At 58.8% G+C, this 57,671-nt stretch carries 49 protein-coding genes, 1 tRNA gene and 1 pseudogene (2 of these 51 running past the window's edge); 28 read left to right on the top strand and 23 right to left on the bottom strand.

All coding sequences use genetic code 11. From position 1 onward, the window contains the following. The 5 genes from QZR30_RS08555 to QZR30_RS08535 form a co-directional block, all read left to right on the top strand. A protein-coding gene (locus QZR30_RS08555) for a fimbrial protein (protein ID WP_046072467.1) crosses the window boundary here: on the top strand, positions 1–72 show its final stretch. Its footprint begins 408 nt before the window's first position; 72 of the gene's 480 nt are visible here — the last part of the coding sequence; the start codon falls outside the window, past its left edge; its stop codon occupies positions 70–72. Positions 73–85: 13 nt separating this feature from the next. Then, positions 86–628: a fimbrial protein gene (locus QZR30_RS08550; protein WP_046068224.1), complete on the top strand. Its 543-nt coding sequence runs from the start codon at positions 86–88 to the stop codon at positions 626–628. Positions 629–741: 113 nt separating this feature from the next. After that, positions 742–1,710, top strand: coding sequence for a fimbrial protein (locus QZR30_RS08545; RefSeq protein ID WP_311903183.1), 969 nt, complete (start codon positions 742–744; stop codon positions 1,708–1,710). Positions 1,711–1,760: 50 nt separating this feature from the next. Next, the gene (locus QZR30_RS08540; protein WP_059397305.1) at positions 1,761–2,717 is read left to right on the top strand and encodes a fimbrial protein; all 957 of its coding nucleotides are present in this window, start codon (positions 1,761–1,763) and stop codon (positions 2,715–2,717) included. Positions 2,718–2,860: 143 nt separating this feature from the next. Then, entirely contained in the window at positions 2,861–3,142 is a 282-nt protein-coding gene (locus QZR30_RS08535; protein WP_005788201.1) for a hypothetical protein, read from the top strand. 9 nt (positions 3,143–3,151) lie between these two features. On the opposite strand, the gene QZR30_RS08530 is transcribed toward QZR30_RS08535, so the two are convergent. Then, positions 3,152–3,382: a hypothetical protein gene (locus tag QZR30_RS08530; protein WP_043051522.1), complete on the bottom strand. Its 231-nt coding sequence runs from the start codon at positions 3,380–3,382 to the stop codon at positions 3,152–3,154. 164 nt (positions 3,383–3,546) lie between these two features. Further along, positions 3,547–3,897 (bottom strand): hypothetical protein, encoded by a 351-nt coding sequence (locus QZR30_RS08525; protein WP_046068227.1) that lies wholly within the window; start codon positions 3,895–3,897, stop codon positions 3,547–3,549. A 212-nt stretch (positions 3,898–4,109) separates the two neighbouring features. Here QZR30_RS08525 and QZR30_RS08520 point away from each other — a divergent pair, with 212 nt between their 5' ends. The 11 genes from QZR30_RS08520 (at position 4,110) to QZR30_RS08470 (ending at position 14,017) form a co-directional block, all read left to right on the top strand. Further along, entirely contained in the window at positions 4,110–4,412 is a 303-nt protein-coding gene (locus QZR30_RS08520; RefSeq protein ID WP_003173824.1) for a DUF1883 domain-containing protein, read from the top strand. Between the two features lie 26 nt (positions 4,413–4,438). Beyond that, complete coding sequence (locus QZR30_RS08515) at positions 4,439–4,606, top strand: hypothetical protein (RefSeq protein WP_164486648.1); 168 nt, start codon at positions 4,439–4,441, stop codon at positions 4,604–4,606. A gap of 3 nt (positions 4,607–4,609) precedes the next feature. Then, positions 4,610–5,275, top strand: a complete 666-nt coding sequence (alkB, locus tag QZR30_RS08510) for a DNA oxidative demethylase AlkB (RefSeq protein ID WP_046068228.1) — start codon at positions 4,610–4,612, stop codon at positions 5,273–5,275. Between the two features lie 75 nt (positions 5,276–5,350). Then, positions 5,351–6,397: a bifunctional DNA-binding transcriptional regulator/O6-methylguanine-DNA methyltransferase Ada gene (gene ada / locus QZR30_RS08505; protein WP_046068229.1), complete on the top strand. Its 1,047-nt coding sequence runs from the start codon at positions 5,351–5,353 to the stop codon at positions 6,395–6,397. A gap of 111 nt (positions 6,398–6,508) precedes the next feature. Then, on the top strand, positions 6,509–7,573 hold the full coding sequence (locus QZR30_RS08500; RefSeq protein ID WP_311903182.1) for an NAD(P)H-dependent flavin oxidoreductase: 1,065 nt from the start codon (positions 6,509–6,511) through the stop codon (positions 7,571–7,573). A gap of 268 nt (positions 7,574–7,841) precedes the next feature. Beyond that, complete coding sequence (modA, locus tag QZR30_RS08495) at positions 7,842–8,594, top strand: molybdate ABC transporter substrate-binding protein (protein ID WP_059397303.1); 753 nt, start codon at positions 7,842–7,844, stop codon at positions 8,592–8,594. Beyond that, on the top strand, positions 8,595–9,275 hold the full coding sequence (gene modB, locus QZR30_RS08490) for a molybdate ABC transporter permease subunit (RefSeq protein ID WP_311903181.1): 681 nt from the start codon (positions 8,595–8,597) through the stop codon (positions 9,273–9,275). A 5-nt stretch (positions 9,276–9,280) separates the two neighbouring features. Beyond that, the gene (gene modC, locus QZR30_RS08485; protein WP_046068233.1) at positions 9,281–10,360 is read left to right on the top strand and encodes a molybdenum ABC transporter ATP-binding protein; all 1,080 of its coding nucleotides are present in this window, start codon (positions 9,281–9,283) and stop codon (positions 10,358–10,360) included. A gap of 74 nt (positions 10,361–10,434) precedes the next feature. Then, positions 10,435–11,484: a DNA topoisomerase IB gene (locus QZR30_RS08480; protein ID WP_046068234.1), complete on the top strand. Its 1,050-nt coding sequence runs from the start codon at positions 10,435–10,437 to the stop codon at positions 11,482–11,484. Between the two features lie 124 nt (positions 11,485–11,608). Then, positions 11,609–13,243, top strand: a complete 1,635-nt coding sequence (locus QZR30_RS08475) for an ABC-F family ATP-binding cassette domain-containing protein (protein WP_311903180.1) — start codon at positions 11,609–11,611, stop codon at positions 13,241–13,243. Positions 13,244–13,312: 69 nt separating this feature from the next. Beyond that, entirely contained in the window at positions 13,313–14,017 is a 705-nt protein-coding gene (locus QZR30_RS08470; RefSeq protein ID WP_311903179.1) for a YoaK family protein, read from the top strand. A gap of 148 nt (positions 14,018–14,165) precedes the next feature. Here QZR30_RS08470 and QZR30_RS08465 read toward each other — a convergent pair whose 3' ends face one another. The 4 genes from QZR30_RS08465 to QZR30_RS08450 form a co-directional block, all read right to left on the bottom strand. Next, complete coding sequence (locus QZR30_RS08465) at positions 14,166–14,519, bottom strand: hypothetical protein (RefSeq protein ID WP_311903178.1); 354 nt, start codon at positions 14,517–14,519, stop codon at positions 14,166–14,168. 172 nt (positions 14,520–14,691) lie between these two features. After that, positions 14,692–15,003: an AzlD domain-containing protein gene (locus QZR30_RS08460; protein WP_046068238.1), complete on the bottom strand. Its 312-nt coding sequence runs from the start codon at positions 15,001–15,003 to the stop codon at positions 14,692–14,694. Continuing rightward, a complete protein-coding gene (locus tag QZR30_RS08455) occupies positions 15,000–15,695 on the bottom strand; it encodes an AzlC family ABC transporter permease (RefSeq protein ID WP_046068239.1) in 696 nt (231 codons plus the stop codon). The genes QZR30_RS08460 and QZR30_RS08455 overlap by 4 nt, the downstream gene beginning before the upstream one ends. 71 nt (positions 15,696–15,766) lie before the next feature. Next, entirely contained in the window at positions 15,767–15,982 is a 216-nt protein-coding gene (locus QZR30_RS08450) for a hypothetical protein (RefSeq protein WP_046068240.1), read from the bottom strand. A 175-nt stretch (positions 15,983–16,157) separates the two neighbouring features. Between QZR30_RS08450 and QZR30_RS08445 the strand changes: the two genes are divergently transcribed. From QZR30_RS08445 to QZR30_RS08410, 8 genes are all read left to right on the top strand, one after another. Then, positions 16,158–16,514 (top strand): metalloregulator ArsR/SmtB family transcription factor, encoded by a 357-nt coding sequence (locus QZR30_RS08445; protein ID WP_046068241.1) that lies wholly within the window; start codon positions 16,158–16,160, stop codon positions 16,512–16,514. A gap of 19 nt (positions 16,515–16,533) precedes the next feature. Then, a complete protein-coding gene (locus QZR30_RS08440; RefSeq protein WP_046068242.1) occupies positions 16,534–17,817 on the top strand; it encodes an arsenic transporter in 1,284 nt (427 codons plus the stop codon). An 11-nt stretch (positions 17,818–17,828) separates the two neighbouring features. Continuing rightward, positions 17,829–18,311 carry an arsenate reductase ArsC gene (locus QZR30_RS08435; protein WP_046068243.1) on the top strand — a complete coding sequence of 161 codons (483 nt, stop codon included), beginning with the start codon at positions 17,829–17,831 and terminating at the stop codon, positions 18,309–18,311. Positions 18,312–18,470: 159 nt separating this feature from the next. Then, positions 18,471–19,082, top strand: coding sequence for a LysE family transporter (locus QZR30_RS08430; protein WP_046068244.1), 612 nt, complete (start codon positions 18,471–18,473; stop codon positions 19,080–19,082). A gap of 318 nt (positions 19,083–19,400) precedes the next feature. Further along, entirely contained in the window at positions 19,401–19,694 is a 294-nt protein-coding gene (locus QZR30_RS08425; RefSeq protein ID WP_046068245.1) for a hypothetical protein, read from the top strand. Between the two features lie 235 nt (positions 19,695–19,929). Continuing rightward, the gene (mgtA, locus tag QZR30_RS08420; RefSeq protein WP_311903176.1) at positions 19,930–22,644 is read left to right on the top strand and encodes a magnesium-translocating P-type ATPase; all 2,715 of its coding nucleotides are present in this window, start codon (positions 19,930–19,932) and stop codon (positions 22,642–22,644) included. A 64-nt stretch (positions 22,645–22,708) separates the two neighbouring features. Then, complete coding sequence (locus QZR30_RS08415; RefSeq protein WP_046068247.1) at positions 22,709–23,056, top strand: DUF2493 domain-containing protein; 348 nt, start codon at positions 22,709–22,711, stop codon at positions 23,054–23,056. Between the two features lie 18 nt (positions 23,057–23,074). Next, positions 23,075–23,896, top strand: coding sequence for a hypothetical protein (locus tag QZR30_RS08410; RefSeq protein WP_311903175.1), 822 nt, complete (start codon positions 23,075–23,077; stop codon positions 23,894–23,896). On the opposite strand, the gene QZR30_RS08405 is transcribed toward QZR30_RS08410, so the two are convergent. After that, on the bottom strand, positions 23,893–24,588 hold the full coding sequence (locus QZR30_RS08405) for a tellurite resistance TerB family protein (RefSeq protein ID WP_046072468.1): 696 nt from the start codon (positions 24,586–24,588) through the stop codon (positions 23,893–23,895). The two genes, QZR30_RS08410 and QZR30_RS08405, sit on opposite strands and share 4 nt — an antisense overlap. A gap of 127 nt (positions 24,589–24,715) precedes the next feature. Between QZR30_RS08405 and QZR30_RS08400 the strand changes: the two genes are divergently transcribed. Continuing rightward, positions 24,716–25,243 carry a DinB family protein gene (locus QZR30_RS08400; RefSeq protein ID WP_046068249.1) on the top strand — a complete coding sequence of 176 codons (528 nt, stop codon included), beginning with the start codon at positions 24,716–24,718 and terminating at the stop codon, positions 25,241–25,243. Between the two features lie 75 nt (positions 25,244–25,318). On the opposite strand, the gene QZR30_RS08395 is transcribed toward QZR30_RS08400, so the two are convergent. Continuing rightward, positions 25,319–25,795, bottom strand: coding sequence for a hypothetical protein (locus tag QZR30_RS08395; protein ID WP_046068250.1), 477 nt, complete (start codon positions 25,793–25,795; stop codon positions 25,319–25,321). A 224-nt stretch (positions 25,796–26,019) separates the two neighbouring features. Here QZR30_RS08395 and QZR30_RS08390 point away from each other — a divergent pair. Then, positions 26,020–26,106 (top strand) — tRNA-Leu (locus tag QZR30_RS08390). A 119-nt stretch (positions 26,107–26,225) separates the two neighbouring features. Here QZR30_RS08390 and umuC read toward each other — a convergent pair. The 3 genes from umuC to QZR30_RS08375 all read right to left on the bottom strand — a co-directional run bounded on the left by umuC (position 26,226) and on the right by QZR30_RS08375 (position 28,487). Beyond that, on the bottom strand, positions 26,226–27,500 hold the full coding sequence (gene umuC, locus QZR30_RS08385; RefSeq protein WP_311903174.1) for a translesion error-prone DNA polymerase V subunit UmuC: 1,275 nt from the start codon (positions 27,498–27,500) through the stop codon (positions 26,226–26,228). Then, on the bottom strand, positions 27,493–27,918 hold the full coding sequence (locus QZR30_RS08380; protein WP_034135895.1) for a LexA family protein: 426 nt from the start codon (positions 27,916–27,918) through the stop codon (positions 27,493–27,495). Before QZR30_RS08380 ends, umuC begins: the two co-directional genes overlap by 8 nt. A gap of 206 nt (positions 27,919–28,124) precedes the next feature. Next, on the bottom strand, positions 28,125–28,487 hold the full coding sequence (locus QZR30_RS08375; protein WP_233518700.1) for a DUF2388 domain-containing protein: 363 nt from the start codon (positions 28,485–28,487) through the stop codon (positions 28,125–28,127). A gap of 367 nt (positions 28,488–28,854) precedes the next feature. On the opposite strand from QZR30_RS08375, the gene QZR30_RS08370 reads away from it, so the two are divergent. After that, the gene (locus tag QZR30_RS08370; RefSeq protein WP_080944622.1) at positions 28,855–29,031 is read left to right on the top strand and encodes a DUF3606 domain-containing protein; all 177 of its coding nucleotides are present in this window, start codon (positions 28,855–28,857) and stop codon (positions 29,029–29,031) included. 33 nt (positions 29,032–29,064) lie between these two features. Here the strand turns inward: QZR30_RS08370 and QZR30_RS08365 are convergent. Beyond that, positions 29,065–29,624: pseudogene (locus tag QZR30_RS08365) on the bottom strand (ADP-ribosylglycohydrolase family protein). A gap of 392 nt (positions 29,625–30,016) precedes the next feature. On the opposite strand from QZR30_RS08365, the gene QZR30_RS08360 reads away from it, so the two are divergent. Beyond that, positions 30,017–31,465, top strand: a complete 1,449-nt coding sequence (locus tag QZR30_RS08360; protein ID WP_311903173.1) for a serralysin family metalloprotease — start codon at positions 30,017–30,019, stop codon at positions 31,463–31,465. 194 nt (positions 31,466–31,659) lie between these two features. Here QZR30_RS08360 and QZR30_RS08355 read toward each other — a convergent pair whose 3' ends face one another. The 11 genes from QZR30_RS08355 to QZR30_RS08305 form a co-directional block, all read right to left on the bottom strand. Next, positions 31,660–32,097 carry a WapI family immunity protein gene (locus QZR30_RS08355; protein WP_311903172.1) on the bottom strand — a complete coding sequence of 146 codons (438 nt, stop codon included), beginning with the start codon at positions 32,095–32,097 and terminating at the stop codon, positions 31,660–31,662. 3 nt (positions 32,098–32,100) lie between these two features. Beyond that, positions 32,101–49,251 carry a hemagglutinin repeat-containing protein gene (locus tag QZR30_RS08350; protein WP_311903171.1) on the bottom strand — a complete coding sequence of 5,717 codons (17,151 nt, stop codon included), beginning with the start codon at positions 49,249–49,251 and terminating at the stop codon, positions 32,101–32,103. Between the two features lie 33 nt (positions 49,252–49,284). Then, the gene (locus tag QZR30_RS08345; RefSeq protein ID WP_311903170.1) at positions 49,285–51,006 is read right to left on the bottom strand and encodes a ShlB/FhaC/HecB family hemolysin secretion/activation protein; all 1,722 of its coding nucleotides are present in this window, start codon (positions 51,004–51,006) and stop codon (positions 49,285–49,287) included. A 200-nt stretch (positions 51,007–51,206) separates the two neighbouring features. Beyond that, positions 51,207–51,833, bottom strand: coding sequence for a hypothetical protein (locus QZR30_RS08340; RefSeq protein ID WP_046068254.1), 627 nt, complete (start codon positions 51,831–51,833; stop codon positions 51,207–51,209). Continuing rightward, positions 51,833–52,531: a hypothetical protein gene (locus tag QZR30_RS08335; RefSeq protein WP_046068255.1), complete on the bottom strand. Its 699-nt coding sequence runs from the start codon at positions 52,529–52,531 to the stop codon at positions 51,833–51,835. Before QZR30_RS08335 ends, QZR30_RS08340 begins: the two co-directional genes overlap by 1 nt. A 55-nt stretch (positions 52,532–52,586) precedes the next feature. Further along, entirely contained in the window at positions 52,587–53,348 is a 762-nt protein-coding gene (pstB, locus tag QZR30_RS08330; protein ID WP_043047778.1) for a phosphate ABC transporter ATP-binding protein PstB, read from the bottom strand. Between the two features lie 75 nt (positions 53,349–53,423). Further along, complete coding sequence (gene pstA, locus QZR30_RS08325) at positions 53,424–54,317, bottom strand: phosphate ABC transporter permease PstA (protein ID WP_046068256.1); 894 nt, start codon at positions 54,315–54,317, stop codon at positions 53,424–53,426. After that, the gene (gene pstC, locus QZR30_RS08320) at positions 54,314–55,282 is read right to left on the bottom strand and encodes a phosphate ABC transporter permease subunit PstC (RefSeq protein WP_046068257.1); all 969 of its coding nucleotides are present in this window, start codon (positions 55,280–55,282) and stop codon (positions 54,314–54,316) included. The genes pstA and pstC overlap by 4 nt, the downstream gene beginning before the upstream one ends. Before the next feature lie 75 nt (positions 55,283–55,357). Then, positions 55,358–56,389 (bottom strand): phosphate ABC transporter substrate-binding protein PstS, encoded by a 1,032-nt coding sequence (gene pstS, locus QZR30_RS08315; RefSeq protein WP_046068258.1) that lies wholly within the window; start codon positions 56,387–56,389, stop codon positions 55,358–55,360. A gap of 173 nt (positions 56,390–56,562) precedes the next feature. Next, positions 56,563–57,579, bottom strand: coding sequence for a cytochrome d ubiquinol oxidase subunit II (gene cydB / locus QZR30_RS08310; protein ID WP_046068259.1), 1,017 nt, complete (start codon positions 57,577–57,579; stop codon positions 56,563–56,565). A 15-nt stretch (positions 57,580–57,594) separates the two neighbouring features. Further along, positions 57,595–57,671 carry the final stretch of a cytochrome ubiquinol oxidase subunit I gene (locus QZR30_RS08305; RefSeq protein ID WP_046068260.1) on the bottom strand. It continues 1,345 nt past the right edge of the window, so the window shows 77 of its 1,422 coding nt (coding positions 1,346–1,422); the start codon falls outside the window, past its right edge — the gene reads right to left on this strand; its stop codon occupies positions 57,595–57,597.

Genomic DNA, 57,671 nt, shown 5'->3' with positions numbered 1-57,671 from the left:
AAGCAACCCGGTGCAACCCTGGCCCCCGCCCGGTTTACCGCGGTGGCCACGCTGTTGGCCGAATACCAGTAGGAGTTGGAAAACCATGGGACATACACCTACTCACAAGGGTTGGACCTTCGCCGCGCTGGTACTTGGTGTGGGCCTGATGGCCGAAGGCAAGGCCGCGGACAACCTCAGTTTCAAGGGCAACCTGGTTGAAGAAGCTTGCACGATTCGCCCCGGTGACGAGGCCATCACCCTGGAACTCTGGGACCTGACCAGCAAGTACCTGTACCTCAACACGCGATCATTGGGCAAGGCCTTCAAGCTTCACTTGGTGGACTGCGACACCACGGTGGGCAACACCGTCACGATCACCTTCGGTGGCAGGGAGAACCCGGCACTGCCCGGGCTGCTCGCCCTTGATGGCGGCAGCGGCGCCACCGGCATCGGCGTGGGCATCGAGACACTGGCTAACAAGCCTCTGCCCCTTAATACGGTGAGCGACAGACAGGCGTTGAGCGATGGCAACAATGTGATCGAACTCAAGGCCTATGTGCAGGGAGAGCCGCGGGCTATCCAGGACCAGACCATCGGGCATGGCGCCTACACGGTAACGTCCACGTTCACGCTGGACTATCCGTAGTCATTCCCAGGCTGAGAACAGCCTGGGAAACCTTCGAATCTCTTCCGGGCGGCGCAACACGGGGTTGGATGCCTGTGGCCGCTGTTCGGATAGAAGAGCAACGAGAGATAACCATGAAACGACTCTACGGCGCTATTTTGCTTCTCGTCCTGCTGAGTACTGCCACCACCGTGCGAGCAGCCGATTGCCGCGTGAATGGCGGAAGATGGCAATACGTAGGCGACGGTGGGATTCTGAACCTGGAAGTCCCCGTTACTGTCCGCGTAGGTTCGGACAGTACCCGCCTGATCCTTGAAGGGGCATGGTTGGAGTGCCGATTCACCCCCTCGCCTGCCCACCCTACGCGCATTGACTATTGGGGAACATCCGCGCAAGCCGGTCCCCCTTGGGTACCCGGTCCGAAATTTTCCCTGCAAGGTACCGGCTTGCGCATAAACGGCACGTTTTACAACACGCCTGTGCCGTTTAACATCCGGATCGCGACCATGCCTAATAACGGCGCGGGGTATTTGATCAATGTAGCCCCCTATATCTTGCTGCGAAACGACCCTAGCAACCCTATCGATGTTCGAATAGGCGATATCCTGGGCGCGTTGAACCTCCACCAGACCAACAATTACAGTTCGGGAAGTACGAGGCTCGTACTGACGTACACCGCCGCAAACAACTTCGACATCTCCCCCTCAACCTGCACCATCAACAATAACAACCCCATCGAAATCAACTTCGGCGACGTACAGCAGCGGGCGATCGGCAGCGATCCCCTGACAAGTGCCATCCGCACCAACCGCAGGCTTACCTACGCTTGCCCGGATGGCGGCATCACCACCCCTATAACCATTACCTACAAAGGCATCCCGTCGTCGTTCGACAACCGGTTGCTGACCATGACCAATCCGGACGTGGGGACCGCCTTGGTCCGTGCGGGGGCCGCGGTTCAAGTCAACGGTTCATTCCGTACCCAGATTACCAACAGCGTGGGCGGCGACGATGTGACGTTCGCCCTGGTTCGCCGCGCGGGATCACTCCCCACGGCAGGGGCAATAAGCGGCAGCGGCGTGCTGGTGATGGGTGTGCCATGAAACAGGCAAAAGAAGTGGGAATACCGATAGTGGAGCAACGAGAGAACACAATGAAACGATTGCATGGAGCCGCTGGGCTTCTCATCTTCATGGGTACGATATCGAACGCGCTGGCCGTCGATTGCCGGGTCAATGGTGGCAACTGGCAGACGGGTAATCCCAACTTGCGCGTTCCGGTTATGGTGACCTTAAGCTCGGACCGTCAGAGGATCATGATGGAGGGTGCCAGGTTGGAATGCATGTATTCCCCTGGCCAGGGCCCTGCCTGGGGGGAGGATTACTGGGCAACGGGGAACGCCTCAGGGACACCCTGGACCCCCGGCCCTCTTTTCGGTAACGAAAGGGCCGGTTTGCGTATCAACGGATCGTTTCTGAACAATCCGGTGCCGTCGGGTATCCGCGTGGCGACAATGCCCAATAACCGTGTCGTTTACCCCATCAATATCACCCCGTACATTCTGATGCGCAACAGTCCGTCCAACCCGATCAACGTCGTCGCCAATGACCTACTCGGTATGTTGCGCATCAGCAGCTCGAACAACTGGGACAACACCCGACCGCAAGTGACCGTTACCTATATCGCTGCCAACAACTTCACCGTGTCGCCGTCGACCTGCACGATCAACAATAACAACCCGATCGAGATCAACTTCGGCGACGTCCCTCAGCGCGCCTTGGGCAGCGATCCCCTGACCACCCCCATTCGCGTCAACCGCAGGCTCAACTACTCGTGTCCGGATGGCGGAATCGACTCGCCCATCACCATTACCTACAAAGGCATACAGTCGTCGTTCGACAATCGACTGCTGATGATGACCAATCCGAACGTGGGTACAGCCATGGTGCGTGGGGGGGCCGCGGTGCGGGTGAACGGTTCATTCCTGACCCGGATCACCAACAGCGTAGGCGGCGATGACGTGACGTTTTCACTGGTTCGGCGTGCGGGTTCCCTACCCGCCACCGGGGCCACAAGCGGCAGTGGAGTACTGGTGATGGGGGTGCCATGACGCACCGGTGGGGCTGAGGAAAAAAGGGGCGCGGGCGAAGATCTTGTATCAGGGACTGTGCACTTGGTGGCAGTTCGCTATAATCCGCGCCAACGCCCCACGACAGTGTCAGCGCCCACCACTTCTCTTAACGATGACCCACTATGAACAAGATCCTGGCACTGACTGCGGTACTGGCGCTGGCCGGTTGCACCACCACATCCGACACCCTGCTGAAAAATGGTGAACAAGGCCTGACCATCGACTGTTCGGGCGAGGCCAACTCTTGGGCCAGTTGCTACGAGAAAGCCGACGCGTCCTGCGCGGGCACCGGCTACCGTATCGTCGGCACCAATGGCACTCCTGCCCTCAAGGAGAGTGACAAGACTTTGGGTCAGGATGTGGGCAATTTCAAGGGCCGTAGCGTCGTGGTGGTCTGCAAATAAGCCGGCGTGCTACAGATGCACTTCGGCGAACTTGATCCCCAGGCCACGCAGTATTTCGATCAGGTCATCCAGGCGCGGGAATGACTCGACTTCATCCTGGTCGTCCACCAGGAAGTAGCTGCGACCGCCGCTTTTCTTGAAGAATACAATCCACTCGCCCAGGTCGGCGGGGTTCTGGATGACATGGGTCGCCGCAATCTGACCTTCAGCATGGCGGGCTTTGACGAGTTCGCGTTTCATAACAGGCTTTCCAGAAAAAACAAATGCCGCTCAAACCCAAGGTCTGAGCGGCATCTTTATAGTGAATGCCCAACAGTTTAACGGATGCCCTGCCCCAAATGCATGTCGCCACTGACGGGTGATGGCTTTTTTATCGGCTCCGGTGCGCAGGATAGGCCTGGGGCTCAGCCAGAAATGCAGTCTTCCCCGGCTTTCTTCACGTCGCCAGGGCGAATCGGTACATTGGACATGCTTTCATAGAGCTTGATGCTGCTCCCACTGGAGCGGTCTTCGATTACGAAGATCGCCGAAGGATCCGCCGAGAATTTCTGCGGCACAATCACCTGGATCCCGTCTTTATGGGGCTCGATCTGCGGTGGCCGGCGGGTCGCCTCCAATTTACGCACTACACAGGCCGCATATTCCTGCGGCTTCTTGCCTGAGATGACCACCAATGTTGGCGGGGTCTGCTTGATATCTGCAACCGAAGCACACCCACCTATTGCCAAGGCCAGCACCAACACACTCCACTTCATACAAAAACCTCCGATAAAGACCCTACGACAGCGGGGATGGTAAATTTCTCCCACCAACGTAGGATTTATCTCTGATTACAGGGTAAATAACTGTTTTAAATTGTCGATGTCGTCGACGACGGCCCGATAATAAACGCGCTGGGGCTGATAAACTCCATCTTAACCTACGTATCGTTCTGATTTTTCAGAAAAAGCCCTTCTGGAGACACCCCATGAAATTCATCCACCAGCGTGAGCACCTCAACGAGGGAGACATTGTCGTCATCGAATGCTCGCAGACCTGCAACATTCGCCTGATGAGCGACGCGAACTTCCGCAGCTTCAAAAATGGTGGTCGCCATACCTATCACGGTGGCGCATTCGATAAGTTCCCAGCCAAGATCACCGCGCCCAGCACTGGGTTCTGGAACATCACCCTCGATGTGGTGACCCGTCGCGCCATCAGCGTGACCCGCAAGCCGGCGCTGTCCCACAAGATTCGCATCGTTCGTCGCACCAGCACCAAGTTGAGCTGATCCGAACACCTGAAAGGAAGAAAGCTGTGACCCCTACGACCAAATACGTCATCAAGTACAAACTCAACGGCGAGCGCCGCTTTGAATTTGCCCAATTGCAAACCGACAGCGTCGAAGAAGCCAAGCAAGCCCTGGCGAAAATTCATGATGCCAGTGACGAAATCACCGACATCAATGTGAGCAAGGCGCTGTAAGACATGTCGGGGCCGACTGCCGATTTATTCGCCGATAGTGCCCTGCAACAACCCGCGGGGCGCGAGCAGATTGGCGACGAGTCCTACGTACTCCGGGGCTACGCCCTGCCCTGGATTGACCGGTTGCTGCCCGAGCTGCGGCGTATCCTGGCCCAATCTCCGTTTCGGCAGATGGTCACACCCGGTGGTTTCACCATGTCGGCGGCGCTGAGCAGTTGCGGCGACCTGGGCTGGACCACCGACACCCGCGGCTATCGCTACAGCCCCCTCGACCCGCGCAACCAACAGCCATGGCCCGCCATGCCAAACGCGTTGCGGCAGCTGGCGGTGTCGGCGGCAGCCGAGGCCGGTTTCAGCGGCTTTTTACCTGACGCCTGCCTGATCAATCGCTACGTGCCTGGAGCAAAGATGTCACTGCATCAGGACAAAAATGAGCGTTGCTACAGCGCCCCCGTAGTCTCGGTATCCCTGGGCCTGCCGGCTATTTTCCTGTTTGGCGGCCATCAGCGCAGTGACAAAACGCAGAAGGTCTCGCTGTTCCATGGCGATGTGGTGGTCTGGGGCGGCGTTGATCGCCTGCGCTTTCATGGGGTGATGCCAATCAAGGAAGGCGAGCATCCCGTCATGGGCCCGCAACGCATCAACCTGACCTTTCGCACTGCCGGCTGATTTGACCGCAAGCTTCGGAGTGTCATGGGCAACCGACACGGTTAATCTGCTGGTGAACCGTCAAGAGTGCAGGCCATGAACAACGAACACGATCCGCGCTGGGCCGCCATCATTGCCCGCGATGCCAAGGCCGACGCCCTGTTTGTCTACGGCGTGAAAACCACCGGCGTATATTGCCGGCCCAGCAGCGCTTCGCGTTTACCTCGCCCGGAAAATATCGAATTCTTCGACACCCCGGCGCAGGCCGAAGCCGCGGGTTATCGTGCGAGCAAACGTGCCGCGGGCGATCAAACTCAACTGGCCGCCCATCATGCGCGGTTAGTCGCCAATGCCTGCCGGCAGATCGAACAGGCAGAAACGGCCCCGAGCCTGGAAGCACTCGCGCACCAGGCCGGATTGAGCCCGTTTCACTTTCATCGTGTGTTCAAAGCCAGCACCGGCCTGACCCCCAAGGGCTACGCCCGGGCCCTGCGTTCGCGCAAAGTTCGCGACGGCCTCAAGGGCCAGCACTCGGTGACCGATACGCTGTATGACGCAGGGTTCAACTCCAACAGCCGCTTCTACGAAGCCGCCGATCAATTGCTCGGCATGAAGCCCCGCGATTACAAAAGCGGCGGTGCCAATAACACCATTCGCTTTGCCGTGGGCCAATGCTCGCTGGGGGCGATTCTGGTGGCCCAGAGCCAACGTGGCGTGTGCGCGATTTTGCTCGGGGACGATCCGGACAAACTGGTGCGCGACCTGCAAGACCAGTTTCCCAAGGCCGAACTGGTCGGCGCGGATCGAGGCTTCGAACAGCTGATCGCCCAAGTCGTGGGGTTTGTCGAAGCCCCTGCCCTGGGCCTGGATCTGCCCCTGGACCTGCGCGGCACGGCCTTTCAGGAGCGCGTGTGGCAGGCTTTGCGCGAGATTCCGGTGGGCAGCACCGCCAGCTATGCGCAGATAGCCGAGCGTATCGGCGCGCCCAAATCCTTTCGCGCCGTGGCCCAGGCCTGTGGTGCCAACCACCTGGCGGTGGCGATACCCTGTCACCGCGTAGTGCGCAGCGATGGCCAATTGTCGGGCTACCGCTGGGGCGTGGAGCGCAAGCGCCAATTGCTGGAGCGCGAGACACCGAGCTGAACCCCGGCCCCATAAAACGCTGCATTCGTCCAGTGAATAAAACAGACTGGCCGACTGCCAGGTGCGCTGTTAAAACAGCGAAACGCCCTACTAAAGCTGGAGACGCATCCCATGAGCACCTGGCCAGATAACCGTATTCTCGACTTGCTCGGCATTGACGTACCGATCATCCAGGCACCAATGGCCGGGGCAACGACCACTGCCATGGTGATTGCCGCCCAGCAAGCCGGCGCGCTGGGCTCCATGCCCGCCGCCGCGCTGAGTATCGAGCAATTGCGCGAAGCCCTGACCATTATCCGCCAAGCCAGTACGCGCCCTCTGAACCTGAATTTCTTTTGCCACCAGCCGCCTGACGCCGATGACGCGCGTGACCGCCGCTGGAAGGATTTGCTGCAACCCTACTACCTTGAACTGGGCGCTGATTTTGACGCGCCGACGCCGGCGTCCAATCGCGCACCATTCAACGAGGCCGCTTGCCAAGTGGTTGAGGAGTTTCGCCCTGAGGTTGTGAGTTTTCACTTCGGCCTGCCGGAGAAGTCCTTGCTGGAGCGGGTAAAAGCCACCGGGGCGAAAGTGCTGTCATCGGCGACCACCGTCGAGGAAGCTCTTTGGCTGCAAGAAAAAGGCTGCGACGCGATCATCGCCATGGGCATTGAAGCCGGTGGGCACCGTGGCCTGTTTCTAAGTGACGATCTCAACAGCCAGATCGGCTTGATGGCCCTGGTGCCGCAGATTGTCGATGCAGTCAGGGTGCCGGTGATTGCGGCAGGCGGCATCGGCGATCCGCGGGGCATTGTCGCCGCCATGGCTCTGGGCGCCTCGGCGGTACAAATTGGCACAGTGTATCTGTTCACGCCCGAGGCCAGCGTCACGGCTTCCCACCACCACGCGCTACGCCATGCACAGGCCAGTGAGACCGCGCTGACCAACCTGTTCACCGGCCGCCCGGCGCGGGGCATCGTCAACCGCGTGATGCGTGAACTCGGCGCAATCAACCCGGCCGCACCGGCGTTCCCAAAAGCCGGCGGTGCATTGATGCCGCTCAAGGCCAAGGATGAAGCGGGTTTCAGCAACCTGTGGGCGGGCCAGGCCCTGAGGCTTGGCAAAAATTGCTCCACCTATGACCTGACCCGCGAGCTGGCCGAGCAGGCACTGGCCAGGCTCACGCGTAACTGAGTCAGGCATAAATATGTGGGAGGGGCGGTGCGACGATTCGACTTGCTCCCGATGGCGGAGGGTCAATCGCTGATGTATTTCACTGGCACTCCCTCATCGGGAGCAAGCCCCCTCCCACATTTTCACCGAGTAACCCCCAAGTGGTGTAGGTAACGATGCTTGAACGGCAACTTGGCACTGTACCAGCAATGGTCGACCGCTATATATTCCCATACATAGCGTTTAAACCTTCTACCCGACCACGCCGTCCATCCCAAGGAGTTGCTCCATGATCACCCACGTCTCACGCCTGGCCCCCCTGCTTGCCGTATTTGCCTTGGGTTCGGCCCACGCTGATGAAGTGCAGGTGGCGGTGGCTGCCAACTTCACGGCACCGATCCAGGCCATTGCCGCCGATTTCGAAAAAGACACCGGCCACAAACTGGTCGCCGCCTATGGCGCCACCGGGCAGTTCTACACCCAGATCAAGAACGGCGCGCCGTTCGAAGTGTTCCTCAGCGCCGATGACACCACCGCGCAAAAACTCGAAGCCGAAGGCGATACCGTCAAGGGCTCGCGCTTCACGTACGCTGTCGGCACCCTGGCGCTATGGTCGGCAAAGGAAGGCTACGTGGATGCCAAGGGTGACGTGCTGAAAAAAAACCAATTCCAGCACCTGTCCATCGCCAACCCCAAAGCCGCGCCCTACGGCCTGGCCGCCACCCAGGTGCTGGCCAGGCAAGGTTTGACCGAACAGGTCAAGGACAAGCTCGTCGAGGGCCAGAACATCACCCAGGCCTATCAGTTCGTGTCTACCGGCAATGCCGAGCTGGGCTTTGTTGCCTTGTCGCAGATCTATAAGGACGGCAAAGTCACCCGCGGTTCAGCGTGGCTTGTTCCGGCATCGATGCATGACCCGATCAAACAGGACGCCGTGATCCTCAACAAGGGCAAGGACAGCGCCGCCGCCAAGGCCCTGGTTGACTACCTGAAAGGGCCGAAAGCAGCGGCTGTGATCAAATCCTACGGTTACGAGCTGTAAATGCCCCTCTCGAGTGCTGATTTTTCCGCGGTCTGGTTGACCATCAAGCTGGCATCACTGACCACCGTGATCCTGTTGATGATCGGCACTCCGATTGCGCTGTGGCTGTCGCGCACCACCTCGTGGTGGCGTGGCCCCATCGGTGCAGTGGTCGCATTACCGCTGGTGCTGCCGCCCACGGTCATCGGGTTCTACTTGTTGCTGAGCATGGGGCCCAACGGCTATTTCGGCCAGTTCACCCAGTGGCTGGGCCTGGGCACCCTCACGTTCAGCTTCGCCGGGCTGGTAATCGGCTCGGTGATCTATTCCATGCCCTTCGTGGTGCAGCCGTTGCAGAACGCCTTCTCCGCCATCGGCACCCGCCCGTTGGAGGTGGCTGCGACCTTGCGCGCCAATCCGTGGGACACGTTTTTCACAGTGATCCTGCCCCTGGCGCGCCCGGGGTTTATCACCGCATCGATCCTCGGCTTTGCCCATACCGTCGGCGAGTTCGGTGTGGTCCTGATGATCGGCGGCAATATCCCGGACAAGACCCGGGTGGTTTCGGTGCAGATCTACGATCACGTTGAAGCCATGGAATATGCCCAGGCTCATTGGCTGGCCGGTGCCATGGTGGTGTTCGCGTTCCTCGTGTTGCTGGCGCTGTACTCCAGCCGCAAAACCAAGATGGGCTGGAGCTGATCGCGATGATTGATATACGCCTGCGCTTGAAATACTCAGCCTTTGCCCTGGACGTCGACCTGCAATTGCCCGGCCGCGGCGTGACCGCGCTATACGGGCATTCCGGTTCCGGCAAGACCACCTGCCTGCGCTGCGTCGCCGGTTTGGAGCGCGCCGAAGAGGCTTTTGTGCAGATCAACGATGAGGTCTGGCAAGACAGCCACAAAGGGCTGTTTGTGCCTGCGCATAAACGCGCCTTGGGTTATGTGTTCCAGGAAGCCAGCTTGTTTCCCCACCTATCGGTACGGGCCAATCTGGCGTTCGGCCTCAAGCGCATTCCACGCCAGCAACGGCGCGTGGACATGGCCCAGGCCACCGAGCTGCTGGGCATCGGCCACCTACTTGAGCGTCAGCCGCAACACCTGTCCGGCGGCGAGCGCCAACGCATCGGCATCGCCCGCGCCTTGCTGACCAGCCCCAGGTTGCTGTTGATGGATGAGCCGCTGGCGGCCCTGGACAGCAAACGCAAAAGCGAGATCCTGCCTTACCTCGAACGCCTTCACGACGAGCTGGATATACCGGTGCTGTACGTCAGCCACGCCCAGGATGAGGTCGCGCGACTGGCCGACCATATCGTCTTGCTCAGCGAAGGCCAAGCCTTGGCCAGCGGACCCATCGGCGAAACCCTGGCACGGCTCGACCTGCCCCTGGCCCTGGGTGACGATGCCGGCGTGGTGATTGCCGGCCACGTGATTGCCTACGACGCCCACTATCAGTTACTCACCCTGCAACTCCCCAACTGCCCACTGCAGATCCGCGTGGCCCATGCACCACTGGCGGTGGGCCAACAGCTGCGGGTCAAGGTGCAGGCACGGGATGTGAGCTTGAGCCTGCAGGCGGAGGAACACAGCAGCATCCTCAATCGGCTCCCCGTCACCGTCACCCAGGACATTGGCGCGGATAACAGCGCCCATGTACTGGTGCGCCTGGATGCAGGCGGCACGCCGTTGCTGGCCCGCATCACGCGCTTCTCCCGCGACCAACTGCACCTGCATCCGGGCCAGGCATTGTGGGCGCAAATCAAGGCGGTAGCAGTGCTGGCGTAACCAATTGGCACGACCGAAAGATGCTGCGGTCAATCAGACATACCGGCCTGATTTGTTGTCAAGGAACCCGCACCATGCCTGATTCTTCGTTGCCCGCCGACCTGCCCCGCGACCTGCATTACGTTGACGACACCCAGCCTGGCATTCGCCGCAAAAAGGTGAGGGGCAAGTTCCAGTACCTGGACGCCAAAGGCGAGCGCATCACCGATGCCGATGAAATCAAACGCCTGAACGCCCTGGCCGTGCCGCCCGCCTACACCGATGTGTGGATCTGCGCCGACCCTCGCGGCCACCTGCAGGCCACTGGCCGCGATGCCCGTGGCCGCAAGCAATACCGCTACCACCCACGCTGGCGCGAAGTGCGTGACAGCGACAAGTACTCGCGCTTGCAGGCCTTCGGCAACGCCTTGCCGAAATTGCGCAAACAGCTGGAAGCACAGATCGCCGAGCCGGGGTTTACCCGCGAAAAGGTCCTGGCGACGGTGGTGATGTTGCTCGATGCCACGCTGATTCGCGTCGGCAATACACAGTACGCCCGCGAGAACAAATCCTACGGTCTGACTACCCTGCGCAACCGCCATGTGGATATCAAGGGCAACGAGATCCAGTTTCAGTTTCGTGGCAAGAGCGGTGTCGAGCACCAAGTCAGCGTCAAGGACCGGCGCCTGGCCAGTGTGGTCAAGCGCTGTATGGAATTGCCCGGGCAGAACCTGTTCCAGTACCTGGACGAAGACGGTGAACGCCATACCGTCAGTTCCCACGACGTCAACGCCTACCTGCATGAACTGACCGGCGAAGACTTTACCGCCAAGGACTATCGCACCTGGGCCGGCACGGCCATGGCGTTGGCGGTATTACGCGAGTTGGCGTGGCAGCCGGAGTCCGACGCCAAACGGCATGTGGTGGCGATGGTCAAGGACGTTGCCAGGCAGTTGGGCAACACGCCTGCGGTGTGCCGCAAATGTTACATCCACCCTGCGGTGCTTGAGCATTTCAGCCTCGGTGAATTGTCGAAGCTGCCTAAGCCCCGGGTGCGCAAGGGCCTGAAAGCCGAGGAAGTGGCGCTGGCGATGTTCCTTGAGAAACTGGCCGAGGACTTGCCGCATAAAGCCAAGGTGGGTTAGCCTCTGCGTCCCTTCTGATTAACGGGATGACCGCCGACGTGAACAACTAAGCCTTCCAAAATGTATCTGCGACGAGCCGCCTGGCGCGCTTGTCGGCCTGTTCGACATTTTTTTGGAGGTGCTGATGACTGACGTCAACCGGCTGCCCGTGCTTGTTTCCCTGCAACATGTGTCTTTCCAGTTCGCCAATGGCGAAAACTTGCTGGAGGACCTGAACCTGTCCATTGATCACACGCCCACCGGTATCGTCGGGCGCAATGGGCGTGGCAAAAGTATCCTGGCGAAGTTGCTGGCCGGGGTACTGCTGCCCTCCTCCGGCACCTTGAAAAAACCGTCCAGTGTCGTCTATGTGCCCCAGGCGCTGACGGTTCAAGCAGGTGCAACGGTCGCCCATATCACCGCCACTGAGCCTGCCTTGGCGGCCCTTGAACGTATGGCCCGAGGTGAGGCCCGTGTCGGTGACCTGGAACTGATCGACGATCGCTGGGACCTGGCCGAGCGCTTGCGCCTGGCACTGGATGCGGCGGGTTTGCCAACCCTCAGCGCCGGCACCCGGGCTGATCAACTCAGCGGCGGCCAGTTGGCTCGGGTCGCCCTGATCGGTGCGCTACTGGCAGCGCCGCAGCTGCTGATTCTGGACGAACCCAGCAACCACCTCGACAGCGCCGGGCGCGCTTGGCTGCGACGGGTGCTGGGTGATTGGCACGGCGGCCTGGTGGTGGTCAGCCATGACCGAAAGTTACTCAACGCCATGGGGCGCATCATCGAATTGTCACCCCTTGGTGTCCAGGTTTACGGCGGCAACTACGATGCCTATCGCCAGCAACGGGAGACGCAGCAGCAGGCCGCCATCGCGGCGTGGGAACATGCGCGCCAGACACGTAGCCGTGAGCGCCGACGCCTGCAAAAAGACCATGACAGCCTGCAGCGCAACGCCGCACGCTCGCGTAAAAACGCCGAGACCGCCAACGTCGACCGTTTCACCAAGGCGCGCTGGAAAGGCGCCGCCACGGAGATTGTCAGCACTGTGCGCAGCGATCATCACGCGCACAAAAACCAGCTGGATGAACAGGTACGTCAAGCCTACGAACGCGTGGTGGACGAAGCGCCCACCCTGCTTGCCTTGCCAGGCTCGACGGTTCCCAACGGCCGGCAAGTGCTGACGCTGGAAGGTGCGCAGTTGCCCTGGCTCGATCCGCTGGCGCCCTCCAGCTATTTGACCATTAACCTGGCAGGGCCCGTGCGCGTTGCCGTGCGCGGGCCTAACGGTTGCGGTAAATCCACCCTGCTAAAATTACTCGCCGGCCAATGGCAGGTCGTGAGTGGCGAGTGCCAGGTGGCGGTGTCCAGCGCTTATCTCGATCAGCACCTGGCGCTGCTGGATGATCGGCGTTGCATCATCGAACAACTCAACCTGCTCGACACCCCGCTGGCTGAAGCTGAGCTGCGTACGCGCCTGGCGCTGCTGCAACTGGATGCGTTGCGGGTCACCCAACCGGTGGCGCAACTCAGCGGCGGCGAACGCCTGAAAGCCGCAATGGCGATTGCCTTGTGGCGTGCTACCCCCGCACAACTGCTGCTATTGGATGAACCCACCAATCACCTGGACCTGGAATCGGTGCTCGCCTTTGAACAGGCCTTGAAAGGCTTTAGCGGCGCGATGCTGGCGGTGTCCCATGACGAGGCCTTTCTACAGGCGATTGAGCCGACTCATCATTTGACGTGGCACAGCGCCGGCTGGCAACTGGAGCATGCCTGAGGTCATTGCACCCGCACGCAAAGCGTCCTACGGTAGTGGCCGGATAATCTCACCGAGGAAACCGGCCCCATGCTGCCTTCGTCCCGCAAGCCTTACACCAACGTTACGCTAGCCCATCGACAGCGCTGGCGTGGGCGGGTGGGCATGATGCTGGTGGCTTGCCTGTCGGTACTGGCCGGCATGACCGATGCCATCGGCTTTATGGCCAGCGGCGATTTTGTCTCGTTCATGAGCGGTAACACCACGCGGTTGGCGGTGGCCATCAGCGCTGGCGACCTCGGGCTCACCGGGCGCCTGGTGCTGTTGATCGCGACCTTTGTGCTCGGTAATGCCTTGGGCGTGATGGTCAGCCGCTTCAGCAAGCGCCACGCGTTGCCGCTCTTGTTGTGCATCGGCGCCTTGCTCTGCGGTGCGGCGCTGTGGCCATCGACAGAGACCCTGCCGGCCCTGCTGGCAGCGATTATCGCCATGGGCATGCTCAACGCGGCCGTTGAGGAAGTGAATGGCTTACCGGTGGGGCTGACCTATGTCACCGGCGCACTTTCACGTTTTGGCCGCGGCCTGGGACGCTGGTTATTGGGCGAACGCCGCAATGGCTGGCGCGTGCAGTTGATTCCATGGGCCGGGATGTTTATCGGTGCGGTGATCGGCGCGCTGCTGGAACAGCAGATGGGCCTGCGTGCGCTGTGGATCAGCGGTGCATTAGCAGGGCTATTGGGGCTGGTGACACTGATGATTCCGCGGCGCTGGCACCTGGGTTTCATGCCGCGTTGAGGCGGGACAAAGAGGTGCTCGCCCGACGTTCAGGCCTCGACATCCGTGTACCGGTAAAGAGCCATAACGTCGAGCGAGCGAGTGAATCATAAGACAATGCCAGGCGGCTGTCCCGCCGGGCGTTTCGGAATATGACTAGGGCAACGTATTACAGACAAGTAGCGAGCGCAGCCAGTCGACGTTTGGCTGGCATGTTGTCTCCGGCTGCATAGTACTTGACGCTAGAACCCGCACCGGTGCTCTGTACATCGACAAAGTAGTCGCCACCTGTGGTGTAGACCGTGAAACCACCGGCCTCGGTGGCCTCCTTGAAACCGCCGGCGTCGACGCCAAACACACTTTCATCCTGCCAGCCGAACTGGATGCATTGGGCAACCACCAGGGTGGCCTTGTCCGATGCCAGGGTCTTGTAGGGGCTGCCTGTGCGCGCCTCTTTCATCTTCGAGCCCGCGCAACCGGCCAGTGCGGCCAGTACCAATGCGCCAATTACCAGCTTGTGCATGCCATTGCTTCCTTGGAAAAACCGTGACTCTACCATTGTGCCGGTGCCAACTGACGCGCCCATGAACTTTGTTTCACTGTGAAGGGCAACCTCGCCGCCTATAGTGGCCAAGCTCATTTTCAAGAAGCCTCCCTTGTGCCCGCCCTCCCGCGGGCGTTTTTTTGCCTGAGTATCAGAGCCACCAACGAAACAGATAGAACAACGCCATGCTCGACAACACGGTGATCAATACGCTGCGCGTCCAGAACATCAACGCCACGGCGCAGACGGCGGCCAGCAAGTAGGGGTTGGTCGGGCTCAGGTTGAGCTGATGGTCCGCCAGGAAAATAATCGGCCCGCAGATTGCTGTGAGCATGCCCGGCACGGCGAACCCCAGGAACTCACGGGCGCCGCGATTGAGCCGCACGGGCAGGCGCGGTTCGAGAAACACATAGCGATTGAAAAACACCACCAGGCCCATGGCCACAATCATCAAGTAGATCATCGTTGCCCCACTCCCAGGCGCTTGCAGGCAAACCCTGCGCTCATCCCCAATACCCCCGAGACCACCACCGCCGATTCCCAGTGCAGATAACTCAGCCACACCGAACACAGCAGCGAAACCGCCACGCACACCACCGTGGGCACATCGCGCACCACGGGGGTAATCAAGGCGATGAAGGTGGCGGCAATCGAGAACTCCAGCCCCAACTGGTCCAGGCCGGGAATGCTCTTGCCCAGCACAATGCCGGCCAGGGTGAAGAGGTTCCAGATGATATAAAACGTCAGGCCGACGCCCAGGGCGTACCAGCGATTGAAGGTCTCACGGTCGTAGTGGTTGACCAGGGCGAAGAACTCATCGGTCAACAAGAACCCCAGGCTCATGCGCCAGCGGGTATTGAGCGCAGACAACGTGGGGCGCATGTGCATGCCGTAGAGCAGGTGCTGGGAGGTCAGCAGCAAGGTGGTCAACACGATAGAAATCAGGCTGGCGCCGCTCTTGACCATGCCGATGGCGACCAACTGCGCCGCACCGGCAAACACGATGGCCGACAAGCCCTGGGCTTGCAGCGGGGTAAATTGCGCGTCGATGGCCATTGAGCCGGCGAGCAACCCCCAGGGCGCGCAGGCCAGGGACAAGGGAATAACGGCGATGGCGCCGCGGGTGAAGGCGTAATGAGGTAATGCAGTGGGCATGGATACGGCTCATCGACAGACAGTCGACAAGCATGCCAGCGCAATCAGGGGCTTGTCTTGAATGATCTTGCTCAGGCGAGCTTCACCGAAACCAGTTCCACCGAATCCCGTGCTTCACGCAATTCGTAAGCATCCTGGTTGAGTCGGTGGATGGTGTTGAGCAAGCGTTGGCGCAGGACTTCATCGCCGAGTTTTTCCACGGCGCGCATCAGGTCGAACGCCGCGGTTTCGTTATTTTCCGCGACGGAATCCAGGGTCTTACGCAGGTTGCGAGTGGCACGGGTCACGCGGGTTCTTCCTTCATCGGCAATGGGCAGGCACTTTAGGACCTTTGTGTTTCATTTTAATTTCAATCAGTTGTGGCTGTTTCCCGGTCATTTGATCCATATCAAATGAAACAAGGTTTGACCGGAACATATGGAAATACGTATATTCGAATAACCATATGTATAGGCATTGGTCATGTCCGATTTCCTCTCTCCTCCCACCCTATTCAAATGCCTGGCTGACGCCACTCGCGCACGCCTGGCGTTATTGATCCTGCGCGAAGGCGAACTTTGTGTGTGCGAACTGATCCATGCCTTGGACGATAGCCAGCCCAAGATCTCCCGTCATCTGGCGCAACTGCGCAGTTGCGGGCTGCTGCTGGACCGCCGTCAAGGGCAATGGATCTACTACCGCATCAATCCGGCACTGCCCGCCTGGGTGACTCAGGTGCTGGACACCACCTTGCAAGCCAACCAGCCATGGTTGCAGAACGACGCACTGCGTCTGGATGCAATGGGCAACAGACCACAACGGGCAAGCACCTGCTGCTAAGCCATCGGAGCCTTTATTCATGCTTGTCGCAATTGCGATTTTCCTCGTCACCATCGTGCTGGTCATCTGGCAGCCCAAAGGCCTCGGCGTGGGTTGGAGCGCCACCCTGGGGGCGATCCTGGCCCTGGCCTTTGGGGTAATCAGCCTGGCGGACATCCCGGTGGTGTGGCACATCATTTGGAACGCCACCGGTACCTTTGTCGCGTTGATCATCATCAGCCTATTGCTCGACGAAGCCGGGTTCTTTGCCTGGGCCGCCCTGCATGTGGCGCGTTGGGGCCGTGGCCGCGGGCGGCGCTTGTTTGCCTATATGGTGCTGCTCGGTGCGCTGGTGTCGGCGCTGTTTGCCAATGACGGCGCGGCGCTGATCCTCACCCCCATCGTAATGTCGATGTTGCTGGCCTTGCGCTTTTCACCAGCGGCGACCCTGGCATTTGTCATGGGCGCAGGGTTTATCGCCGATACGGCGAGCCTGCCGCTGGTGGTTTCAAACCTGGTCAACATCGTCTCGGCGGACTATTTCAAGATCGGCTTCAACGAATATGCCGCGGTGATGGTGCCGGTGAACCTGGTCAGCGTCGCTGCCACCCTGGCAGTGCTGCTGTGGTTTTTCCGCCGCGATATTCCAGAGGTCTACGACCCGGCCGACCTTGCAGACCCTGCCAGTGCCATCCATGACCAAGCGACCTTTCGCGCCGGCTGGTGGGTACTGGGCATTCTGCTGGTCGGCTGTTTTGCCCTGGAGCCGCTGGGCATTCCCATCAGTGCGATTTCCGCGGTATGCGCGGTACTGCTGCTGGTGATTGCCGCCAAGGGTCACAAGATTTCCACGCGCAAGGTCCTCAAGGAAGCGCCCTGGCAGATCGTGATCTTTTCCCTGGGCATGTACCTGGTGGTGTATGGCCTGCGCAATGCCGGCCTGACCGACTACCTGGCGACCTGGCTCGACACCTTCGCCACCTACGGTGTGTGGGGCGCCGCCATGGGCACCGGCGTGCTGACGGCACTGCTCTCATCGGCGATGAATAACCTGCCGACAGTACTGATCGGCGCGCTGTCCATTGAATCCAGCCATGCCGTGGGCGTGGTCAAGGACGCGATGATCTACGCCAACGTGATCGGCAGCGACCTGGGCCCGAAAATCACCCCCATCGGCAGCCTGGCGACCTTGCTGTGGCTGCACATCCTGGCGCGCAAAGGCATCACCATCACTTGGGGCTACTACTTCAAGGTCGGCATCGTGCTGACCTTGCCGGTGCTGCTGATTACCCTCGCCGCCCTCGCCCTGCGCCTGAGCGTCTGAAGGAGCCTGCAATGAAAGTGCTGTTCATGTGTACCGCCAACAGTTGCCGCAGCATTTTGTCCGAAGCCATGTTCAATCACATGGCGCCTGAGGGTTTCGAGGCGATCAGCTCCGGCAGTTTTCCCAAGGGCCAGGTTTTGCCCCGCAGCCTGACGACGCTGCAGGCGGCGGGCATCCGTATTGAAGGCTTGTACAGCAAGGGCAATGACGCCTTCGAAGACAGCCCGCCGGATGTGGTCATCACGGTGTGCGATAAAGCAGCCGGTGAAGCGTGCCCGGTGTATTTCGGCCCGGCGCTGAAGGCGCATTGGGGCTTGGCAGACCCTTCCGAGGTGCAGGGTGATGAGGCGCAAGTAGACGCTGCATTCAAGGCCACCCTCGACATTATCGCCGCACGCTGCGAGGCGTTTTTTGCGCTGCCCTTTGCAAATTTATCGCCGGATGAATTGAAGGCTGAGCTCGACCGCATTGCCTCAACGCCGCAGCTTGTGTAGGAGCGAGCTTGCTCGCGAAAAATTCACAGGCACCGCGTTCATCCAGCAAACACGCGTTATCGTTGACGTTTTTCGCGAGCAAGCTCGCTCCTACAGAGGACGTGGTATCCCCCTCCCGGACTGACGTATGCTTTCGCACTTTCTCGAAAGGAACTGAGCATGCTGTCGATCTTTGTCTACGCGCTGGTATTCGGTTTTGTGTTTTGCCTGTCTCCCGGCGCCGTGCTGGCTGAGACCCTGCGTCGCGGCTTGCTGCATGGTTTCACACCGGCGCTGATGGTGCAGTTTGGTTCCCTCGTAGGCGATGCCGTCTGGGCGGTGATCGGCCTCACCGGTATCGCACTGCTGATTCAGCATGATGCGGTGCGAGTGCCACTGACGATCGTCTGTGCGCTGTACCTGGCCTGGCTGGGCATCCGCAGCCTGATTGATGCCTGGCAGTTACCCGCAACCGACAACGTCCCTGCCAGTTCAGGCAAAAATGCGTTGGCCGTAGGCGCGGCGATCTCCCTGGCCAACCCGAAGAATATTGTCTACTGGGGCGCCCTGGGGAGCGCCCTGTCGGGCATCGTCGGCGCAACCCCCAGCCACGGGCAGACCCTGATGTTTTTTGCCGGATTCATGCTGGCGTCGGTGCTCTCGTGTTTTCTCACCGCCGCGTTGGTGAATCTGCTGCGCAAGAATGCATCACCGATCTGGCAACGCGTGAGTTATGCGGCGTGCGGTTTAGTATTGATCTATCTGGCGATACTCGCCGCGCAAGGTATATAAAGTTATCCGGCCAGTAACTTTCACATGCCTCTTGTCTGAACAAACTCTGAACGCGGGCTAATTTAATTAATCATGCGTTGACATTCTGTAACGCTCTGAGTAGATTGCCCGTGCCCGCAACAGGGGCCTTTTTTAAACCTCACAAAAGAAGCCAATGGACACAGTATCTAGTCGCTGTCCGAGCACCGCATCCGCGGGCATCGGGCGCCAAACCCAGAATATGACAGGACTCGCCTTCCAGGTCCGGTAAGCTGCGCTAGAGCTCGATGCTCCACCGTAACTGCCTCACCGGTCGCGTGTCCGGTCCCGAGGTGTGTTATGACCTTCCAACTCATTGCTTTGCCCGATGTAAGCACCCTGGCTGCTGCCCTGCGCGCCAAGCTGCGCCGCGAGCCCGTAGGCTTTTCACCTACCCGCTCAACCTTTGCGGCACCCTCCCCTCAAGCCCGCCCGGCACCGCCGTTGGCGCACTGGCGTATCTGCCCTGACAGCGGCCAACTGGTGCAGCACTGGGACCACGCCGACCCTCAAGACCCGCAGAGACCCAAGGTTTCCAGCCTGGCGCAAGCCAGCTTGATGCTCGGTCTTTATGTGAGCGCTCGCGCCGCCTGACCTGGCTGGAAACTGCAACTTTCTTATTAATACCCTGGAGTTCTTTATGAACAAGTCCAGTAGTAGCCCGCTGCGCGCATATTAACTAACGTGCTGTTAGCGGGCACTCTAGAAGCTATCTGAACACATTATTTAAACCGATCGCGAAGTCCGCGGCTCGGCATGCTTTCGCTCGCCTCTATGCAGGTAAGTACCGGGTATGTTTTGTCGAGAATTGGCGACAGGAGTACAGACAATGAGCGCCGTAAAAAACCCGCCTCTGCACAAGAAAAATGGCACCGCTACCGACACCAAACTGTCGATGCGCGCCGCCCGTGAAGCCCAGAACGGCCTGGCGGCTACCCTCGCCAACGTACGTGCCACCCAGGACGGCCTGACCGAACTGGACGCCTCGGCGCGTCTGCAACGCGAAGGCTACAACGAAGTCGCCCACGACAAGCCGCCACACGCCATCCTCCAGTTCCTGCAGGCGCTGAACAACCCCTTCATCTACGTACTGCTGACCCTGGGCGGCATCAGCTTTGTCACCGACTGCTGGCTGCCGATGCAGGCAGGCGAAGAGGCCGACCCGACCAAGGTCATCATTATCATGACCATGGTGCTGCTCAGCAGCCTGCTGCGCTTCTGGCAGGAGCACCGTTCGGCCAAATCCGCCGAGGCACTCAAGGCCATGGTGCGCACCACGGCCACGGTGCTACGCCGCGAGCAGGTCGGCGCCCAGCCTACCTTGCGCGAAGTGCCAATGCGCGAACTGGTGGCCGGCGATATCGTGCAGCTGTCGGCCGGTGACATGATTCCCGCCGACATCCGCCTGATCGAATCCCGCGATTTGTTTATCAGCCAGGCCGTACTGACCGGTGAAGCCTTGCCGGTGGAGAAGTACGACACCCTCGGCGATGTCACGCAAAAATCCGCCTCCAGCCTGGCCGCCGATCAAGGCAACCTACTCGATCTGCCCAACATCTGCTTCATGGGCACCAACGTGGTCAGCGGCCGCGCCAAGGCCGTGGTGGTCGCCACCGGGCCGCGCACTTACTTCGGCTCCCTGGCCAAGGCGATTGTCGGCTCGCGGGTGCAAACCGCCTTCGACCGTGGTGTGAACAGTGTCAGTTGGTTGCTGATCCGCTTCATGCTGGTGATGGTACCCATCGTGTTCTTCCTCAACGGTTTCTCCAAAGGCGACTGGGGCGATGCCTTTCTGTTTGCCTTGGCAGTCGCCGTCGGCCTCACCCCGGAAATGCTGCCGATGATTGTCAGCGCCAACCTGGCCAAGGGCGCCACGGCCATGGCTAAACGCAAAGTGGTGGTCAAGCGCCTCAATGCGATCCAGAACTTCGGCTCGATGGACGTGCTGTGCACCGACAAGACCGGCACCCTGACCCAGGACAAGATCATCCTCGAGCATCACGTCAACGCCTTCGGCCAGCGCGATGATGCAGTGTTGTCCCTGGCGTGGCTGAACAGCTTTCACCAGAGCGGCATGAAGAACCTGATGGACCAGGCCGTGGTGCAGTTTGCGCAACAGAACCCCAAGTTTCAGGTGCCATTTGCCTACAGCAAGGTCGATGAATTGCCGTTCGACTTTGTACGCCGTCGCCTGTCCATCGTGGTCAAGGACGCTGCCGGTGATCATCTATTGGTGTGCAAGGGCGCCGTGGAAGAGATGTTGAGCATTTCCACCCACACCCTGGAAGACGGCGCCGCCGTGCCCTTGGATGATCGCCGTCGTCAGGAGCTGCTCGCACTGGCTAATGACTACAACGAAGACGGTTTTCGCGTGCTGGTGGTGGCGACTCGTAATATTCCCAAGGCATTGGCACGCCAGCAGTACACCACCACCGATGAACGCAACCTGGTGATCCAGGGCTTCCTGACCTTCCTGGATCCACCGAAGGAAACCGCAGACCCGGCGATTGCCGCACTGCAACAAATTGGCGTGGCAGTCAAGGTGTTGACCGGCGACAACGCCGTGGTCACCAGCAAGATCTGCCGTCGGGTCGGCCTGGAACCAGGCCAGCCGCTGCTGGGTGTGGAAATCGAAGCGATGGACGACGCCACCCTGCTGCGCCGCGTGGAAGAACGCACGGTGTTCGCCAAGCTCACGCCGCTGCAAAAGTCGCGGGTACTCAAGGCGCTGCAAGCCAACGGCCACACCGTCGGCTTCCTCGGCGACGGTATCAACGATGCGCCGGCGCTGCGGGATGCCGACGTGGGTATCTCGGTGGACAGCGGTACGGATATCGCCAAGGAATCAGCCGACATCATCCTGCTGGAAAAGAGCCTGATGGTGTTGGAAGAAGGCGTACTCAAGGGCCGCGAGACCTTCGGCAATATCATGAAGTATCTGAACATGACTGCCAGCTCCAACTTCGGCAATGTGTTCTCGGTGCTGGTAGCCAGTGCGTTCATTCCGTTCATGCCGATGCTGGCGATCCACCTGCTGCTGCAAAACCTGATGTACGACATCTCCCAGCTGGCCCTGCCGTGGGACAAGATGGACAAGGAATACCTGGCCAAGCCGCGCAAGTGGGATGCGAAAAACATCGGCCGCTTCATGATCTGGATCGGACCTACCTCCTCGATCTTCGACATCACCACCTTCGCGCTGATGTGGTACGTGTTCGCGGCCAACAGTGTGGAAATGCAGACCCTGTTCCAGTCCGGCTGGTTTATCGAGGGGCTGCTCTCGCAAACCCTGGTGGTGCATATGCTGCGCACCCGCAAGATCCCATTCTTCCAGAGCACGGCTGCCTGGCCGGTGCTGATGATGACCTGCATCGTCATCGCCCTGGGTATCTATGTGCCGTTCTCGCCACTGGGCACCCTGGTAGGCCTGCAACCGCTGCCAATGGCGTATTTCCCATGGCTGGTGGGCACCCTGCTGGCGTACTGCTGCGTGGCCCAACTGATGAAGACGATCTACATCCGCCGCTTCAAGCAGTGGTACTGATCACCCCGCCGTTCAAACGGTGGCGGTCGCCCGGCCGTCACCGTGCAATACAAGGATGCTCCCTATGCGCGTCTTGATCTGTGCAGGTCGTCATTACGCCGACACCAAGAAGTCCCGCCATGTGCTGGACGCTTACCACCGCCTGCGCCCGGTGCAGGTATTGATTCACGGCGGCAACCAGTTCCTCGGCAGCGAGATCGAGGAATGGGCGCGGGACATCGGCATCGACGTGGTGCGTTACCCACCCAATTGGCAACGCCACGGCAAACAGGCGGAACGCCAGCGCAACCACTTCATGCTGGCCGACAGCCGCCCCGACGTGATCATCGCCCTGCCCGGTGGCGACGACACCTTGGAGCTGGTGTCCCAGGCCAAAGCCCGCGGCATTTCGGTGCTGACTGTAGAAAGCTGAATTCAAACGAGGTGCATCATGCACAAACAACACACCCCAAAGCGGCAGGACGGCTTTGCCAAATACCGTGCGCGCCACTATCGCGGTGCCCGCCACACCTTGCTGTTGTTGCCACCGGCCAAGCGCCGTGCATTGCAGCGCAACCTGATTTTTATCGGCGTGAGCCTGGGCGCGGTGTTGCTCATCGCGCTGTTTTCCAAGGCCCATGCCGCCGGCGGTGCTTATGTGGTCGATGACGGCGCCGTCAATGCCCCGGGAGAATGCAATGTCGATGCCTGGTACAGCGCCAATCGACACGCGGGCAGCACCCATAACACCACTCTGTCGCCGGCGTGTACGTTCAGCGCCATGCCCACCGTGCAATGGGGCGCCGTGTTGTCTCGCGCTACCACCGCAGGCAAAGGCGAGACGCAGATCAGCCCGCAGGTAAAGGCGCAGGTGTTGTCACGGGAAGACGTGGGGCTTGAGCTGGCGATTGCCGCCGGGGCGCATATGGCCCTGGATCGCCAGCACGGGTTTGACGGGGCCGATTTGAATGCCCCGTTGACCTGGCAGCCTCTGGCGCCATTGCGCCTGAACCTGAACGTTGGCTGGAGCCACGCCTATAACGACGGTGATCAACAGCATCGCCTGACCTGGGGCACGGGGTTCGAATATCAGTTGGCGGAGGGACTGACCCTGATCGCCGAACGCTACGGCCAGGAAGGCGGTGAGCAAGCGTGGCAGGCCGGGCCGCGATTCCACATCCTCAAACTGTTCGATGTGGACGTGGTGGTCGGGCGCAGCCTGATTGGGGAACGCGCCCAGTGGCTGACCACTGGGGCGACGCTGAGGTTCTAGGCTTTTGCCTGCTGTTCCAGGTGCAGCTGCAACTGCGGATCGATTTGCAGCTGCCCGGCCAGATCGTCGAGGTAATTGCGCTCGGCGTCCTGCTGATCATTGACCAGCATCACGCTGGCCAGGTAAATCTCCGCGGCGAGCGCCGGGTCATGGGCATACTCGGCAAAATCCGAGGCATCCAGGGGCTTGGCGACTTCAGCGTCGAGCCACTGCTGCAACTGGGGGTCGTCGGTATGACGGCCGATCTCGGCAGAGATCATCTGCTGCTCTTGCGCATCGATAGCCCCATCGGCCTTGGCCGCCGCGATCAGCGCACGTAATACGCCATGGCTATGGGCTTCGGCTTGCGCCCCTTCAAGCTGGTCAACGGTCTGGATGGCCTGCTGTGGGGCTGTGGCCTGCTGGCGTTGCCAGGCTTGATAGGCCTGGAAAGCCGCCATCCCCAGGGACGCCAGCGCCGCGTAATTCATCCCGCCGCTTTTACGCGCCTGAGTGCCGCCGCCGGCCGGTGCACCGCCCAACAAGCCACCCAGGCCACCCAGCAACCCACCCAAGCCACCGCCAGCTGCAGCACCACCGGCACTGGTGCCCTTCAATAAACCACCGAGCAACCCGCCCAGGCCGCCGCCCGAAGCGCCGCCGCCTTGCTGCCCTGCACGCAACAGTTGTTCCAACAGATCGCTGGTATTAATGGTGTCGCCCTCCCCGGACGCAAAAGTGGCGTTAATCAAACATAGTCCGCCTGCGATGGAACACCATGACCGCCGGGCGGGCAAGCTTTATGATGGCGCCACTACACCGCCAAGGGAGAAAATATCGGTGAACCGCATCGAGCAGATCGCGCTGATGGCCAACTACAACCAGTGGATGAACCGCAAGGTCTATGACGCCGCCGGCACGTTGACCGACGCGCAATTAATCCTGGACCGGCAGGCGTTCTTCGGCTCGATCCTCGGCACCTTGAACCACCTGATGCTGGGCGACACGGTCTGGCTCAAGCGCTTTGCCGAGCACCCGGCTGACTTTTCGGCACTGGCGCCGTTGAGTGCCATCGCTACCCCCGCCGACCTCAAACAACTGGCCTTTGCCGATCTAAGTGAACTCTCGGCCCATCGCGCCTGGCTGGACCAACTGATCGTCGAGTGGGCCCACAGCCTGCACGAGTCCCATCTGGACCAGCATCTGCGTTACCACAACATGCGCGGTGCGGCCGCCGAAAAACCCTTCTTCGGGCTGCTGGTGCATTTCTTCAACCACCAGACCCACCACCGGGGGCAGGTGACAACACTGCTGACCCAGGCGGGGGTGGACGTAGGTACTACCGACCTGCTGGCGCTGATTGACTGAGCGCGGCGTAGCTTGCCCTAATGCCGATCAGTCAGGCTTGTGAGTACACACCCGCAACGGCCCGAAACGGCCAGGTCACTTCACCTTGTTGCTCAACGTCTCAACGCTGCGTTTCAGATCATCCAGGCTGCGTTTAAGGCCGTCGATCTCGCCTTTCTGCCGGTCTATGGTATTTTTCTGCTCATCCACTGTGCGCTTGAGACTCGACAGCTGACTGTCACTGCTGCTTGAACTCGACCCGTCCTTACGCTTGAACTCGTCAAATGCTCGATCCTGACCATCCACTTTGGTTTTCAGGCTTTGCAGCTCGCTTTCGCTACGCTTTTGCGCCGCTTGCAACGCCTCGATATCGCCGACGGAAATACTCGACGACTTCAGCACATAGGTATTGCCCGCCTCTACCGAGGCGCCCGTCAATCTGTCTGTCGACGATGCACTGAACTCTCCCCAACGCACCGCACCCGCCGCCTGCGCCTGGCCGACCATGGCCACACCCAACAAGCCCGCTACACCAAAAGCCATCATCCAAGAATGCTTACGGACACTGAGCATCAATTGATTCCTTTGCAATTTGCCGGGATGGCATATCGCTATGACTGTCATTTATGAGGCTTGTTCCTGCGCCGCATAAATTCATCAGGACTTAACTCGGCGAACATGTAGATGACTGATCTGCCACGCTTTTTCACGCATATCTTTGTGCAGGAAAGCGCGTTTCGAGGTTGCGCCGAAGCGACAGGATCTATATATTCCCAACCCTGCTACACCGCGCTACCGCCCGAATGGCGAAACTGGTAGACGCATGGGACTTAAAATCCCCCGCTCGTAAGGGCGTCCCGGTTCGATTCCGGGTTCGGGCACCATAGATATCAAGGGCTTGCCAGGGAAACCTGGGCAGGCCCTTATCTTTTCTGTTCCGCAATTCTTAGATCTGTTCCGCAACTCCCTTCCCACCGGTGTTCTGCCGAACAAATACCTGTCCCTACTTGCAAGACACCGACCATAGCTGATCCAACCTTGTCGTATAGCTCTGACTCATCATTTCCCGGCGCATCCCCCAGAGGGGATTCGTCGGCACGCTAGCAGATCGCAGCGTCCCCCTTCCCCACCGTTCGTTGATCTGGTCGAGTACAGCCATAACCTGGGTCGCCTCGGTCGGCTGCGATATTGCGAAAAGATTGTCGGTGTATTCGCCTGGCTGGCACAGGTTTAGCAGCATCACTTCAGCCTTGCTGTACTTGAAACCTGGCCGGAAGATCTTATCCAGAGCATCAACCGCGGCCTTTGTGAGCAAGCGCACGTCGTCGGTGGGATAAGGCATATCGACTACCACGCCGTTGGCGTACTTCGCCTCTTGCGGGTTGAACATCCCGGTTCGGATGCAGACACGGACCTTCTTGCAGAGTGACTTTTGCGCACGCAGCTTTTCCGAGGCTCGCAACATGTAGGTGGCCACCGCTTCCCTAATCGGTGACAGCTCGGTCAGCCGCATGCCAAACATGCGGCTACAGCAGATTTCTTGCTTCGGCACATTGGGATCGTCCAGCTCCAGGCACGACGTGCCGGCCAGTTCACGCGCCGTCTTTTCGATCACTACGCTGAATTTCTTGCGCAGCGTCCAAGGATCCGCCTTGGCGAGGTCCATTGCTGATTTTATGCCCATTGCGTCAAGGTGGAGTTTCATTTTGCGGCCCACGCCCCACACTTCGCAGACGTCAGTATTGCGCAATACCCAATCGCGCTTGACCGGATCGGTGATGTTCACCACGCCACCTGTCTGAGCTTGCAGTCGCTTTGCCGTGTGGTTGGCCAGCTTGGCCAAGGTTTTGGTGCTCGCTATTCCAACCCCCACGGGGATGCCAGTGCAGCGCAGCACCCGCTCCCGGATCTGACGACCCAAAGCATCCAGCTCGGGAATACCCGATAGGTCAGCAAACGCCTCATCGATACTGTAAATCTCGACGGCAGGAACCATCGATTCGATCAGGGTCATCACTCGCTCGCTCATGTCACCATAGAGCGCGTAGTTGGATGAAAAAGGAACGATGCCATGCTGCTTCAGCTTGTGTTTGATTTGGAAATACGGCTCGCCCATCTTGATAAACGGCTTGGCGTCGTAACTGCGAGCGATGACGCAACCGTCGTTATTGCTCAATACAACGATGGGCACCTTAGCCAGATCCGGTCGAAAGACCCGCTCGCAACTTGCATAGAAGCTATTGCAGTCAATCAGTGCAAAGACTGGCGCGTCAGACATGACTGCGCACCGTGCTGGTAATCACGCCCCAAATTGATAGCTCGTCACCCTCCAAAACATACCTCGCTGGGTATTTCGGATTTTCTGACAGGAGAATCACCTCCTTCCCGCGCTTGCACAGTCGCTTACAGACGGGATCATTGTTCAAAAGAGCGACAACGACGTGCCCGTGGGCCGGCTCAATTGACCGGTCAACAACTGCCAGGTCTCCCTCAAAAATTCCCGCCCCTTGCATGCTTTCTCCAGTAATAGCGATGAGATAGACGTGCGGCGCCCTGATATTTAGGACCTCATCCAATGAGATATGCTGCTCGATGTGATCGGCCGCCGGTGACGGGAAGCCAGCGGGCACACGAAACGAGCAGAAAGGCAGCTTCGTGCCGCCTTCGGATATAGGACCTAAAATGGTGAAGCTCATGATGCAGCCTTCTACATATACTGTACGAATGTACAGTTAACTTTGAAGCCGGCTTGCGGTCAATTTTTCTGTAGGAGATTTCGACAGATGGAGAGGTGCCTATGTGCGGAAGACTTTCACAATACATCGGACGGAGGACACCATGTCCACCCTTCAAAGGCCTGGGCTACACCAAGCGAGATACAAGTGGTCGAAACTCCATTTTTCTAGCGTAATTCGTAAACCAAAACTGCTTGGGCTAGTTCGACGTCGCTGACTGAGCTCGTTTCATTCTGAGTACGCAAAACCTCGAATGCAGCCTCCAGGCCCACGCCTCTAATAACTCCATCACTCGCGACAAAAGCTGCAGCATCATTGCGTGCGGCAAGTACCTTTCGGTCACCCTTCTTTGAACTATTCTGACTACTTTCTTGACTGTCTTCGGTAAGCGAAACGGGGGAAAGGGTCACAGCAAGGCTCGATGAGACAATCGCTCCAAAGGCCGAAACCTTGACCGGCCTGCCATCACCAGCGATTACGGGAAAACTGCACGAAAAACCGAGCATAAGTACAACAATCAGTTTGCGCAAAGATCCACTCCACAGGTATGCATCATCCTTTAGGGGCTGAATCTACCTTCTTCCACGCCAGGCATCCAGCGTGGATGGAATGCCAGTGGCGCACATCGATTGATCAGTTGTAGCTTTTGACGTCCACCCCATAAGGAACTGAGCACACCAAAGGGCGGATCAGCATGGAGTGCAGCGGATGTAGCACTGTTACGTAAGCTGGCCGCAGGCAATACTCCGACCCGCGTCATCGGTTTGAAGCTCCCCCTCGTCCGGCGTCCTGCCAAATCCATGCTCCCTCCTTAAATCTCAACCGAACTACCCGCGCATTCAAACGCTCTACCGAAAGACGCCTGAACATCTCCAGGCCAACCCGCAGGAGTGGACTATGTCTGACGATCTGAAAAACCGTGGCCCTCAAGACCGTGCTCGAGTGAACACTTCAGAAGCTTGGGAGTTGAAGTATTGGACGAAGGAGTTTGGCGTGACTGAGCAACAGCTCAAGGATGCGGTAAAAGCCGTCGGCCCGATGGTTGCAGATGTGCGTAAGAAACTCGGCAAATAGCATAAAACTCGCCCTGCGCTTCTGCGGGGCGCTTTAATGATCGTCGCCCATCTGCATTAAGGCATCGGCCGTACTCTGGATATGCTCACGCATCCACACCTTGCCCAGCCAATCCTCGGGAATACCTTGCACACCATAATAGGCGCCGGCCACCTGCCCAACGATTGCTGCGGTAGTGTCCGCATCGTCTCCCAGGTTCGCAGCCATCAGCACGGCCTCGGCAAAGCTATCCGTCTGGTGCAAGCACCACAGTGCCGCTTCCAGCGAAGCGACTGCATAACCTGAGCCGACAATGTCAACGCAGGCCTTTTCTCGATAGTGCCCTTGGGCAATGGCTATCACTTTTGGCTCGGTCAAGCCGGATCGGCAGCGTCAAAATCACCTTTGTGCAGCAGGCTCTCAGCCAGACAGGGCGCCATGGAGGTGTCGTCAGTCCATTGACCAGGCTGGAGATTAAAAGGGCCTGCGCCGATCATGCCAGTAACAGCCTCAAATGAACCACGCGGCATAAACTCAACCGTGGTTCCTACGGCGTCACCGCAGGCCAGGCCCAGCAGACAGCCACGAAAACGCTCCGACAGAGAGATGGGCATTTGTAATCAGCTCATAGATAAATCAGGTCGCAGCACTATTGCAGTCCCACTCTGCTCGGTATGTAAGAGGCGACTGACTAATGTGTGTGACGTGCAGCACTGTAGTAGCTACGAGGATAGCGTCCGCCGCAAGACAGGCTGATGACGCCAACACCAATGCTCCGTTAACAATCGTGAATGACTTCCCCGCAATCACATCCGCCACCTGACTCATCAGCCTAAGGCGTCCCTGCTGTTTTATAACGATATATCAACTAGTTATATATTATATTTAATTTTCAAATAACACTAAATCCAATAGTCATTTATAAAGACAAGCATAACAAGAAAGCAGCGAAAACGTGATAAGCATATAACACTCCAAATCAATGGACACGAAGGAATGTACACGTATGACTATCTTGGCGAAAAATCTTGTTAGCCCATTCACCACGTCGGCGCAATTCCGAACAAGTGAAGATTACCAGGCACTCTATAATTTTTCACACACCTATGATCGAGGAGGATTTAATTCCTTACAGGGGAAGCCGTCTTACACTATTGCGCAGGCAGCGGATGAAATAACTCGAGGAGGTTACTATTGGGGTGACAACGACCACAATGGGAAATACAACTTCACCTACAGCTTTCTGACTTCAGAAAGTCAAGCATTCGCCTCCGAGAATGTGTCTGGATTCAGCGCATTCAACGCTCAACAGAGATCCCAAGCAGCCCTTTCTTTCCAATCCTGGTCAGACGTCGCCAACATTTCATTCATCGAATCCAGAAGCGGAGGTGACGCACATATATCGCTGGGCAATTATAGTAATGACCTGCAGCATGGTGGTGCCAGATCAGCGTTTGGATTCTATCCAAATAACAGCGGAAATAGCGATGCGTTGTTTTATACCAATCAAAACTATCAAGAAAATTTAACACCGGCAAACGGCAATTACGGTCGTCAAACCTTGACCCATGAAATTGGTCACACGCTTGGACTGCAGCACCCAGGTTCGTACGACGCCAGTGTGGGTCAACCGTCGTATTCGGATGCGAAATATGCCGAAGATACACATGCTTACTCCGTGATGAGTTACTGGAGCGAGAGCAACACCAACCAGAACTTCAGTAAAGGTGGTGTCGAAGCCTATGCTGCGGGCCCGCTGATCGACGACATCGCCGCGATCCAGAAGCTCTACGGTGCCAACTACAGCACCCGCGCGGGTGACAACACCTACGGCTTCAACTCCAACACCGGGCGTGATTTCCTCAGCGCTACATCCAATGCCGACAAGCTGGTGTTTTCGGTCTGGGACGGTGGTGGCAATGACACCCTGGACTTCTCTGGCTTTACCCAGAACCAGAAGATCAATCTCATTGAGACCTCGTTCTCTGACGTTGGCGGCCTGGTGGGCAACATCTCCATCGCCAAGGGCGTCACCGTAGAAAACGCCTTTGGTGGTGCGGGCAACGACCTGATCATTGGTAACCAAGTGGGTAACCTCATCAAGGGCGGGGCCGGAAACGACCTCATCTACGGCGGCGGCGGCGCAGACCAATTGTGGGGCGGCGCCGGCAACGACACCTTCGTGTACGGTGCCAGTTCCGATTCCAAGCCACGCACTGCGGATAAGATCTTTGACTTCACCTCCGGTTCCGACAAGATCGACCTGTCGGGTATTACCAAAGGTGCAGGCTTGTACTTCGTCAATGCATTTACCGGGCATGCCGGCGATGCTGTGCTGAGCTTTGCCTCGGATATCAACCTGGGCACCTTGGCCGTGGACTTCTCCGGACACGGCGTGGCGGATTTCCTCGTCACCACCGTCGGCCAGGCAGCCGTCAGCGACATCGTGGCGTGATACAAAGCGCGGCGCTTCGGCGCCGCGCTTCACACGGGTTGTCCTTGTTCTAGTGGTGTGTGTTCGCAACTATCACAGTAGACCAAGGGCGGCCTTTTTCAATTTTTTCTTAGCAATATCAGCTGGTTAGCTGCCAAGCAAATGCCATTCAAATCTGCCACCTTTTTTAGCCTCAAACCAACTCGTGTCGCAGCTTAGCGCTCAGGAAACTCCCTTATGACCTTTTCAACAGAACGGATCAAGTTAACTAAGATTTTATTATCAACCTTGAAACACAATGAAAACTCTCTATCGCTTGAGTAATCATACGCTGCACCTTTAGGGTGAAAGTTAAAGTCAAGTATCACTGCAAGCTGCATATCGTCCGAATACGAAAATGCCAACTCCCCTTCCGTGAACGCAATACTTGAAGGCAGCCCTTCAGTTGTTAAACTTCTCAACCACTCTAACAATCTCAATAATTCATCAGTGCGCAGATAGGGCCCGCACGCTCTCCATGCCTCCCCACCCTTATGCTCGACATCTATACTGACAACCAACCAATTAGCGTCTAGCTCATCCCGCGCACGGGGAAATTCATAGGCTTTCACTCTGAGTGAAAACTTATTGCTCTTATCAAATAAGTCAATCATATTTCACTCCCTATTTTTCGCCGGCCTAAAGGTAACAACCTTCTTGGTTGCTGGGTTAATAATCACCTCAAGCCCTTTGTACCCATATCCAACGGCACCATTACCAGCATCAAATTTAGTGCCATCATTGAATATTTTGGCAATGTCATTGGGTGTTTCAAAACCAATATTTTTCGTTCGAGAATCCTTGAGCCTAGTAATGGCATGGTTGGATAGATCAATCCCAGCTGTACCGAAAATCCCAAGCAGCTCCTGATGAGTGAGATCCTGCAAAGGTCTATTTTGTGCTAGACCTTTCAGCTCCACTCTATCACTGTACATATTCCCCGGATCAAGTCGATGCTCCGGTGTCACATACTTGCCATCATCCTGCCGCCCGTCCAGCTGCGTCCCCCCGGTATGAACCGTCGGAGCAACCACGCCGCCATCACCAAACCCGCCACTGCTCGGATGCACGGCGATGTCCGTGAGGATCGGATTGACCAGACTGCGATTGCTAGGATCAAGCAGGTGGATCGGGAATGCCGTACCGACAATAACATCCCATATCAATATGCTGCTTTTCATGTTTTGCGCAGCATTTTCTCCAGTTTTGGCTGCCGCCTCAACCATTGAGTTTGCCGCATTACGCAAGTTCTCTTGAGTGGTTGGCTGTGCTGCAACCAAGGCTGCCCCTATGGCAGTGACGCCTGCCATAGCGAGGGGTATGGCCGGTAAGAAGTTACTTTCCCCATGACTGCTGTTATTTAAGCTCTTCAGCAACGTCAACACCCGTAAGGCTTCTTTCGGGTCATTCCCTGCTATCTGAGTGATCTTATCTGCCAGTGCTTGAGTTTCAGGGGACTGGTCGTTGTTTGTAATATTGCCAAGCGCCCGGCTGACGATAGCGGACCTTTCCTCTTGGTGACGACTGCCTAGCTGCCGCAGGGCGGCCTGCCCTTCCATCTTGACCCCGACCAAGTCAGGGTTTATACCTTGAGCAATCTCCGAGCCAGCGCCGAGCAGATCCACCATCTGGTAAATCGTCTCTTCGATTTTGTCACCTGACTTGGCTGCGTCGGTTTTCCATTGTTCTAACGTTGCCGTTGGGGATGTTACAGCCTTCAACGAAGAGTCAGTCACATACAGATCGGTACGTTTTTCCTGGTCCTTGGTAACTTCGTAGGCCTTATCAACATCGCGATTGAGCCCCGTCACTGCAGATGTAACATCGCCCACATCACGCACAACGATCTCACCCGCGCCCACCGTCGCGCGGACTGATTGCTCGCGTTCCTTATCGTACTTCCAGCCCGTAACACTCCACCCCGTCTGCCCCGTCTTGCCTTTACCGACCTGGCTCGGGTCCTGGGTAGTGCTTTCACCGTTCTTGTAGGTACCACCGACGTTCAAGTAATACCCGTGCTCTCTATCTTCTCCAGAGAGGTCTCTGAACCCCAGCGTGCCGGTGTCCAGTTTCAAGTTGCCATTGTCGGAAGCGATTAAAGCGCCATCCAGTTGTGTGTGCTTCTCCGTACGGATATCCACCTTGTCGCTGGCGGTAATACGCGTCTGATCCTGGACCCAATTGGTTTTTCCAGAGGTCTGACCGTAACCAACCGAACCGCTGACACCGGCGCCCGGACCGATGGTGACGGTGACACTCAGATCAAATTCTTTGCCTTTGACTTTGCCTGTGTCGGCGACAGAAGAAACATTCAGGTCACCGCCGACTCGGCCAATGACTTTATCTCCCCGCAAGTCGGCACCTGCAACCTGGGTATTGCGGCCACTCTCGAAGCCCAAACGATCTGCCGCATAGAGATAAGCATCCTGTTGACGCTGCCCTTCCCGGTCCAGGTTCCCTTTGCCCATGCTGACGCTGGCATAAACGCCGACCCCCTCATTGCCAAAGGTAAACCCGACTTCTCCACCACCACTGTTTCTATTACTGTCGCTTGAGCTGTCGTTCTGCGCAGCACGAATGCTCAAGTCGTTCCCTGCCTTGAGATCGATGTCGCGACCGGCCTTGGCTTGAGTACCTACCAGGTTCAGGTCATTGCTCGCATTCAGGTTAATATCGCGCCCGGCCTGCACTGTCGTGACGGTAGAAGTACCGTTACTACCCTTCTCGCTAGCAACTCCATGGCTCCCACCTGCGCCTAACTTTACGCCACCACTGGTACCGCCATGGATGCCACCCCAGCTCTGGCTCTCGCTGTCATTTTGGTTAATGCTGCCCTTGGCTACATCAAGCAAAACATCTCGACCCTTGATGTTGATATCACGGCCGGCATTCAACTGGCCGCCGCTGATGGCCACATCATTCCCGGCGACCAAGTTGAGATCTTTACCGGCCTTCAGGGTCGATGAGCGATTGGTCTCTTCAATCAGCTGTGTGCTGGTGCTGTGCTTGCTATTGCCGAATTTTACGTCCCCAGTGGGACCTGCAAGGAATTGGCTGACTGAATCAACACCTTTCAGCGTGCTGGAGCCTTTGCTGATATTGTCCTCTCCCTTCCCGGCCCCGCTCACCGCATCCTTGGTGTTGCCATAGTTATGGTTGATAGCCACACTCAACCCGTTACGCTCCGTCTCCCGCTGCTGCTCCATCAGCAAACGTTCACGCGCCGCATCGATATTTATATCTCGCCCGGCCGTCAGCTCAGCATCATTGGCAGCCGATAGGTCAGAGCCGCGCTGGTTGATATCTCGCTTGGCATTGATCGTCAGGTCCTGCCCTGCATTGATCTGGCTGGCGGCTGCTGTTTGCTGCTCAAGTCTATTTTTCTCTGCACTTTTATCAGCGCCCACAAACAAGGTCACACCATTGGCGTCACTCGATACGCCAATACCGGTCTGTTTGCTTTTTTGCCAATCGCGCTCACTGGTACTGCTTTGGGCCGCAAGTACATTGACATCGCGTCCTGCATTGAGACTGACATCACGCCCGGCGCTGACCCCACTGCCCACCAAGTTAATATCTCGCTCAGCGTGCAAGCTCGCATCACGATCCGCGGACACTTGGCTCCCCACGCTGGTGCTGCTTTGGGCTTCCTGACCAGCTTTTTTGGCCGAAGAGATCGCAATAAACCCACCCGAGATCGAACCGGTCTTCTTCTCGTATTTTTCACTACGGCTATAAGCGGTGTCGTTTGCAGAGACCAGGTTGATGTCGCCCGTCTCCTTGACCAGTCCAGACCTTAACTCGACATCATTTTCTGCACTGATCTCACTGGCCCGCACCCGCACATCATTACCCGCCGCCACCACCACGTCATTGCCAGCCTCCAACTCACTGCCCACTTGGCTGGCAGTGGTCTTCAACTGGCTCTTGCCGCTTTTGGACAGCCCCAGGAACCCGGACTTGGTCTTCTTGCTGTAGGAACCATGCTCCTCGACACCCGACAACACCGCGATGTCGCCGGTGGCACCCAGCAACATGTCGCCGCCTGCTTTCAACTGGCTGCCGATCACGGTGACGTCACGTCCGCCGTCGATACTCATGCCACCATCGGCGTTCTTGCTGGTGTTAACGGTCAGGTCTTTACCAGCTTCGACGACAGAGGCCACGTTGGTACTGTCGTAGCTTTCCCGCTGTTGGCTTTTGCTGCGCCCGAACGAGCCTTTGCTCTTTTTCGAGTAGAACGAAGCGTCTTCATCCAGTGCCGACAGGATGCTCACATCGCGTTGTGCATCAAGGGCCACGTTGCCGCCCCCGGCAATTCGGCTGGCGGTGAGTTCCAGGTCTTTCCCGGCATTGAGCGACACATCGCCGCCGGCCGTCAGCACGCTGGAAACCTGGCTGATGTGATCCCTGGACTGGGTGACCTTCTTGGACTTGCTCGATGAATGCTGTTCGTCGGCGGCCGACGAAATGCTCAGGTTTTCGGTCGTCGTAATGCTCAAGTCACGCTTGGCGTCGATGCGGCTGGCAATGGCGGTGAAGTCACGCCCTGCCGACACCTTGAGGTCACGGCCTGTCTCCACGCTGGCACCGTTTTGCGTCACGGTTTCGGTGCGCAGGCGGCTGCCCAGATCCAAGCCGTTGCGTTGCTCAACGGCATCGATGTGCACATCGCGGCCAGCGACCAATGTGGTGTCACGCCCGCTTTGCAGCACGCCACCGGTATTGGCGATGTCACGACCTGCATTCATCGTCAGGTCATTGGCAGCCTCGATGCGTGACGCGCTGTCGAGATAATCGCGGCGCTCAGCGGTGCCGTTACCGGTACGGGTCACGGCACGTTCGTTGATCACATCACCCTTGATCGCGGTGAGCGTAACGTCGCGTCCGGCGATGATGCCACCGGACTTGTTGACGATGTTGTTACCCGCCAGCAGGTCCAGGCGGTTGCCGGCTTCGATCAAGCCGCTGTTGATCAGGTCGTTGCCCGCTTTGGCTGACAGGTTGTTGGTGGCGCGCAGGGTACCGGCGTTCTCCAGGTTTTCACCGGCGATCAGGTTCAGGTCGTTACCGGCGATCAAGGCACCGTTGGGCGCCAGGCGATTGTCGGCCTGGGCCATATACAACACGGGCACCAGCACCTTCTCACCGTTCACTTCGTGCTGTTCGAGCCAGACGATGTCGTGGGTCAGGGCCGCGACCTGCTGCGAGGTCAAGGTAACGCCCACTGCCAGGTTCAGTTGCTGTTTGCTCTGGATCGCATTGTCCATCAGGTACTTGAACAGTTTTTCGTCAGTGTTCTGACCGTCGATAAAACGTTGCCCTGTGCGCGCTTGAACGGCTTGCTGGATCAACCGTTGCTCATAGAGGCCGTCGCCCAGGCGCTTGGCGCTTTCGTCCGGGTTGTAACCCAGGCCCGCGAGCAGATAGTCCGAGCTCATGAACTGCTTGAGGTCCGTGAGTACCGGGTTGGTTTCGATCAGGTATTTATGCGGCTGGGACTTAGGCGCGGTGGGCGTAAAGCCCTGCACCCGGTTGATGGTCTGGCTGGCGACCGTAGTGGTTTGCTCCGCTGTATTGAGCGGCTGGGCAATCACGGCTGCGATCTGGGTCGGGCTGCTGCCCGGGTCTTGTGCAGCCGGTGTGCTCACAACCGGCGTCACGCCTAGTATCACCGGCGTCACGCCAGGAATGTTCAACGTCGGCAGCGCAGGAGCGTCTGGCGTAGCGACCTGAACACCCGTATCTCGACCAGTCAGCGCCAAGTCTGGCTGATCACTCGGCCCGGTGACCTTGGCCACTGGTGCAGTGGAGCCGGTGGACGGACTCCGGGCGTTGATGCCATCGCCCCGAGCGATTTCAGCGGGGGTGATCTGGCTGGGCGCCCAGCCGCTGCCGCTGGCCACATCGCCGGCCCCGGCAACGTTAAGCGTTCGGCTGGTGGCGGTGATGCCACTGACCTGACGTGCGGTGGGATCCAACTGATGGGTAGACGCGTCCTGGTGGGCGACATTCTTGAAGTCGAAGGTGCGTGTTGCAAGCGTCGGCAGCGCATCCTGGCGTTGAGCCAGGCCGAGGGTTGCACCGCCCATGGTCCAACTCTGTGGGCCACTGGTGGCTTGGGTGGCCTGAGTGTCGTCCCCCGCCTGGCTGCTGAGGCGGAATAGACCGTGGGTGCCGGTGGGCAAGGTGAAGCCGCGTAGTGTCAGCGGGTTGACTTGTTGCTGGGCCAGGTCCGGTGGCAACTGCGCGTTCAAGTCGATCGCAACCACCGCATTGCTGACTGGACGAGTCGCATCAAACCCTCGGCCGGAACCCACCGATATTGGCTGGCCCTCTTGGATGACACTGTTGACCAGGTTCTTGCTGGCATTGATTTGAACTGCACCGCCGGCCTGAACGATGGCTTGGGCAGTGCCTGCGCTGCCGGGTTTGGAGATCATTCGCTGATCGTAGAAGCTGACTCCGCTGAGAGTGGCCGGTAACGCCGATCGGTTGCCCGCGTTATAGGCTGGCGCAGGAAACAGGGCCTGGAAGTTGACATTGAAGGTCGTGTAAGTTTTCCAGCCAAAAGTCAGGTTGGTTTGTCGTTGAGCCGTGCCCCCCATCCTTGTGTAGGGTGTCACCATCGACTCGTTCCAGTTTTGATCCCAGAAATGCAGGGTTCCCGCGCGTCTCGAACCGGAGCCTTGAAGCGTATAGGCCGGATCATTTGCAGCGTTGTAATCCATGATCGAACGCCAGAAACGGGCGATATTCTTATCTTCCTTGAGGTTAGGAAGGTTGAAAGACTTGAGAACCGAATACTTTCCTAATGTAGCGCCAACGTTACTGAAGTTTTCCAGCGCAGCACTGATATTGCCGGTAGCCGAAATAACCGAGGCCGAGTTCACGAGGCTACGCCCCTGAACATCGAGATTGCTGCCGGAGGAGATGCTTGCGGACACCGATTCCGCATCCACCTTGGATTCATACTCTTCCATCAGCACCATGTGCCCGGCCCGTGCGGACGTGCCTCGCATCCCGATAGCGCCGGAGACCAATGTCGAAGAAACATTGAAGAATTCTTTTTTGTTCTCTATCGCGCCCACATGGAGCGTCATATCACCCGCACTCTCCAGGTTGGCGGAAATATTGTTCAGAGTACCCGCCCAATTCCCCTGTTTATCCCGCGCAACAAAGAGTTTGCCCAGGCTGTAAACGTCGGCATTTTTATTGGTAAAACTCTCAGCCAGCAGCGACATGTCACCACCGCTGATGATCGAGCCGCGCTCGTTGAGTAAGGTCTGCGTGTCAATCTGCATGCCCTCACTACTGCCGAGGGTGCCCGCGTTAGTCAGCGCCCCAGTATTGATAGCCAGATTGCCCATGGCGCTGATACGGCCCAAGTTAGTCATTTGGCCCGCGACGCTGACAGTAGTGCCTCGCCCCCCCGTAATACTCGAGGCAGCGTCAAGGTTTAACGATCCAGCACCAACGCTCAGGGTATCCACGCTGCTGATACGCCCGCTGCCGCTGTAGGCCCCCGTTAGCCCCAAGCTGAGCGTGCCATCACTGGCAATCAAGCCATTATTGACCCAGCTGCCACCCTTGCCTTCCAAGTGCGTCGAAGCCAGCAGTTGCCCGGTCTGCGTCTGAGTGAAGTTATTAACGTTGACGTTCAAACGCCCTGCCTGAATGACGCTGGTATTGGTCCAGGTATCCGCGTTCAGGGTCAGGCCGCCACGGGTGACAATGGTGCCGCCCGCACCGGTGACGTTAGGCAACGAGATGTCGAAGGTGCCCTCACCCACGTGTAGCAATTGCCCGCCGTTGTTCTGGAAGCTGGCAGCCGCCAGGGTCAGGTCCTGGTTGGCGGTTTCCACGGCGCCGTTACGGTTGTCGAACACGCCGCCGATCTGGAACTCGGTCTTGCCGGAGCGTCCCAGGGCGCGCAATTTGCCGCCCTGGTTATCGATGGCGTTGGCGGCCACGGTCAGGTTGTTGGTGCTTTCGATCAGGCCATTGTGGTTGGTCAGTTGGCCATTGAGGCCGAGCGCGATCTGGTCACCGGCAATCTGACCTGCGCTGTTTTCCACGGCGCCGCCATTGATGCGCATGAGGGCTTTGGCATACAAAGCGCCCTGCTGGTTATTGAGGGTTGCAGCCGTCAGCAGCGCATCGCTGGTCTGTGCTCCCACATAGCCGCCCTGGTTATCAAGGTGACCGGCACTGAGTAACAGCCGCTGACCCTGAATCAAGCCGCCATTGGGGTTGCCGCTCAGGTCATGACCGTTGCGCAGCACACCCACCACACCGGCCTCAATGGCCCCCTTGAGACTGGCGAGCACACCGCTGCGGTTGTCGAGATTGCCGGCCTTGAGATACACATCACCGGTCTGGCTGATGATATTGCCGCCCTGGTTATCGAGATCACCATTGACCTCGACCCGCAAGCCGTTCTGCCCCTGCAGCTTGCCCTGCGCGTTGGTCAGGCCAAAAGCGGTGATTTGCAGGTCGCCTTCCTGGCTGTAGATCAAGCCGTCGGCGTTGTTTTGAACGATAGCGCTGGCATCGATAACCAACGGACCTTTAGCGGCAACGGTGCCGCTCTGGCTGTTATTCAGGCCACCCATAGCCAATGACAGACGCCCCTGGCTGGCAAGTTGGCCACCGCGGTTATCCACCTCTATGGCGCGCTGGAGCAGCAGCGAGCCGGTGCCTGCGATCTTGCCGTTGACGTTGCCGAGGTGGCCTTGCAGGTTGAGTACCAGATGGTCGTTCCCCATCAGCGACCCAGCGGTATTGAGCAAGTCGCCAGCTGAGACGTTCAAGTTGCGCTGGGCCGTGACGTTGCCGGCACTGTTGTCGAGGTTGGCCGCACTCACGTCCAGCGTCGCACCACTGTCGATCAAACCACCCTGGGTGTTGTTCAGCGCGCCAAGCACCGTCAAGGTCTGCTGCGTGCCGCTGGAAATAACGCCCTTTTCGCTGTTGTCCAGGCTGGCGGCACTGACACTCAGCCGCCCTTGGCTGGCCAGCGCGCCTTCGTTGCTGTTGAGCAAGCGCCCACCGAGGCGTACATCCAGATCACCGTTGCGACTGGACAGCGTGCCTTTGTCACGGTTGTCCAACTGGGTGCCGATCAGGTTGAGCCCTTGCCAGCCCGACAGCAAGCCGCCGCGATTGACAACGTCGCCTGCGTTCAGCGTCAGCAGTTGCTGGCTGATAAGCGTACCGGCGCTGTTGTCCAAGTTACGCAGCGTCAAGCTCAGGGTATTTTGGCTGGACAGTTCGCCGCCCTGGTTTTGCAGGTCGCGTACATGTTTGAGGGTCAACGGGCCTTTGGCGAAGATCAGACCTTTACGGTTATCCAGATCCCCGTTGGCCAGGTCCACGCTCAAGTTCTGCTCGCCGATCAGCCTGCCGCCACGCAGGGCCATGGACGTCAGCGTAAGGTCCATATCGCCCCTGGCCGACACCTCGCCGCCGTCACTGGCGTCCAGGGCCTGGGCATTCAGCTCTAGACGGCCCTGGCTGTTGATCAAGCCTTTGGCACTGTTGTCCAAGGCCGAAGCATTAATGGTCAGGGCGCTGGTGCCCAGCAGGCTGCCGCCCTGGTTATTGAGGTTCCCCGCTTTGACTGTCAGTGCTTGTGCAGCGTTGATCAAACCTTGTTGCCCGTTGCTCAGCAGCCCGGTGCTGGTCAATTCAAGTGCGCCGCGACTGGTCAGCGTACCGCCGCTGTTATCGACGACACCCGCCTGAGCGGTCAGGCTCGCTGCCGCGACCAAACCCTTGATGTTGCCGAGCACCTGGTCGATTCGCAGTGTCAGGCCCTGGTTGCTGAGCAGGCGGCCATTGCTGTTATCCAGGTTGCGCGCCACAAGCGCAAACGCCTGACCGCTGGAGATTTCACCGGCCTGGTTGTTCACACCATTAAGGTGGTTGAGCACCAGCGGCCCGGTCGCGTTGATCAGGCCCTGCTGGTTGTTAAGCTGGCCGTTGTTCAGGTCCAGCGTGAGGCCGGCGTTGCTGAACAGCTTGCCACCTTGTTGATCAAGCCCATCGACGCTGGCGGTCAGGGCCTGGGCGCTGCCGATGTTGCCGGCGCTGTTATTCAGTAGCCCAGCCTTCAGCTCCAGGGTGTCGCCGCTGATGAGACGCCCACCCGTATTGTCCAACGCGCCGGTGTTGACCCTCACCGCCCCTTTGCCACTGAGCAGACCGTTCTGGTTCCCCAGGCTGGCGCTGCGCAGTTGCAGCGTGCTGTCAGTCACGAGCTCACCGCCCTCGTTGTCCAGGGTCCCCTGCGAACCCAGCACCAACGCGTCGGCGCTGGAAATCCGCCCCTGACGGTTGACTACGCTCGCCGCATCGACGCTCAGGCGCCCCTCACTGTTGAGGACGCCCTGGCTGTTATTCAACTCACCCTTGAGCTCAAGTTGCAGAAGCTGTTGAGCGAGCAGTTTGCCCTTGCTGTTGTCCAGGTCCTGAGCGCTCAGCATCAAACGCTGTGTGTTGAGCTGGCCTTGGTTGCGGTTAAGCAGCTTGGTCAGCGTGAGGTTCAACGATTGCCCGGCCAGCACACGACCGGCATCACTGTTATCCAGGGTTTGCCCGATGACGGTCAGGTCGGCGTTAGTCGACAGTTCGCCGCCACGGTTGTCGAGCCGATCGACCAGCAGTTTCAGCGCTTTATCGGCGCCCACCAGGCCTTTGCGGTTGTCCAGTGACGCAGCGCGCACTTCCACTGCTGCAGTGCTGATAAGTTGACCGTCGCGGTTATCGATCTGATCGATATCAGCGGTCACCAATGCCTTGCCCGATACGTCACCGCCACGGTTGTCGAGCCGAGCGGAAGACAGCCGCATGGCGCCGTCGGCAATCAGCGTTCCGCGCTGGTTATCAAGCGTTTGGGTGGCAGATACTTCCATGCCGCCACGACTGTTGAGCAGGCCATCAGTGTTGTCCAAGCGGGCACTGTTGGTGTTGAGCGAGGCTGCGCTGATCGCACCTTTGGCGTTGCCCAAGGCCTCTTGAATCTGCAGTGTCAGGCCTTGGTTACTGATCAGCTTACCGCCGCTGTTGTCCAGGTTGCGCGCCGCCAGGGCAAAGGCTTGCTGGCTGGAAATTTCGCCACGCTGGTTGTTCACATCGGCGAGGTTTTTCAGCATCAGCAGCGGGCTGTTGATCAGGCCGCCCACATTGCTCAGTTGGCCGTGATTCAGGTCAAGATCGAGCTGGGTGTTGCTGAACAGCTCACCGCCTTGCTGATTCAGGCCGGTGATCGTGGCGGTAAGGTTTTGGCTGCTGGCGATACGTCCGCTGTTGTCCACCTGGGTTGCTGCCAGATCCAGGCGATCGGCGCTGGTGATGCGCCCATGGTTGTTAAGCGCGCCGGTGCTCAGGGTCAGCGCACCACGGCTGTTGAGCAGGCCTTTAGGGCCGTTGTCCAGCCTCGCGCTGGTCAGGTCAAGGCTGGCATCGGTCTCCATGATGCCGCCCTGGTTGGTGATAGCACCGCTGGCAGCAAGTGTGAGCGCAGCCGCCGAAGAGATTGCACCCGCGTCGTTGTTGAGCGTCGCGCCGGCCAGCTGCAGTGTGCCTTCGCTGCTGATTTTCCCCTGCTGGTTATCCAGTCGCCCATCCAACTCAGTGCCGGGAATGGCTACCAGCGACAGGCTCACCGATTGCTGGCCTGCGAAAGTGCCTTGGCCGTTATCCAGGCGCGCGCCGTTGAAACGGTTGTCCCGGGCGAAGATCAACCCTTTGGCTTTGTTTACTACATGGGCCACGGCCAATTCCAATGCGGTACCGGCAATCAGTTTGCCCGCGCTGTTATCCAGGCGCTGCGCCTTGAAGTCGATGCTGTTCTGACTGGAAATCTCGCCCGCACGGTTATCAACGGTGTCGACAGCCAGTTTCAGCGCTTTTGTGGCGCCGACTAAACCACCATCGCTATTGTCCAGTGAGGTCCCGCTCAGGCTCAGCTCGTTTTGGGCAACCAGTTCGCCGCCCTGTTGGGCCAGTACGCCGATGGTTGCCTGCAGATCACTCTGACTGGCGATGCGGCCAGCCGCGTTTTGTACTGTGTCGGCAGTCAGTCGCAGGGGCCCGACCGCACTCACCAGGCCCTTCTGGTTGTGCAACTGTTGCCCGGAAAAGCCCAAGGCCGCCTTGCTGCTGAGCGTACCTTGTTGATTGTCCAACTCACCCACATTGAGTTGAAGCTCCTTCTGGGAAAGGATCACACCGCCGCGGTTGTCGACATTCGCACTGTGCAAAGTCAACAGATCCTGCCCGGTTAGCCGCCCTTCACGGTTATCCAAACGACCGGCACGCAGCTCCATTGCGCCCTTGGCTAACACCTGCCCCTTAGCCTGATTGTCCAGTAACCCATCAATCGTGGCCTTGAGTTGGCCGTCACTGCCCAATTTTCCAGCCTGGCGGTTATCCAGGCTTGCGGCCTGCACGTCCAACGAGGTACCGGCAGCGAGTGTGCCAGCCTGATTATTCAGCGCACCCTTGACCTTTACCTCCAGGCCGACATCACCGAGCACTTGCCCGGCGGTGTTGCTCAAGCTTGCCGCATTCAACTGCGTGTGGCCTGTGCTGACAATTTCGCCCTGATCGTTAAGCAGGTCCTCCTTGACCGCCAGGCGTGCGTCCAGGGCGCTGCTCACCCTGCCCTCGCGGTTGTCCAGGCGCGAGGCATCGAGCCCGACACCTGCGGCTGAAATCAGCCCTTTGACGTTCAGCAGCGCCTGTTCGATTTTGAGGGTCAAGCCTTGGTCGCTGAGTAAGTTGCCCCCGCTGTTGTCCAGGGTGTCGGCGCTCAAGGTGAAGGCCTTTGCGCTGGAGATTTCACCGTTACGGTTGTCGACGCTTTTCAGGTTTTTGAGCAACAACTGCCCTGGGGCATTGATAAAGCCATCGGCGTTGTTCAAGTGCCCATGGTTCATGTCCAGAATCAGTTCGCCGTTGCTGTAAAATTCGCCGGCACCGCGCTGGTCAAGGCTGGTGATGCTGGCGTTGAGCGCCTGACCACTGGCGATGCGGCCCTCGAAACGGTTGTCTACGTCGGTCGCTGTCAGGTTGAGGCGATCAGCGCTGGTGACGCGGCCCTGATGCTGATTAAGCAATACGCCGGTAGTCAGTTGCAGTGCACCATCAGCAACAATACGCCCTGCGCTGTTGTCGACACTGCCAGCTTTCACCGTCGTAGTATCCGCGCTGAGCACATCACCGTTCTGGTTACTGATCGCATTGGCTGCGGTCAACAAGAGCGCCCCGCCGCTGCTGATACGCCCGCCGTTGTTGCCAAGGCTGGCGCTGCGCAGTTGCAAGGCGGCGTCGCTGCGCACTACGCCTTGGCTGTTGTCAGCCTGCTGGGCCAGGGTCATATCCAGGTTGCGTTTGGCGTAGAGACTGCCTTGGGCGCTGTTATCCAGGCTGATCGCCTTCAGGTTGACATCCTGTTGGGCAGAAATCAGGCCTTTGAGCTGATTGTTCAGCCTGTCGAGCGTCAACTGGAGCGTGCTATTGGCCAGTACGCGACCGACATTGCTGTTGTCCAGCTCATGGCCAGTCAGCGTCAGTTCGGTAACGCTGGAAACTTCACCTCCTCGGTTATCCAGCTTGCCGATGGACAGGCTCATGGCCTTGCCCGAGTTGAGCAACCCGGCCTGACGGTTATCCAGGTGGTCACCCTTGACCTGCAACTGCCCGACCGAGGTGATGCTGCCACCGCGGTTATCCACGTTCCCCACCACAAGCTGCGCATCCCCCTTGCTGGTGAGGCGGCCCTTGGACTGGTTGTCCAGGCTGGCGGCATTGAGTGTCAATGCTTGGCCGGCGGCAAACAGCCCGGCCTGATTCAACAAACTGGCTGAAATCTGCGCCGTCAGTGTCCCGTCACTGGTCAGCTTGCCGGCGGTGTTATCGAGGCTGGCGGCATTGACCGTCAATGCCTGACCTGCGGCCAACGTGCCCTTGCCATTATTGACCGTGCCGAGGCTTGTCAAGGTCAAGCGGTTATCGCCCTGAATGCGCCCCTGACTGTTGTCCAGCGCAGCCGCTTTGACTGTCAAATGCTGACCAAGCAGTTCGCCAGTGCGGTTATCCAGCGCACCCTCCACACCGAGGTTCAGAACGGAAGCGGCACTCAACTTGCCGCCCTGGTTGCCCAGGCTGGCGCTGTTTACCTGCAAGGCCGCGGCAGAAATCAGGCCGCGGGTGTTATCCAGTGCCTGGGCGATACGCAGGGTCAAGGCTTGTTGGCTGAGTATCTTGCCGTCCGCCGTGTTCAAAGCGGTTGCCGCCAGCTCAAAGGCCTTGGCACTGGAGATTTCACCGCCTTGGTTATCAACGCTGCCCAGTTGCTTGAGCAGCAACTGCCCAGGTGCATTGATCAAACCAGCGTTATTGTTGAGGTGGCCACCTTGCAGGTCCAGGCTTACATCGGCTTGGCTTGCGACATGCCCGTTACGACTGTTGTCCAGTTCGGTAGCCGTCATGCCCAACTGAGTCGCACTGCTTAGATGTCCGCCTTGGTTGCTCAGCTTGCCAGTCGCAATCTTCAAGTCGCCAGCACTGGATAGCGTTGCGTCGTCGTTGGTTAAACCGGAGGTATTGAGGGCCAAACGACCATCGCTGCGCAGCGTGCCTTGGGCGTTATTCAATTGGCCGCCAACAGCGATCCCCATCTGGTGTCTGGCGTACAGGCTACCGCCCGCGCTGTTATCTACTCCTTGTGCGCTGATCTGTACCTGCGCAGCGGCAATACGCCCTTTGAGCGAATTGTTCAGGTCAGCAACGTCCAGCTGCAAGTCGGTACCGGCACTCAACAGTCCCGCTTGATTGAGCATGTTCCCGGCTATACGCGCGGTCAGTGCACCGTCGCTGGTCAGGTTGCCTTGACGGTTGTCCAGGCCGGTGCTGTTGACGGTCACGCTTTGCCCGGCAGCCAATGTGCCGGCGTGGTTGCTGATCGTGCCACCCGCCTGGAGCAGCAACGTTGCATCACCCTGCACCAGGCCCTGGTCGTTATTGAGCGAACCAATCCCGAGCACGAGGTTCTTGCCTAGCACCTGTGCGCTGCGATTATCCAGCTCGCCATCGACTTGCAGGTTGAGGCCCTCCACCGCAGTGAGTCGGCCGAATTGGTTAATCAGTGTTCCCGCTTGAACATCCAGGGCTTTGGCGGTTAACACACCTTTGGTGTTGTCCAGGGCGCGGGCGATGCGCACGCTCAAGGCTTGCTCGCTGAGCAACTTGCCGGCGCCGTTATTGAGTTGATCCGCGACCAGATCGAAGGTCTGGGCACTGGAAATCTCGCCGCCCTGGTTATCGACGCTGCTGAGTTGAGTCAGCAGCAAATGGCCAGGGGAGTTGATCAAGCCGCCCTGGTTGTTCAGGTGACCCCGATTGAGGTTCAGGCTCAGATCGCCTTGACTGAAGAGTTGCCCGCCACTGCTGTTGTCCAGGCTGCCCACGGTCAACTGTGCGCCCGCGTCGGCACTGAAACTCCCGCTGTGATTGGCGAGCAAGCCACCCACCCGGGCGTCAAGCCGATCACGGCTGTGAACTTGACCGCGCTGGTCGTTGATCAAACTGGCAACATCTATATCCAGGCCGCTGGCTGCAATCAGCCCTGCCCCGTTGTTCAGCGTCTGCACGATTTTCAGGCCCAAGGCCTGGTCACTGAGCAGCTTGCCAACGCGGTTGTCCAGGCTGTTTGCCGCGACGGTAAAACCATGGGCACTGGAAATTTCGCCGCTGCGGTTGTCGACGCTATTGAGATTATTCAACCTCAGCTGGCCACCGGCGTTGATCAAGCCACCGTCGCGGTTGTCGAGGTGGCCGTTGCCCAGGTCCAGGGTTACGTCGCCATTGCTGTAAATTCGCCCCTGGCCATGCAGGTCGAGGCTGGTGACACGGGCATTGAGCGCTTTGGCGCTGGTAATCGAGCCACCTTGGCTGTTATCGAGCGAACCGGTCGCCAGCTCCAGGGCGCCGCCACTGACGAATACACCGCGTTGCTGGTTATTGAGGTTTCCAGCGCTGACCTGCGTCGCAGTACCAGACTCGATTCGACCCTGCTGCTGATTCTCCAGGGTACCGGCAATATCCAGCCCCAGGCTGCCCTGACTGCTCGCGATACCGGACTGGCGGTTATCCAGCTGCCCGGCATTAATCTGCAGATGCTGCCCGGCAACCAGGCGACCACCTTGATTGTTAACCAGGCTACTGGCAGTCAAGCGCAGTGCCTGGCCGGCGGAAATCAGCCCGGCGACGTTATCCAGGCTATCGACCTGCAAGGTGACTTCGGCCAGGCTCGAGAGCTCGCCTTTGCGATTGACCAACTGCCCGATGCGACCGCTGAGCCCGCGGTCGCCAACCACCAGGCCTGCATCAGCATTGAGCAACTGCCCGGCATTCAACTCGATGCGTGCAGCACTCAACATGCGGCCTTGCTGTTGGTTATCGACCTTTTCAGCACTCATCTTTAGCTGGTTTTGTGCACTCAGGGTGCCGCCCCGGTTGTCGAGAGTGCCATCAACCTTGACGGAGAGGTCACGGCTGGCGATGACGGTCTTGCCGTTGTTACGCAACTGGGCGGCAGTGACGTGGATATCACCCTGAGCATTGCGCGTCTGATCAGCGTTGACGCCGGCTTCGATGACGCCGTTGTTGGTCAGCACCCCACCACTTTGCAGGGCCACACGATCACGCGCCGCCAGGTTTTTTTGATTGATCAGGTCGCCTTGCGTTTTCATCTCGAGCACGCTGCCCGCCGCGACCACACCCTGGGCCTCAACGCTGTGGGCCTTCACGTTGATGGCGCCGGCTGCCGTTGTCTGGCCCATGACCACATTGCCACCGGCATCGATCTGAATATCGCCGCCAGCGACCATGTCCCCGGACAACCTCACGCCGACACCCGACTCAGTCCCCATAAGCTTGACCGCGCCCACATACATGCCGCCCAACGCCGACGAGTCGATCGCCAGATCCGGCGCCTGGCTGCCATCTGCGGCCCGCGCGGTGGCATTCAAGGTGCGTGCGTCCACGTCATTACGACCGGCGACGATGGTGAGTTTTTTGGCCTGAATCTGCGCGTTGATCGTGGTGGCGCGGGTGATGATTTCGAACTGATCGACGTTGCTGGCATTCAGGCCAGCGCCCTCGATAGCCACACTGCCCTGGTCGACTTGATAACGATTGATCTGGCCGTTTTCGATCACGGCTTTACCAGTGGTGAGCGTCGTTTGCGGGGTATTGATAAAGCCGCAACCGTTACAGCTGATGCCGTACGGGTTAGCGACGATTACATGGGCCGATTGCCCGGCTACTTCGGTGTAGCCGCGCAGTTGGCTGGGGCTGGCGCCGTTGACTTCGTTGAGAATGATATTGGCAGCGGTGCCGTTGAGATTGGGGTTGCCGACGATGATGCCGCCCAGTTGCGTGGACTGGGTGCGGTCGGTGGCGTTGTTGAGAATGACCCCATTGGCACCGACGTTGTAGTCATGAAATTGGTTGTGCGAGAGCCCGTTGGCATTCGGCGTGGCGATGTTGACGATGGGCACGCCATTGCCCGCTTGCCCGAGCGTCGTACCTGGAGCATTCACCACAATGCCGTCCGCCTGAGCCAGCAATGGATGCCAGAACATGGCGTTGGCCAGGATCAACGCCAACCCACGTTTAGGCAGCCCCAGGAAATGGGCACGGCTTTTTACGGCAGCAGAAGGCTGGCGCGCGAGGAATGCGTACTGGCGAACGTCCATGTCATGTCTCAAAGCCCGAGGGCGGTCAAAAATTTAAAGGAAAAAATCCATACGGAAATAGATCGGCGCTTCACGGTCCGTGATCGCTTCCGGTCGTTCCAAAGAGTGTGCAAAGGTCACGCTGGCCGCGACGTTCTTACCGCGCGCAAACAACTCCACCGAGTTGCTGCTCATGCGCCCGTGCTGCTCAGCGTTATAGCGGCCGTGGCTGATCACGCCCTGGTCGTAGCCGAGGCTGGTGCCGTATTCAGTGAACACTGGCTGCATCCAGGCCCAAGTCACCGGCCGGCTCCAGCGCAGGTCATTGCGCCAATAGCCGCCGCTGTCGCCCGCCAGCATTTGGTCTTTGTAGCCACGAATCGACGATTGTCCACCCAGGCTCATGCGCTGTGGGCTGAACAACACATCTTCGCTGTGCTGGCCGGTCATCAAACTGCTGAAGCTGAGGGACTCGCCCCAGAGTTTGAACGGGTACAGATAGCTCAGCGTGGCGGTGTATTTGCGGTAGCGCGCATCGGCCTGTCCAGGCTTTGGGTGGTGATTGGCCTGGGCATCGAATGCGCCGATGCCGTTTTGCATGCCAAGGTCAATATTGAGGAATGAGCCGCCGATACGCCGACCGTGGTTGATACCCAATTGCGCTTCACTGAGGCGGTTGCTGCTCAAGGCCAGCTTGCTGTCTTCGATGAAGTTGTTGGTACGAAGATAGGCAATGCCAGTGTTCAGGGATGTCTTGCTCAAAGCGTCACGATGGATAACCCGTTCCAGGCGCAACTGATGATTCTGGCTGTCGCCGGTCTGCTTGAACTTGAAGTTGTTGGCCTGGGCCTGGGAGCGATACTCAGTTTCGATGTAGCTGTACGAGAGGTTCCACCAGCCAAATGGAACGCTGTAGCTGAGCATCGAATTGCGTGAGGTGCGTTGATGATCGCTGACGGCATCGTGGCCGCCACGCAGCGAAAGCTGATCGGCCAGGCCGAGCGGGTTATCCCAGTCAAGACTGGCGCCCCACTGCTGCTCACCGGTGCTGCGCTGGCCGCCGTTATGCCGCGACAGACCTACACGCCAGGGCTTTTGCGGGGTGTTTTTGACCAGTACATCGCTGCCACCCACGGCTTTGCCCGGCGCCAGCTCCATCTGCGCCTGGTTCGACGGCAAGCGATTCAACTGATCGACCATCTGCTCGATTTCGCGCAGATTGAGCAGTTCGCCCTGCTTGCCGGGGAAACTCATGGTCAATTGGCGGTCGGTGATGCCACTGCCTTCGGCGCCCTTCAGGCTTTCCAGCCGGCCTTCGACCACCTGGATCTTGAGGTTGCCGCTGGAAAGGTCCTGCTGAAGCAGGTAGGCACGACTGGTAACCAGGCCTTTGGCCAAATAGCGGTCGGTGATGACCTTGAGCACTTCGTTGAGCTGCGGTACGCCCAGGCATTGGCCGATATAGGGCTTGATAAGACCCGTGCGCTCACCTTCGGTCAGCGCATCAGCACCACCCAGTTCGATGGTTTTGATCGGGAAGCAGCGGGTGTCGACAGGCGCGACCGGTGCAGCAGGCGCCGCGGACTTTCCAGGCAGGTCCTTGAGCTCTTCGATCCGCCGTTGCTGATCCTCAAGCAGGCGGTCCTGGCGATCCCGGATCAGGTCGGTGATGCCTGGGGCGTTCTGCGGCGTGGCGGCGTGCGCCCCTCCAACAATGCCCAGGCAAAAAAAAGCGGACAGCAGGCTGAACCTGGTCCGACGCTGTAAACGCCACATTCTCTAGATCCCTCTATGTGGCCTTAAGCCACCAATGGAGGGCGATCATAGGATGTCATTTTGATGGCGTCAATTAAGCGAGTAAGTTTGTTTGATCTCTAACACTCGGCGAATCACGCTGAAAAGTATGACTTTTTCGTCTGCACACTCATCATCGGCCACGGGCAATCAAGCGTTTTTTGCGTGGCACCCGTTTGACCTCAGGAAGAAAAAACCTCAGCGCCTTGACGTGCCGGCTGGTGATATCGAGGCATTTGCTGCCTGACCAATTGCGCCTGAACCCCCGCCACCGCATCGAGCACTCTCTGCGCCCACTGCTCATCCTGCGGGTCAACCACGACCACACGAAAGCCATGATCGTGACCTTCAATGCGCACGCCCTCGGAGTCATCCACGTGCAAATCAATATCGAAAGCCGGCGGGAATTTCGACGGTGTATTGGCCAGCCCGTGCGCACTGAGGGCGTCGTTATGCAGGGTGCTATTTACCACCCCGTCAACGCGGATGCCGTACAGCATCAACCAACGCCTGATATAGGAAGGTGCCCGACCCGACGAGGTATAGACCCAGATGCTGCAACCCTGGCGCCGCAGCTCGCGAGTCAGGGAACGGGTGCCAATACGCAGCGGCTCGCCCCACCAGCGATGGACGCAGGCTGGTAGCCAGCTGCTCTCCACGGCGGAGTGATGGAGCTGGCAGGCCAGGGTGTCGTCGATATCAAACGAGATCCGTACCTGCGGGCGCGTGAACGCGCGCGTGGACAGGGCTCGTACGACTCGGCGGGCGGACGTTCGGCATTTGCCCGCGAGTGTTGGATACCAACGCATCAGTGGCCTCCTCCATAGATGGGCTGCGGTGTGTCGCTCAAAAAAAACACCTTTGGATCAGGGGCCTGTTCCTCCAGGAAAGCCGCGTATTTTTTCTTGATCTTGGGCAATTCATACAACGCCTTGACGCCATGCTTGGCCGAGTTGCGGATCACCGAGGATGGGTTGAAATAGCCCTCGGCATTTTCCAGTGTCAGCACGAAGGGTGGTAAACCGGAGCGCATCAGCAGGTAGCTGACGATCAGCGAGCCGCTGCGGTTGTTACCTTCGATAAACAACTGCGGCTTGCTGAGGATACGTACATAGACACCCGCCGCCCGCTTCCAGACGGACTCACTGCGATACGCACAATACCAATTGAACAAGTCCTTGATGCCGCCTTCAACGTTGTTGAAGAAGTGCTCCTCGGTCGCGGCCAGGTGCTGGGCGTATTCCACCCGACGCGCCGGGTCTCGACCGCACAGGACCGTGGCATTGATCTCCAGCATCAAGTCCAGATGATGAAGATCAAACAGGTCGACACCCCGGGCCACATAGTCGTCAATCAGCGCGTAACCCTCAAGCACATTGAGCAGCACTTCGTCGGTCAAGGGGTCACGCGGCTCGGTAAATTGCGTGCTGAGCTCGGCGAAGCGGCCCTGCACTTTACGCAGGGCGCGTTCAATCGCTGACAAATCAAGACGATGGGTTACAGGCATTGATATTCCCGGGAAGACGTTGGCACAGGTACCGCCTTTATCGAACATGGATGGCTCAGCTGAACTTACCGCTGATGTAATCCTCGGTCATTTTTTCCCGTGGGTTGCCGAACACCTGGGTGGTCGGGCCCATCTCTACCAGATAGCCAGTGCGCGTGCCCTGGGAAATATCCACCGAGAAAAACGCCGTGGTATCCGCCACGCGGATGGCCTGCTGCATGTTGTGGGTCACCAGGGCGATGGTGTAGTCCTTCTTCAACTCCACCATCAGCTCTTCGACCCGGCGGGTCGCAATCGGGTCGAGTGCCGAGCAAGGCTCATCGAGCAGCAGCACTTCCGGCTCGGTGGCGATCGCACGGGCAATACACAAACGTTGCTGCTGACCGCCGGAAAGCGACAGGCCGCTGACCTTGAGCTTGTCCTTGACCTCGTCCCACAGCGCCGCACCCTGCAAGGCGTGCTTGACGCGATCGCCCAGGTCGCCCTTGTAGCGGTTCAGGCGCAGGCCGAACGCAACGTTGTCGAAGATGCTCATGGAAAACGGGTTGGGCTGCTGGAACACCATGCCGATGTAGCGGCGTACCACCACCGGATCGACGCCCTTGCCATACACGTCTTGGCCGAGGAAATGCACATGGCCTTCGAAACGAAAGCCCTTCACCAAATCGTTCATGCGGTTGAGGCTGCGCAGCACGGTACTTTTGCCGCAGCCCGACGGGCCGATGAAACCGGTGATCTTGTTTTTTTCAATCGGCACATGGCTGTCACGCACCGCCATGAAGTTGCCGTAGAAGATCCTGTCCAGCTTGCAGTCCATGACCACAGGCGACTGGGTGACAAACGGAGCGGCTACTTGCGCAGTTGATACGTTCAAATTCAGATGCTCCCGTTCTTAATACTTGGGCTTGCCGAAGATACGGCTGACGATATTGACGACCAGCACGATCATCACCAACACCAACGAGGCCGCCCAGGCGAGCTCGAGTTGGTTGTCGAAGGGCATGCCGGAGAAGTTGTAGATCAGCACCGCAAGGGAGGCGGTCGGGTTCATCACCGACAGGTCGCCGTCGTGGAAGATCCAGTAGTTGCTGAACAGCGCGGTAAACAACAGCGGCGCGGTTTCGCCCGCAGCGCGTGCCACGGCGAGCATCACGCCGGTGAGGATCGCCGGCAGGCCGGTGGGCAAGATGATTTTCCAGATCACCTGGGAACGGGTGCAGCCCATGCCGTAGGCGGCGTCCTTCATGACCTTGGGCACCATGCGCATCGACTCTTCAGCGGTCAGCACAACGATCGGCAGCATCAATACCGCCAATGCCACACCACCTGCGGGTGCCGAATAGGTGCCGGTAGTCATCACCACCAGCGCATAGGCAAACACCCCGGCCAGGATCGACGGCAGGCCCGTGAGCATCTTGGCGGCAAAGCGTGCGGTGTTCGCCAGCTTGCTGTCCGGTCCCAATTCGGCCAGGAAGATCGCGGCCAGGATGCCGACCGGCACCGCGATGGCGGCAGCAATGCCGACCATCACAAAGGTACCGGCCATCGCGTTGCCGAACCCGCCGCCGGTCTCGAAGCCGGTGGGCGGCAGTTCGGTGAACACCTCCAGGCTCAAGCGTGCGCCGCCACGGGTGATCAGCATGTAGAGCACGGAAATCAGCGGCACACTGGCGAGCAGCGCGCCAAGCCACACCAGCGTAGTCAACACCAGGCTACGCAGTGCACGCCCTTCGAATTTGCGTTGCAGGCTCGGCACCGCGGTTATAGGGGACGTGAGGTTAGTCATTGTTTAGTACCCCGCTGAGCGTAGAGCATGATCATGGAGCCGATAACGTTCACCAGCAGCGTGATGAACATCAACACGAGGGCGGCGTACATCAACACCTCGATCTCGTTGGGCCCGGCTTCGGGGAAGTTCAGTGCCAACAAGGCGGCCAGGGTATTGGCCGGCGCGAACAGCGAAAGTGAAATGTTGTTGGCGTTGCCCACCAGCATCGCCAGCGCCATGGTTTCGCCCAGTGCGCGGCCCAGGCCGAGTACCAGGGAACCGAAGATACCGGTGGCGGCGGATGGCACCATCACCTTGAGAATCGCTTCCCAGTGGGTGGTGCCCATGCCATAGGCGGCCTGTTTGGTTTTCATCGGCACGCTGGTCAGCGCGTCCTGGGACACGGCGGCAATCGTCGGCAGAATCATGATCGCCAATACCAGCGCCGCCGGCAGCAACCCGGGCCCGCTCAACGAGGTGCCGAAAAACGGTATCCAGCCCAGCTCGCTGTTCAACCAGGTGGTCAGGGGCCGGATCGCCGGGATCACCACGTAGATGCCCCACAGGCCATACACCACGCTGGGGATGGCCGCGAGCAATTCGACGATGGTACGAAATACCGCGGCCAGCTTCGCCGGCAGGAAATCCTGGGTCAGGAAAATCGCCATACTGACTCCGAAGGCGCCTGCAATCAGCAGCGCAATCAGGGCGCTGTAGAGCGTGCCCCAAATGGCCGGAAGAATGCCGTACTTGCCTTGGTTAACGTCCCAGACACTGCCAAGCAGCACGTCGAAGCCGTGCTTTTCCATGCCTGGAAGGGCCTTGCGTCCCACCTCGAATACCAGGGCGACGACCAACGCCAGAATCAGCACCACCCCGATTTTCGCAAGCGCACGGAAGGTGCGGTCTACCAGGAAATCCTTTGCCGAGGGAGGTTGGCAGGCAGAGTCCGGGTTAACCGGTACGACGAAAGGTTTGATCATTGGTCAATTCCGGAACAAAGGGGGAAACGCTTCCGGCATGGCTGGCAGCACACACCGGGAGCGGCCGCACGGGTATTACTGGATGTTGGCGGAGGCTTTGCGCACCTGATCGACCACCGATTGCGGCAGCGGGATGTAACCCATCGAATCGGCGATTTTCTGCCCTTCGGTCAGGCTGTATTCGACCATTTCGCGCATGGCCTTGGCCTTGGCCGGGTTACCGTTATCCTTGCGGAAGATCATCCAGGTGTAGGAAGTGATCGGGTAGGACTTGGCACCGTCCGGATCCGGCAACCAGGCCACCAGGCTTTCCGGCATCTTCACCGCGGCCAGGGCCTCGGCACCGCTTTCGGCGTTCGGCACCACATACTGGCCGGCCTTGTTCTGCAACTGGGCAAAGTCAACCTTGGCCAGCTTGGCGAAGCCGTATTCGATGTAGCCGATAGCGCCCGGCGTCTGGCGCACGGTGGCGGTCACGCCGTCGTTCTTGGGCGACTTGATAAACTTGTCGCTGGCCGGCCAGTTAACGGTGTTGCCCTCCCCCAGCGCCTGCTTGAACTCAGGGTTGATGGTCGCCAGGTGCTTGGTGAAGACCGCCGTGGTGCCGCTGGAGTCCGCACGTACCACCACGGTGATCGGCGTATCGGTCAGCTTCAGGTCCGGGTTGGCGGCCACGATCTGTGGGTCATTCCACTTGGTGATCTTGCCCAGGAAGATATTGGAGTAAACCTCGCGTGGCAGCTTGAGCCCCTTGGGATTGCCCGGCAGGTTATAGGCCAGCACGATTTCGCCCGCGGTCATCGGCAGCAACTGCACGCCTTCGGCCACCTTGGCGATGTCTTCGTCTTTCATGGCCGAGTCACTGGCGGCGAAATCGACGGTTTTGTTCAGGAAGTCCTGCACACCGGCGCCGCTGCCCTTGGATTGGTAGTCCACGGTGACGCCAGCGGTCTTCTTGCTGAAATCCTTGAACCAGGTGAGGTAGATCGGTGCAGGGAAGCTGGCGCCGGAACCGGTGAGGCGCACGTTCTCGGCGGCAAAGGTCATGGAGGAGGCACAAAGAGAAACCGTAACGGCCAGTGCTGCAGACTTCATCAAGCTTTTCATTAAAAGGAACTCGTTGTGGTGACGGGCTCCCGAACTGTGCAGCAGGGTTGTTACATTTTTATGAAAATTGAGTGGCAAACCGGGTTTTGTCCCGGTTTGCCACTACAGCCCTATATTTTTAGTGCATTGGTTAGTAACAAAATGCGACTAAAATGCTCGGATCCTCCAGCGCCTTAATGGTAGCCATCGCCAATCCTCACTTTGCCGCGAAATACGTAGTAGCTCCAGCAGGTGTACATCAGGATGATCGGCAGGATGAACAGCGTGCCAATCAGGATGAATAACTGGCTAGAGGGCGGCGATGCAGCGTCCCACAAGCTGATGGATGGCGGCACAATGTTCGGCCAGATGCTGAAGGCCAGGCCGATATACCCCAGAAATACCAGGACCAGGGTGAATACGAACGGCCAGTGCGAGTGATGTTGGCGTAAACTCTTCAACAGCCCCACCAGTGCCAGTACGCCCAGCAGCATCAGGCCGCCGAACATCACAATGTGCGCCTGGGCAAACCAGCGCAGGGCGATTTCCGGGTGCAGCCACGGCGTCCACACACACAGCACTGCCACCACCGCCATCAGCGCGAAGGCCAGGTAACGGCTGAACAGGCGCATGCGCGATTCGAGCATGCCTTCGGTCTTGACCAGCAACCAGGTGCTGCCCAGCAACGCATACGCCACCACCAGCCCGACCCCGCAGAACAACGGGAACGGCGACATCCAATCAAGATTGCCCCCGGCAAACTGGCGATTGACCACAGGAATGCCGGCGATGTAGGTGCCGATCACCACGCCCTGGCAGAAAGTCGCCAGGAACGAGCCGCCGATAAACGCCATGTCCCAGATATGCCGCTTCTGCGGGCTGGCCTTGAAGCGGAACTCAAACGCCACGCCACGAAAGATCAGCCCGGCCAGCATGAACATCAACGGCAGGTACAACGCCTCCAGGATCACTGAGTACGCCAGCGGAAACGCCCCATACAACGCCGCGCCGCCCAGCACCAACCACGTCTCGTTACCGTCCCACACCGGCGCCACGGTGTTCATCATCACGTCGCGTTCCTGCTCGTCCGGGATCAGCGGAAACAGGATGCCCAAGCCCAAATCGAAACCATCCATGATCACGTACATCATCACCCCGAAGGCAATGATTACGCCCCAGATCAACGACAGGTCTATACCTTGAATGCCCATGTGCAATCCCCTTGATCAGTTGGTGTGGTCGCCGGACGCGAGCGTCTCGGTGACGGCGGACAGGGGGCGGCGTGGTGTACGCTCCTGGCCGG

The sequence above is a fragment of the Pseudomonas sp. rhizo25 genome (genome assembly GCF_031931935.1).
Taxonomy (GTDB): domain Bacteria; phylum Pseudomonadota; class Gammaproteobacteria; order Pseudomonadales; family Pseudomonadaceae; genus Aquipseudomonas; species Aquipseudomonas synxantha.
Note: the sequence above shows the minus strand (reverse complement) of the source record. Positions and strands in the feature narration are given on the sequence as shown.

Coding starts and splice junctions, on each gene's coding strand:
- QZR30_RS08480 (WP_046068234.1), top strand. CDS start 10,435: ATGCCTGATTCTTCGTTGCCCGCCGACCTGCCCCGCGACCTGCATTAC.
- QZR30_RS08525 (WP_046068227.1), bottom strand. CDS start 3,897: ATGAAGTGGAGTGTGTTGGTGCTGGCCTTGGCAATAGGTGGGTGTGCT.
- umuC (WP_311903174.1), bottom strand. CDS start 27,500: ATGTCTGACGCGCCAGTCTTTGCACTGATTGACTGCAATAGCTTCTAT.
- QZR30_RS08395 (WP_046068250.1), bottom strand. CDS start 25,795: ATGCTCAGTGTCCGTAAGCATTCTTGGATGATGGCTTTTGGTGTAGCG.
- QZR30_RS08550 (WP_046068224.1), top strand. CDS start 86: ATGGGACATACACCTACTCACAAGGGTTGGACCTTCGCCGCGCTGGTA.
- QZR30_RS08455 (WP_046068239.1), bottom strand. CDS start 15,695: ATGCCCACTGCATTACCTCATTACGCCTTCACCCGCGGCGCCATCGCC.
- QZR30_RS08340 (WP_046068254.1), bottom strand. CDS start 51,833: ATGCGTTGGTATCCAACACTCGCGGGCAAATGCCGAACGTCCGCCCGC.
- modA (WP_059397303.1), top strand. CDS start 7,842: ATGATCACCCACGTCTCACGCCTGGCCCCCCTGCTTGCCGTATTTGCC.
- QZR30_RS08415 (WP_046068247.1), top strand. CDS start 22,709: ATGCGCGTCTTGATCTGTGCAGGTCGTCATTACGCCGACACCAAGAAG.
- alkB (WP_046068228.1), top strand. CDS start 4,610: ATGTCGGGGCCGACTGCCGATTTATTCGCCGATAGTGCCCTGCAACAA.
- QZR30_RS08460 (WP_046068238.1), bottom strand. CDS start 15,003: ATGATCTACTTGATGATTGTGGCCATGGGCCTGGTGGTGTTTTTCAAT.
- QZR30_RS08520 (WP_003173824.1), top strand. CDS start 4,110: ATGAAATTCATCCACCAGCGTGAGCACCTCAACGAGGGAGACATTGTC.
- QZR30_RS08435 (WP_046068243.1), top strand. CDS start 17,829: ATGAAAGTGCTGTTCATGTGTACCGCCAACAGTTGCCGCAGCATTTTG.
- QZR30_RS08540 (WP_059397305.1), top strand. CDS start 1,761: ATGAAACGATTGCATGGAGCCGCTGGGCTTCTCATCTTCATGGGTACG.
- QZR30_RS08370 (WP_080944622.1), top strand. CDS start 28,855: ATGTCTGACGATCTGAAAAACCGTGGCCCTCAAGACCGTGCTCGAGTG.
- QZR30_RS08335 (WP_046068255.1), bottom strand. CDS start 52,531: ATGCCTGTAACCCATCGTCTTGATTTGTCAGCGATTGAACGCGCCCTG.
- ada (WP_046068229.1), top strand. CDS start 5,351: ATGAACAACGAACACGATCCGCGCTGGGCCGCCATCATTGCCCGCGAT.
- QZR30_RS08350 (WP_311903171.1), bottom strand. CDS start 49,251: ATGGACGTTCGCCAGTACGCATTCCTCGCGCGCCAGCCTTCTGCTGCC.
- QZR30_RS08475 (WP_311903180.1), top strand. CDS start 11,609: ATGACTGACGTCAACCGGCTGCCCGTGCTTGTTTCCCTGCAACATGTG.
- QZR30_RS08355 (WP_311903172.1), bottom strand. CDS start 32,097: ATGATTGACTTATTTGATAAGAGCAATAAGTTTTCACTCAGAGTGAAA.
- QZR30_RS08530 (WP_043051522.1), bottom strand. CDS start 3,382: ATGAAACGCGAACTCGTCAAAGCCCGCCATGCTGAAGGTCAGATTGCG.
- QZR30_RS08465 (WP_311903178.1), bottom strand. CDS start 14,519: ATGCACAAGCTGGTAATTGGCGCATTGGTACTGGCCGCACTGGCCGGT.
- modB (WP_311903181.1), top strand. CDS start 8,595: ATGCCCCTCTCGAGTGCTGATTTTTCCGCGGTCTGGTTGACCATCAAG.
- QZR30_RS08535 (WP_005788201.1), top strand. CDS start 2,861: ATGAACAAGATCCTGGCACTGACTGCGGTACTGGCGCTGGCCGGTTGC.
- pstS (WP_046068258.1), bottom strand. CDS start 56,389: ATGAAAAGCTTGATGAAGTCTGCAGCACTGGCCGTTACGGTTTCTCTT.
- mgtA (WP_311903176.1), top strand. CDS start 19,930: ATGAGCGCCGTAAAAAACCCGCCTCTGCACAAGAAAAATGGCACCGCT.
- QZR30_RS08545 (WP_311903183.1), top strand. CDS start 742: ATGAAACGACTCTACGGCGCTATTTTGCTTCTCGTCCTGCTGAGTACT.
- QZR30_RS08440 (WP_046068242.1), top strand. CDS start 16,534: ATGCTTGTCGCAATTGCGATTTTCCTCGTCACCATCGTGCTGGTCATC.
- pstB (WP_043047778.1), bottom strand. CDS start 53,348: ATGGACTGCAAGCTGGACAGGATCTTCTACGGCAACTTCATGGCGGTG.
- QZR30_RS08500 (WP_311903182.1), top strand. CDS start 6,509: ATGAGCACCTGGCCAGATAACCGTATTCTCGACTTGCTCGGCATTGAC.
- pstC (WP_046068257.1), bottom strand. CDS start 55,282: ATGATCAAACCTTTCGTCGTACCGGTTAACCCGGACTCTGCCTGCCAA.
- QZR30_RS08410 (WP_311903175.1), top strand. CDS start 23,075: ATGCACAAACAACACACCCCAAAGCGGCAGGACGGCTTTGCCAAATAC.
- QZR30_RS08425 (WP_046068245.1), top strand. CDS start 19,401: ATGACCTTCCAACTCATTGCTTTGCCCGATGTAAGCACCCTGGCTGCT.
- pstA (WP_046068256.1), bottom strand. CDS start 54,317: ATGACTAACCTCACGTCCCCTATAACCGCGGTGCCGAGCCTGCAACGC.
- QZR30_RS08345 (WP_311903170.1), bottom strand. CDS start 51,006: ATGTGGCGTTTACAGCGTCGGACCAGGTTCAGCCTGCTGTCCGCTTTT.
- QZR30_RS08380 (WP_034135895.1), bottom strand. CDS start 27,918: ATGAGCTTCACCATTTTAGGTCCTATATCCGAAGGCGGCACGAAGCTG.
- modC (WP_046068233.1), top strand. CDS start 9,281: ATGATTGATATACGCCTGCGCTTGAAATACTCAGCCTTTGCCCTGGAC.
- cydB (WP_046068259.1), bottom strand. CDS start 57,579: ATGGGCATTCAAGGTATAGACCTGTCGTTGATCTGGGGCGTAATCATT.
- QZR30_RS08430 (WP_046068244.1), top strand. CDS start 18,471: ATGCTGTCGATCTTTGTCTACGCGCTGGTATTCGGTTTTGTGTTTTGC.
- QZR30_RS08445 (WP_046068241.1), top strand. CDS start 16,158: ATGTCCGATTTCCTCTCTCCTCCCACCCTATTCAAATGCCTGGCTGAC.
- QZR30_RS08360 (WP_311903173.1), top strand. CDS start 30,017: ATGACTATCTTGGCGAAAAATCTTGTTAGCCCATTCACCACGTCGGCG.
- QZR30_RS08470 (WP_311903179.1), top strand. CDS start 13,313: ATGCTGCCTTCGTCCCGCAAGCCTTACACCAACGTTACGCTAGCCCAT.